56 protein-coding genes (2 of these 56 only partly in view) are annotated in these 57,671 nt (G+C 48.2%); 54 read left to right on the forward strand and 2 right to left on the reverse strand.

Annotated features, from left to right (window positions below):
• From icmF to POF51_RS12715, 7 genes are all read left to right on the forward strand, one after another.
• On the forward strand, nt 1-3,071 hold the 3' portion of the coding sequence (gene icmF, locus POF51_RS12685) for a fused isobutyryl-CoA mutase/GTPase IcmF (RefSeq protein WP_069851057.1). It extends 181 nt beyond the left edge of the window; 3,071 of the gene's 3,252 nt are visible here — the last part of the coding sequence; its start codon lies off the left edge, out of view; it ends in the stop codon at nt 3,069-3,071.
• A 604-nt stretch (nt 3,072-3,675) separates the two neighbouring features.
• Nucleotides 3,676-4,203, forward strand: a complete 528-nt coding sequence (locus POF51_RS12690; protein ID WP_173623321.1) for a TlpA family protein disulfide reductase — start codon at nt 3,676-3,678, stop codon at nt 4,201-4,203.
• Nucleotides 4,204-4,223: 20 nt separating this feature from the next.
• Nucleotides 4,224-6,026: an ABC transporter ATP-binding protein gene (locus tag POF51_RS12695; protein WP_271755476.1), complete on the forward strand. Its 1,803-nt coding sequence runs from the start codon at nt 4,224-4,226 to the stop codon at nt 6,024-6,026.
• A 4-nt stretch (nt 6,027-6,030) separates the two neighbouring features.
• Entirely contained in the window at nt 6,031-6,603 is a 573-nt protein-coding gene (locus tag POF51_RS12700; protein ID WP_271755478.1) for a MauE/DoxX family redox-associated membrane protein, read from the forward strand.
• Nucleotides 6,604-6,637: 34 nt separating this feature from the next.
• Nucleotides 6,638-7,261 (forward strand): hypothetical protein, encoded by a 624-nt coding sequence (locus POF51_RS12705; RefSeq protein ID WP_069851050.1) that lies wholly within the window; start codon nt 6,638-6,640, stop codon nt 7,259-7,261.
• A gap of 467 nt (nt 7,262-7,728) precedes the next feature.
• Nucleotides 7,729-8,289, forward strand: coding sequence for a DNA-directed RNA polymerase subunit delta (gene rpoE, locus POF51_RS12710; RefSeq protein WP_271755481.1), 561 nt, complete (start codon nt 7,729-7,731; stop codon nt 8,287-8,289).
• Nucleotides 8,290-8,495: 206 nt separating this feature from the next.
• Entirely contained in the window at nt 8,496-10,091 is a 1,596-nt protein-coding gene (locus POF51_RS12715; RefSeq protein WP_017252390.1) for a CTP synthase, read from the forward strand.
• 72 nt (nt 10,092-10,163) lie between these two features.
• On the opposite strand, the gene POF51_RS12720 is transcribed toward POF51_RS12715, so the two are convergent.
• Nucleotides 10,164-10,958 carry a lipid II flippase Amj family protein gene (locus POF51_RS12720; protein WP_069851045.1) on the reverse strand — a complete coding sequence of 265 codons (795 nt, stop codon included), beginning with the start codon at nt 10,956-10,958 and terminating at the stop codon, nt 10,164-10,166.
• A gap of 171 nt (nt 10,959-11,129) precedes the next feature.
• On the opposite strand from POF51_RS12720, the gene POF51_RS12725 reads away from it, so the two are divergent.
• The 15 genes from POF51_RS12725 (at nt 11,130) to spoIIR (ending at nt 25,248) form a co-directional block, all read left to right on the forward strand.
• On the forward strand, nt 11,130-11,504 hold the full coding sequence (locus tag POF51_RS12725) for a response regulator (protein WP_007725537.1): 375 nt from the start codon (nt 11,130-11,132) through the stop codon (nt 11,502-11,504).
• Between the two features lie 103 nt (nt 11,505-11,607).
• Complete coding sequence (gene fba, locus POF51_RS12730; protein ID WP_048035114.1) at nt 11,608-12,462, forward strand: class II fructose-1,6-bisphosphate aldolase; 855 nt, start codon at nt 11,608-11,610, stop codon at nt 12,460-12,462.
• 14 nt (nt 12,463-12,476) lie between these two features.
• Nucleotides 12,477-13,121: a fructose-6-phosphate aldolase gene (gene fsa, locus POF51_RS12735; protein ID WP_017252387.1), complete on the forward strand. Its 645-nt coding sequence runs from the start codon at nt 12,477-12,479 to the stop codon at nt 13,119-13,121.
• Between the two features lie 79 nt (nt 13,122-13,200).
• Nucleotides 13,201-14,484, forward strand: a complete 1,284-nt coding sequence (locus tag POF51_RS12740) for a UDP-N-acetylglucosamine 1-carboxyvinyltransferase (protein WP_069851043.1) — start codon at nt 13,201-13,203, stop codon at nt 14,482-14,484.
• 28 nt (nt 14,485-14,512) lie between these two features.
• Nucleotides 14,513-15,475, forward strand: a complete 963-nt coding sequence (gene glpX, locus POF51_RS12745) for a class II fructose-bisphosphatase (RefSeq protein ID WP_069851041.1) — start codon at nt 14,513-14,515, stop codon at nt 15,473-15,475.
• A gap of 66 nt (nt 15,476-15,541) precedes the next feature.
• Nucleotides 15,542-16,822: a transcription termination factor Rho gene (rho, locus tag POF51_RS12750; RefSeq protein WP_017252384.1), complete on the forward strand. Its 1,281-nt coding sequence runs from the start codon at nt 15,542-15,544 to the stop codon at nt 16,820-16,822.
• A gap of 75 nt (nt 16,823-16,897) precedes the next feature.
• Nucleotides 16,898-17,800, forward strand: coding sequence for a M23 family metallopeptidase (locus POF51_RS12755; RefSeq protein ID WP_271755489.1), 903 nt, complete (start codon nt 16,898-16,900; stop codon nt 17,798-17,800).
• 70 nt (nt 17,801-17,870) lie between these two features.
• Nucleotides 17,871-19,136 carry a radical SAM protein gene (locus tag POF51_RS12760; RefSeq protein ID WP_271755491.1) on the forward strand — a complete coding sequence of 422 codons (1,266 nt, stop codon included), beginning with the start codon at nt 17,871-17,873 and terminating at the stop codon, nt 19,134-19,136.
• A 106-nt stretch (nt 19,137-19,242) separates the two neighbouring features.
• Nucleotides 19,243-19,440: a 50S ribosomal protein L31 gene (rpmE, locus tag POF51_RS12765; protein ID WP_017252381.1), complete on the forward strand. Its 198-nt coding sequence runs from the start codon at nt 19,243-19,245 to the stop codon at nt 19,438-19,440.
• An 86-nt stretch (nt 19,441-19,526) separates the two neighbouring features.
• Entirely contained in the window at nt 19,527-20,981 is a 1,455-nt protein-coding gene (locus tag POF51_RS12770) for a cryptochrome/photolyase family protein (protein WP_069851035.1), read from the forward strand.
• 28 nt (nt 20,982-21,009) lie between these two features.
• Nucleotides 21,010-21,585, forward strand: coding sequence for a thymidine kinase (locus POF51_RS12775; protein WP_069851033.1), 576 nt, complete (start codon nt 21,010-21,012; stop codon nt 21,583-21,585).
• Nucleotides 21,586-21,670: 85 nt separating this feature from the next.
• Nucleotides 21,671-22,168, forward strand: a complete 498-nt coding sequence (locus tag POF51_RS12780; protein WP_069851030.1) for a sporulation protein — start codon at nt 21,671-21,673, stop codon at nt 22,166-22,168.
• Nucleotides 22,169-22,403: 235 nt separating this feature from the next.
• Nucleotides 22,404-23,480 (forward strand): peptide chain release factor 1, encoded by a 1,077-nt coding sequence (prfA, locus tag POF51_RS12785; RefSeq protein WP_017252377.1) that lies wholly within the window; start codon nt 22,404-22,406, stop codon nt 23,478-23,480.
• Nucleotides 23,464-24,354 carry a peptide chain release factor N(5)-glutamine methyltransferase gene (gene prmC, locus POF51_RS12790; RefSeq protein WP_069851028.1) on the forward strand — a complete coding sequence of 297 codons (891 nt, stop codon included), beginning with the start codon at nt 23,464-23,466 and terminating at the stop codon, nt 24,352-24,354. The genes prfA and prmC overlap by 17 nt, the downstream gene beginning before the upstream one ends.
• Before the next feature lie 111 nt (nt 24,355-24,465).
• The gene (spoIIR, locus tag POF51_RS12795) at nt 24,466-25,248 is read left to right on the forward strand and encodes a stage II sporulation protein R (protein WP_069851026.1); all 783 of its coding nucleotides are present in this window, start codon (nt 24,466-24,468) and stop codon (nt 25,246-25,248) included.
• A gap of 57 nt (nt 25,249-25,305) precedes the next feature.
• Here the strand turns inward: spoIIR and POF51_RS12800 are convergent, their stop codons facing one another.
• Entirely contained in the window at nt 25,306-26,103 is a 798-nt protein-coding gene (locus POF51_RS12800) for a DUF3298 and DUF4163 domain-containing protein (RefSeq protein ID WP_069851024.1), read from the reverse strand.
• 230 nt (nt 26,104-26,333) lie between these two features.
• Here POF51_RS12800 and POF51_RS12805 point away from each other — a divergent pair, with 230 nt between their 5' ends.
• The 32 genes from POF51_RS12805 to POF51_RS12960 form a co-directional block, all read left to right on the forward strand.
• Nucleotides 26,334-27,413 carry an L-threonylcarbamoyladenylate synthase gene (locus POF51_RS12805; protein WP_069851021.1) on the forward strand — a complete coding sequence of 360 codons (1,080 nt, stop codon included), beginning with the start codon at nt 26,334-26,336 and terminating at the stop codon, nt 27,411-27,413.
• Between the two features lie 56 nt (nt 27,414-27,469).
• Nucleotides 27,470-28,030, forward strand: a complete 561-nt coding sequence (locus tag POF51_RS12810) for a manganese efflux pump MntP (protein WP_017252372.1) — start codon at nt 27,470-27,472, stop codon at nt 28,028-28,030.
• Between the two features lie 33 nt (nt 28,031-28,063).
• A complete protein-coding gene (locus tag POF51_RS12815) occupies nt 28,064-28,534 on the forward strand; it encodes a low molecular weight protein arginine phosphatase (protein ID WP_069851018.1) in 471 nt (156 codons plus the stop codon).
• Between the two features lie 139 nt (nt 28,535-28,673).
• Nucleotides 28,674-29,129, forward strand: coding sequence for a ribose 5-phosphate isomerase B (gene rpiB / locus POF51_RS12820; RefSeq protein WP_007725502.1), 456 nt, complete (start codon nt 28,674-28,676; stop codon nt 29,127-29,129).
• Complete coding sequence (locus tag POF51_RS12825) at nt 29,130-29,699, forward strand: TIGR01440 family protein (RefSeq protein ID WP_069851015.1); 570 nt, start codon at nt 29,130-29,132, stop codon at nt 29,697-29,699.
• A gap of 84 nt (nt 29,700-29,783) precedes the next feature.
• Nucleotides 29,784-31,034: a serine hydroxymethyltransferase gene (gene glyA / locus POF51_RS12830; RefSeq protein WP_007725498.1), complete on the forward strand. Its 1,251-nt coding sequence runs from the start codon at nt 29,784-29,786 to the stop codon at nt 31,032-31,034.
• Nucleotides 31,035-31,215: 181 nt separating this feature from the next.
• Entirely contained in the window at nt 31,216-31,845 is a 630-nt protein-coding gene (gene upp, locus POF51_RS12835) for a uracil phosphoribosyltransferase (protein ID WP_007725492.1), read from the forward strand.
• 18 nt (nt 31,846-31,863) lie between these two features.
• A complete protein-coding gene (wecB, locus tag POF51_RS12840) occupies nt 31,864-33,012 on the forward strand; it encodes a non-hydrolyzing UDP-N-acetylglucosamine 2-epimerase (protein WP_069851012.1) in 1,149 nt (382 codons plus the stop codon).
• 225 nt (nt 33,013-33,237) lie between these two features.
• Entirely contained in the window at nt 33,238-36,402 is a 3,165-nt protein-coding gene (locus POF51_RS12845; protein ID WP_271755510.1) for a phosphodiester glycosidase family protein, read from the forward strand.
• Nucleotides 36,403-36,513: 111 nt separating this feature from the next.
• The gene (gene bioA / locus POF51_RS12850; protein ID WP_083261712.1) at nt 36,514-37,914 is read left to right on the forward strand and encodes an adenosylmethionine--8-amino-7-oxononanoate transaminase; all 1,401 of its coding nucleotides are present in this window, start codon (nt 36,514-36,516) and stop codon (nt 37,912-37,914) included.
• A gap of 5 nt (nt 37,915-37,919) precedes the next feature.
• A complete protein-coding gene (bioD, locus tag POF51_RS12855; protein WP_069851214.1) occupies nt 37,920-38,639 on the forward strand; it encodes a dethiobiotin synthase in 720 nt (239 codons plus the stop codon).
• Nucleotides 38,640-38,659: 20 nt separating this feature from the next.
• The gene (bioB, locus tag POF51_RS12860; RefSeq protein ID WP_069851007.1) at nt 38,660-39,655 is read left to right on the forward strand and encodes a biotin synthase BioB; all 996 of its coding nucleotides are present in this window, start codon (nt 38,660-38,662) and stop codon (nt 39,653-39,655) included.
• Nucleotides 39,656-39,670: 15 nt separating this feature from the next.
• Nucleotides 39,671-40,870: an 8-amino-7-oxononanoate synthase gene (gene bioF / locus POF51_RS12865; protein ID WP_017252362.1), complete on the forward strand. Its 1,200-nt coding sequence runs from the start codon at nt 39,671-39,673 to the stop codon at nt 40,868-40,870.
• A complete protein-coding gene (locus POF51_RS12870) occupies nt 40,867-41,604 on the forward strand; it encodes an alpha/beta fold hydrolase (RefSeq protein ID WP_069851004.1) in 738 nt (245 codons plus the stop codon). Before bioF ends, POF51_RS12870 begins: the two co-directional genes overlap by 4 nt.
• A complete protein-coding gene (bioC, locus tag POF51_RS12875; RefSeq protein WP_069851001.1) occupies nt 41,573-42,391 on the forward strand; it encodes a malonyl-ACP O-methyltransferase BioC in 819 nt (272 codons plus the stop codon). Before POF51_RS12870 ends, bioC begins: the two co-directional genes overlap by 32 nt.
• Before the next feature lie 99 nt (nt 42,392-42,490).
• Complete coding sequence (locus tag POF51_RS12880; protein ID WP_069850998.1) at nt 42,491-44,479, forward strand: AraC family transcriptional regulator; 1,989 nt, start codon at nt 42,491-42,493, stop codon at nt 44,477-44,479.
• A gap of 147 nt (nt 44,480-44,626) precedes the next feature.
• Nucleotides 44,627-45,817: an acetyl-CoA C-acetyltransferase gene (locus tag POF51_RS12885; RefSeq protein ID WP_069850996.1), complete on the forward strand. Its 1,191-nt coding sequence runs from the start codon at nt 44,627-44,629 to the stop codon at nt 45,815-45,817.
• Between the two features lie 165 nt (nt 45,818-45,982).
• The gene (locus POF51_RS12890) at nt 45,983-46,156 is read left to right on the forward strand and encodes an AtpZ/AtpI family protein (RefSeq protein WP_017252357.1); all 174 of its coding nucleotides are present in this window, start codon (nt 45,983-45,985) and stop codon (nt 46,154-46,156) included.
• A 13-nt stretch (nt 46,157-46,169) separates the two neighbouring features.
• Nucleotides 46,170-46,538 (forward strand): ATP synthase subunit I, encoded by a 369-nt coding sequence (locus tag POF51_RS12895; protein WP_069850994.1) that lies wholly within the window; start codon nt 46,170-46,172, stop codon nt 46,536-46,538.
• A 113-nt stretch (nt 46,539-46,651) separates the two neighbouring features.
• Complete coding sequence (atpB, locus tag POF51_RS12900) at nt 46,652-47,446, forward strand: F0F1 ATP synthase subunit A (RefSeq protein WP_017252355.1); 795 nt, start codon at nt 46,652-46,654, stop codon at nt 47,444-47,446.
• Nucleotides 47,447-47,489: 43 nt separating this feature from the next.
• Nucleotides 47,490-47,720 carry a F0F1 ATP synthase subunit C gene (atpE, locus tag POF51_RS12905; protein ID WP_017252354.1) on the forward strand — a complete coding sequence of 77 codons (231 nt, stop codon included), beginning with the start codon at nt 47,490-47,492 and terminating at the stop codon, nt 47,718-47,720.
• 175 nt (nt 47,721-47,895) lie between these two features.
• On the forward strand, nt 47,896-48,399 hold the full coding sequence (gene atpF, locus POF51_RS12910) for a F0F1 ATP synthase subunit B (protein ID WP_017252353.1): 504 nt from the start codon (nt 47,896-47,898) through the stop codon (nt 48,397-48,399).
• On the forward strand, nt 48,396-48,923 hold the full coding sequence (locus POF51_RS12915) for a F0F1 ATP synthase subunit delta (protein WP_017252352.1): 528 nt from the start codon (nt 48,396-48,398) through the stop codon (nt 48,921-48,923). The genes atpF and POF51_RS12915 overlap by 4 nt, the downstream gene beginning before the upstream one ends.
• A gap of 43 nt (nt 48,924-48,966) precedes the next feature.
• Nucleotides 48,967-50,478 carry a F0F1 ATP synthase subunit alpha gene (gene atpA / locus POF51_RS12920; protein WP_017252351.1) on the forward strand — a complete coding sequence of 504 codons (1,512 nt, stop codon included), beginning with the start codon at nt 48,967-48,969 and terminating at the stop codon, nt 50,476-50,478.
• Nucleotides 50,479-50,552: 74 nt separating this feature from the next.
• Complete coding sequence (gene atpG / locus POF51_RS12925) at nt 50,553-51,416, forward strand: ATP synthase F1 subunit gamma (RefSeq protein ID WP_069850991.1); 864 nt, start codon at nt 50,553-50,555, stop codon at nt 51,414-51,416.
• Between the two features lie 48 nt (nt 51,417-51,464).
• The gene (gene atpD / locus POF51_RS12930; RefSeq protein ID WP_007725462.1) at nt 51,465-52,874 is read left to right on the forward strand and encodes a F0F1 ATP synthase subunit beta; all 1,410 of its coding nucleotides are present in this window, start codon (nt 51,465-51,467) and stop codon (nt 52,872-52,874) included.
• A 27-nt stretch (nt 52,875-52,901) separates the two neighbouring features.
• Nucleotides 52,902-53,300, forward strand: coding sequence for a F0F1 ATP synthase subunit epsilon (locus tag POF51_RS12935; protein WP_017252349.1), 399 nt, complete (start codon nt 52,902-52,904; stop codon nt 53,298-53,300).
• Between the two features lie 221 nt (nt 53,301-53,521).
• Entirely contained in the window at nt 53,522-54,262 is a 741-nt protein-coding gene (locus POF51_RS12940) for a DUF6042 family protein (protein WP_017252348.1), read from the forward strand.
• Nucleotides 54,263-54,565: 303 nt separating this feature from the next.
• Nucleotides 54,566-54,937 carry an NADH-quinone oxidoreductase subunit A gene (locus POF51_RS12945; RefSeq protein WP_007725457.1) on the forward strand — a complete coding sequence of 124 codons (372 nt, stop codon included), beginning with the start codon at nt 54,566-54,568 and terminating at the stop codon, nt 54,935-54,937.
• Complete coding sequence (locus POF51_RS12950) at nt 54,928-55,446, forward strand: NuoB/complex I 20 kDa subunit family protein (protein WP_007725455.1); 519 nt, start codon at nt 54,928-54,930, stop codon at nt 55,444-55,446. Before POF51_RS12945 ends, POF51_RS12950 begins: the two co-directional genes overlap by 10 nt.
• On the forward strand, nt 55,443-56,762 hold the full coding sequence (locus tag POF51_RS12955; RefSeq protein ID WP_069850989.1) for an NADH-quinone oxidoreductase subunit C: 1,320 nt from the start codon (nt 55,443-55,445) through the stop codon (nt 56,760-56,762). Before POF51_RS12950 ends, POF51_RS12955 begins: the two co-directional genes overlap by 4 nt.
• 3 nt (nt 56,763-56,765) lie before the next feature.
• Nucleotides 56,766-57,671 carry the 5' portion of an NADH-quinone oxidoreductase subunit D gene (locus POF51_RS12960; RefSeq protein ID WP_017252346.1) on the forward strand. The gene runs 243 nt beyond the window's last position, so only the first 906 of its 1,149 coding nucleotides appear in the window; it begins with the start codon at nt 56,766-56,768; its stop codon lies beyond the right edge, outside the window.

Raw genomic sequence — 57,671 nt, forward strand, 5'->3', positions numbered from 1 at the left:
AGGATGTGCAAGGGATTGCCATCAGCTCCTACCAAGGCGGTCATGTGGAGTATTTCAAATACGTAATTGATCTATTACGCGAGCGGGGAGCAGAGCATATTCGTGTTTTTGGCGGCGGTGGCGGCGTTATCGTTCCACGCGAGATTCGGGAATTGGAAGAGTACGGAGTCTGTAAAATTTATTCGCCAGATGACGGCAGACGATTGGGCTTGCAGGGCATGATCAACGACATGATTAGACGTAGCGATTTCCCAACCGTTAAGCAGCTGGAGGAAGAAGTAGCAGGCTTGCGTGAGCAAAACCATCAGGCGATTGCCCGGCTTATTTCCGTTGCAGAGTATGCAGTGGACCAGCGTGAATGGACAGAACCTCTCCGTGAAAGTTTAGTGGAAGCCGATTCAGCCATTCCGGTATTAGGGATTACAGGTACGGGTGGAGCAGGAAAAAGCTCATTAACTGATGAGCTTGTTCGTCGATTTATTCGCACTTATCCCGAGAAGACGGTCGCGATCTTGTCTGTCGATCCATCCAAGCAAAAATCAGGCGGAGCGTTACTTGGTGACCGCATCCGCATGAATGCCAATTCGACACCGCGCGTGTATATGCGCAGTCTCGCCACCCGCAAATCGGGCATGGAGCTGTCTGCTGCCTTAAAAGACGCGATTCAAGTAACGCGTTCTGCCCATTTTGATCTGATTATTGTGGAAACGAGCGGGATTGGTCAGGGGGATGCGCAGGTCACTGAAGTGTGCGACGTCTCCATGTACGTCATGACGAGTGAATTCGGGGCACCATCTCAGTTGGAAAAGATTGATATGCTCGACTTTGCTGATGTGATCGCGATCAACAAATTTGAGCGTAAAGGCTCAGAGGACGCTCTTCGCGAGGTTCGCAAGCAATATCGACGCAATCACCAGCTTTTTGAGCTGCCGGATGAGAAGGTTCCTGTGTATGGTACGATTGCGAGTCAGTTTAACGATCCGGGAACGAATGTGTTGTTTGCTGCCTTGATGCATCGAATTGTAGAAAAGACTAGCGTTGACTGGTCTGTAGAGAATTTGGATACGACTCCTGTAAAGATTCATAAAACTTCGTTGATTCCGACAGAGAGAATCAATTATTTGCAAGACATTGCCAACACCGTCCGCCTATACCGTGCCTATGCCGAAGAGCAGTCGTTGATTGCACGCAAGCTGTTCCAGTTGCAGGGTGCAAAGGAGACAGTGCTGGCCTCGGGAGATTCGGCGGCTGCCGAGCTGGTGGCGGTGCTTGATAAACAAATCGTTCTCTTTGAAGAAAAGCTGCATCCGGAGTGCCGACGTATCCTGGAAAATTGGCCCAAGCTCAAGGAAGCGTATCGGAAGGATCAATTCGTCACGAAAATTCGCGACAAGGAACTGGTTACCAAGCTGTTCAGCGAATCGTTGTCGGGTACACGCATTTCAAAAGTAGCCGTCCCTGATTACGAGGATTGGGGCGAAATTTTAAAGTGGTCATTAAAAGAAAATGTTCCAGGTGAATTCCCGTATACCGCAGGAGTATTTCCGTTTAAACGCGAGGGCGAAGATCCCAAGCGGCAATTTGCAGGCGAAGGTACTCCAGAGCGGACGAACAGACGCTTCCACTTCCTGTCTCAAAATGATGAAGCGAAGCGACTCAGTACGGCTTTTGACTCGGTTACGCTGTATGGTGAGGACCCTGACTACCGCCCGGACATTTACGGGAAAATCGGTACGAGTGGGGTCAGCATTTGCACCCTGGATGACATGAAAAAGCTGTACGCTGGCTTTGACCTTTGTGCACCTAGCACTTCTGTGTCCATGACGATCAACGGTCCTGCACCTATGATTTTGGCCATGTTCATGAATACGGCGATCGAGCAGCAACTGAATGCTTTTGTTCAAAAAGAAGGGCGTCAGCCTACCGAGGACGAAGCAAAACAAATCAGAGCGTACACGCTGTCGACTGTTCGCGGAACTGTTCAGGCAGATATTTTGAAAGAGGATCAGGGGCAAAACACGTGTATCTTCTCGACAGAATTTGCCTTGCGGATGATGGGGGATATCCAGCAGTATTTTATCGACCAGAAAGTACGGAACTACTACTCTGTGTCTATTTCCGGCTATCACATTGCGGAGGCAGGGGCGAATCCGATTACGCAGCTTGCGTTTACGCTATCTAACGGATTTACCTATGTCGAGTACTATTTAAGCCGCGGCATGAACATCGATGACTTTGCGCCGAACCTGTCCTTCTTCTTCTCTAATGGTCTCGATCCGGAATACACCGTGATTGGACGTGTGGCTCGCCGGATTTGGGCAACCGTGATGAAAAATCGTTATGGTGCAAATGACCGCAGCCAAAAGCTGAAGTACCACATCCAGACGTCCGGCCGTTCCTTGCACGCGCAGGAGATGGATTTCAACGATATCAGAACGACCTTGCAGGCCTTGATTGCCATTTACGACAACTGTAATTCTCTCCATACGAATGCCTACGACGAAGCGATTACGACCCCGACGGAGAACTCTGTTCGACGGGCAATGGCGATTCAGATGATCATCAACAAGGAAATGGGACTCGCGAAAAATGAGAACCCACTTCAAGGGGCATTCATCATCGATGAGTTGACTGATCTGGTAGAAGAGTCAGTTATGCAAGAGTTCGAGCGGATCAGTTCTCGCGGAGGCGTTCTGGGAGCGATGGAGACTCAATACCAGCGCGGCAAAATTCAAGACGAGTCCATGTATTACGAAATGAAAAAGCATACGGGCGAGTTGCCAATTATTGGGGTAAACACGTTCATTAATCCGAATGCATCTGAGGACGATTACGAGATTGAATTGGCTCGGGCGACCGAAGAGGAAAAAGAACAGCAAATCATTAATCTCCGGGCATTCCAGGAGCGCCACAAGGATGTGTCTGCGGCTGCGCTGCGGCGTCTGCAAGAAGTGGCTATGGCGGGAGAGAACATCTTTGCCGAGCTGATGGAGACGGTCAAAGTAGCATCGCTTGGACAAATCAGTGGTGCCTTGTATGAAGTGGGCGGCCAATACCGCAGAAATATGTAGCAACAGAGTAATTGGCTTAAAAGAAATCCTAGGGTACGTGGAAAGATTCGAAAATCACACAAGGACCACTTCTTTGTTACGAGGTGGTCCTTGTCTTATTCTAAAATGTAAAACAAGAGTAGAAGTTTAACTTCTACTCTTAAGACTGTAGAGAAACCCCGTTATTTTCGGGGTTTCTTTCATTAGGAAGAAAATTTGTGAATGCAAAACAAACCTCCAGCTCCACATTTCTAGTGGTTTTGAAGGTTTGTTTGGAGAGGATGATTTAGCATCCTAGCAAATTTTTCGTGTAATGCTGGTACTCTCATCCCCTAAATTATTCTTTTTCCTAGCAGCAAGTAAATTTAAGAGGGTTCTGCAAGTTATGTTTTGCTGTTCCCTTTTCTAGAATACAAAACACATTAATGGTGCAGGGAGGATCAATGAAACCGTTTTTAGAATCATTCTTGACACCAATTAACTTTGAAAATTGATCTAACATAGTCATAACCTCCATATTTTTACATTTTTTACTTTCAATTCAATTATAAGAATTGCAACAAAAACTGTCAAATGATATATTATTTACAAATATTTACCAAAATAGAGTTTGAGGGAGGTTTCTGTGTACGTTCTCATTCCACTAACGGTAGCAGTTGCTTTATTCGGCATGCAACTCTATTCATACCGAAAGTTCAGGAATATCGTTACTCTCTTTTCTGTAGAAGATTCTTTTTTTTCACTTCTAAACCAGTATTTTATCGGTGTAAATCTCAAAGAGTCACTTATATTCCCCACGCATTTTTCACAAACACCAACCATTGTCATGTTCGCTGCCCCCTCATGTGATACATGCCATCATGAAGTAGAAAGATACTTAACCCATATCAAGAAAAAAACAACCAACCTTCCTTTCTTATGTGCGGTTAAGCAGGATGATTCTGACTATCAGCACTTTATCGACACATTTAGCGGAAAAATTACGATGGTTCCCGTCGACAAAAAAACCATGAGCGAATTACAAATCATCAACTTCCCAAGCCTGTTTATTGTTGACTCACAGGGGATCATTCGATATGTAGGACGCTCAGTTGGTGAGCTAGTAGACATCTTGAAACACAAGGAGAAGCAAGAGCTCCACAACATCCAATAAAACTAGAAAAGGTGTTCCTCATGATTGTTCAATCATTTATCAAGCTGTTCGCTTTCTTATGGGCACATGCCCGGCTACTTCTCGCGCTTTTAGTTTGCTTAACAATCATGATTGGTTTACTACCAGTAGCCACCCTTTGGCTATCCAAAGAAATGATCAATGAGGTCGCGAAAATCATTCAACTCCAAGTGGGTGATTATCGTTATGCTTTTTTCTTACTCTCACTTCAATTTTTAATAGCGATGGCTACATCTGTGCTTCTCAATATCCAACAATACCTGAATGGAAAGCTTGAAAATGTTTTGGAACTCGCGGCGCAATCACTTGTACTTCAAAAGGTAGAAGCGGTACCGCTTTTCTATTTTGATATTCCCGATTTTTACAATCATTTAGAGAGAGTTCACTTGAATGTGGGCACACGCTTTTTATCACCACTCACGATCCTACTAGAGATCGTTAGAGCCAGCATTACTATTTTCAGTTTCTTGCTCTTTTTGTTTACCGTTCACTGGAGCCTCGTCATTTTAAGTCTGATCGCGGCAATTCCCGTCTTCTTTGTTCAAATTCGGTTTGGCAGTATCAATTATTGGCTCAGATACGGCTTAACCCCCTTAATTCGTGACATACAATATACCAGTTTTTTATTGAAAGATCGGCAGTCAGCCAAGGAAATTCGACTATTTGGCTTAGGTCAAATGCTACTGAAAAGATGGTCAACCTCCATTACCCACCAGTTCACTGAAACATTAAAGGTGCTGCGAAAGCAACAAGCAACGGAGGTCGGCCTAGATGGGTTTACCGCACTTTTGTACTTTGGGACAGCTGGAATTATCATCTGGTTAATCCGTACCACCTCTATGCAAATCGGTGAGTTTGTAGCAATCGGACAAGCTGTGCAGGGAACACAAGGATTGACCAATCAGCTATCTAACCAGTTTGCCAAAATATTTGGAGAGATTCTCTATATAAACGATTTTTTTGATTTCATCGAATATGAACACCCTGAAAAGGATGCAAGCGACGAAGGCTCGGCTCTCTTTCCTGCACCGCTACAACAGGGCATTTTTATAAAAGGATTGTCATTTACCTACGTGAATACGACAAATCCTGTTCTAAGGGATATTCACTTGCACATACGGCCTGGTGAAAAAATCGCAATCGTCGGTGAAAATGGCTCGGGTAAATCAACCTTAGTCAAATGTGTGATGGGGTTGTATCCCATATCACAGGGTGACATTTCCTTCGATGGCCTCAGTATTAGCCAGATCAAACCTGATGATTTACGCAAAAATATGACCGTGATCTTCCAGGATTTCATCAAATATGCCTATACGTTACAAGATAATATTGGTTTTGGTGATACCGAACGAATAAACGATCTAAAATGGATGCAAGAAGTTGCCGCTACAGCTGGCGTGGATCAAATCGTTTCCAAACTTCCAGATGGCTACCAAACCTATTTAAGTCGCTATTTGCAAGAGGGAACCGATCTTTCTGGAGGACAATGGCAAAAAATTGCCTTGGCTCGTGCTCTGTTTCGAAATAGTGATATTGTGATTTTAGATGAGCCAACAGCAGCTCTTGATCCCATGACTGAGCTTTCTGTATACCAACTCGTACGAAATCTGACTGAAAATAAAACAACCCTATTTGTCTCACACCGTATGGCTGCCGCTAAAATGGCAGATCGGATTATCGTGATGAAGGATGGTCAGTTAGTCGAGTCTGGAACGCATGATGAACTGATTTCACGTAATAAAGAATATGCGCAGATGTATCATGCTCAGGCACAATGGTATGCAACACCAGTGGAAAGCAGGTGAAAAATTGGAAATCGCATCCTTTATCCTTCGCATGATTCTAGCACTGTTGTTTATAAGCTCGTCTGTATCAAAAATCAAAAACAGCACGACTCATGCTTCAATTGTAAAAGACTACAAAATACTGCCTGAACGATCTATTAGATTTTTTGCCGTCCTCGACACTTATTCTGAATTGCTGATTGGATTGCTACTCATTTTCGGGCTGTACTATTCTTGGGCAGCTCTGGCTGGTAGTGGTTTACTACTCCTGTATAGCGTGGCTATTGTGGTCAATTTATTGCGTGGAAGACGAGAAATATCATGTGGTTGCGGTGGCATCGTTAGCAATCACAATCTATCATGGGTACTGGTCAGCCGAAACGTTTTGCTCATTGCGATGTGTCTCTGGGTCTATCAAATACCGACCACCTATGGGAATCTCTCATGGGCATTAGAAACAGGGAATTTCAGGACCGTATATGGAGAAGAGTACTGGACGTTAATGATCATCGCATTGTTGTCCACACTTGTGATTCTGATTGGTCAACATCTAGGGAGCATTCGGAAGAAAGTACACGAGCTAGTCGCACAAAAATAAATATCATTCCCTCACGAAAAAGGAGAGATCCTCGTTGGAAACGTTTATACAATGGTCTGTGATTGCGTTATGGGTATTTGTCATGGTGCAATTCGTCGTTATCTACCTGCTAACAAAACTAGTAGCAGATTTTATCAATAAATTACAAGCAAAAGAAAAAGAACCGAGTGTAGACAACTGGATAGGCTCCAGAGCCCCGGTTCTGATCGATAACAGTCCATCTGGAACAAGCATTGATTTTACAGAGATGAAAAGCCACTCTACACTTGCACTTTTCACGGCAGAAGGTTGTCCCATATGCCAGCAAATTATTCCACATTTAGAGAAGGTAAAACTACGATTTCCTCAGCTTAAATTACTAGTTGTTTATTCAGGAAAGCTCATTCACGACACTCAAAACCAGGACGATATTCAGTATATCAACTCTTCCATTTCGTTTTCAATGTACCAAATCGATGCCATCCCATCTGCTGTCCTGATCGACAAAAAAGGAATTATCCTTGCCAAAGAATCGGTTCCTACCTTTCATTATCTACTGGCATTGCTTGAAAAACATGTGCATATCGAAGCGGACACCTCGGAGTTCATTCCTGCGTCGCTCTCAACAAATCTAGAAGAAAATAAAGCAAATAAAATTGCCCCTCAACCATATTCATGACTGTAGAAAAACTACCATTCATATTTTAAGAATATTACAGTAAATCAACGCGGTGTCGTGTGTAATTATGAAGAGTAGAAGTTTAACTTCTACTCTTCATTATATTATCTATCGTACGTTACTTTTCCAAAATGTTATGTAATAAAAATTTGTATGTCCATTCCAAATGGTCGTTTGCTAGCACTTATCTTAGCCCCCAACTGTTTAATCAGTGGTTGTATAGGGGTGAGTTCATTATTAAGGAAATTCACGACCATTACCTAATAAAAAGAGTCTCGCTTGTTTGAAAGCCTTGCATTTTCGGCTAAAATAAGGAATACTGTATGTTAGCCTTCGTATGTTGTACGTTGTGTAATTAGGGATTTTGACATCATTTATGAATGACTTATACAAACCTGCGTCCCCCGAACAGGGCACCGGGTCAGTATTCAAATCAATCGTTTTCATATGGAAAGGACGTGCCCTGAGTGAGTCAATTGTTTGCTCATATTGATTCCGAGAAACTGAGTGAGATGGCGTTAGTTGACATTGCGTATGAAATTTTGCGTGAAACTAACCGCACTTACAACTTCCGCGAGCTGATGAATGAACTGGTTGCAGTGCGCAAGCTGACTGATGAACAACTCATGGCAATCATCGCGCAAGTATACACAGAAATTAACATTGATGGCCGCTTCGTGTGCCTCGGTGACAATGTATGGGGATTGAAACGCTGGTACCCAACCGACACCGTGGAAGAAACCCAAGAGGGTGGCGGAACGAAGAAGAAGAAAATCGTCACGGAAGACGACTTCGACGATTACGATTCCGAAGACGAAGGTGTCGAAGAATACGAGGAAGACGATGTTGTCATCTTTGAGGACGAAGAGGAATTCGTCGACGAAGATTCTGAAATCGAAGAAGAAGAAATCGATGGAGAAATCGACGAGGAAGAACTCGAAGACGAAGATGATGAGATGTTCGAAGAGGACGAAGAGCTTGCGGAAGAGGAATCTGACGACGAGCTCGACGAGGAAGACGATAAATAGGTCCTTGACTTCCGCTTAAGGGACAGATAAAATACTCCTTGGGCTTCACATGAAGAAGGATCAAATATGGGAAACTATAAAACAAAAGTGCCCCTACCCCATTTCTTTACGGGATAGGACTCGCTTTTGTTTTTCTTTTTTTTTGGAGCCGTCTTCATTCGATTTTTATAACAACTTAAGGGTGAGGGAAAGAGGGGACGTTAACGATGACGAAGTATATTTTTGTGACAGGCGGGGTTGTATCCTCGTTGGGAAAAGGAATTACAGCGGCTTCTCTGGGCCGACTCTTGAAAAATAGGGGTCTAAAGGTAACCATCCAGAAGTGTGACCCATACATCAACGTTGACCCGGGAACGATGAGTCCGTATCAACACGGGGAAGTTTTCGTAACGGACGATGGTGCGGAAACAGACCTGGACTTGGGCCACTATGAGCGCTTTATCGATATCAACCTGAGCGCTAACTCCAATATGACAACTGGTAGAATTTATTCGACTGTCATTGCCAAAGAACGCCGTGGCGACTATTTGGGAGGAACCGTTCAAGTTATTCCTCACATCACGAACGAAATCAAAGATCGCATTTTCCGTGCAGGTCGCGAAACCGGGGCAGATGTAGTGATTACCGAGATCGGTGGAACTGTTGGGGATATCGAGAGCTTGCCATTCCTTGAATCCATCCGCCAGATCAAAAGTGACATCGGTCGTGAAAACGTCATGTACATTCACGTAACCCTGGTACCATATATCAAGGCAGCAGGTGAAATGAAAACCAAGCCTACGCAACACAGCGTGAAAGAACTGCGCAGCTTGGGTATTCAACCAAATGTGATCGTGACACGTACCGAGCAACCGATGACGCAAGAAATGAAAGACAAGTTGGCTCTGTTCTGTGATATCGATAAAAACGCGGTAGTGGAATGTATAGACGCGGACAGCCTTTACGATGTACCACTGCAATTGCAAGCACAAGGGTTGGACGATTACGTATGCCGTCACTTGGGTCTGACTTGCCAAGAAGCGGATATGACAGAGTGGAAATCGCTCGTATCGAAAATCAAAAACCTGTCCAAAACGACTACCATTGCAATCGTTGGTAAATATGTAGAATTGCATGATGCGTACTTGTCCGTAGCAGAAGCGCTGTACCATGGTGGCTATGCGAACGATTCCAAAGTAGAAATCAAATGGGTACACGCGGAAGAAGTTACGCCAGAAAATGTTGGCGAACTGCTCGGTGATGTAAATGGTATCCTCGTACCAGGCGGCTTTGGCGATCGTGGTATCGAAGGTAAAATCATCGCTACACGCTATGCTCGTGAAAATAAAGTACCATTCCTCGGAATTTGCTTGGGTATGCAAATCGCTGTGATCGAGTTCGCTCGCCACGTAGCGGGTATGGACGGCGCAAACAGCTCCGAGATCAACCCGAATACAGCATATCCGGTTATTGACCTCTTGCCAGAGCAAAAAGATATCGAGGACAAGGGTGGTACAATGCGTCTGGGTCTCGGTCCAACCAAAGTGGAAGAAGGCACGCTGACTGAGGCTGCATACGGAAGTACCCTGGTTTATGAACGTCATCGTCATCGCTATGAAGTGAACAACGAATATCGTGATCAATTGGCGCAAATGGGCTTGCGTTTTGCGGGTACAACTCCAGATGGTCGACTGGTTGAAATCGTGGAAGTTCCAGAACATCCATGGTATGTAGCGACACAGTTCCACCCAGAGTTCACATCCCGTCCGAACCGTCCACAGCCATTGTTCCGTGACTTCGTGAAGGCTTCCCTGAACAAATAACATAGTTCCATAAATAAAAGACGCACCCGCGATGTAAAGTCGCAGGTGCGTTTTGTGCTTTCAAAAAGCAGATCAATGGAACAAGGGCGATAGCCAGGCTACCCAGTAGGCGGCCGGAATGAGCAGGAATTGAGCCAAAATCGTTCCGATAAAACGTGAGAACATCAGCCACAGGTACATGTCGCGAATCGATTGCTGCGTGGTTTTCCCTTGCATTGCTTTTTCTGTCAGAAGGGCAATTTGCGGGTCTACCAGAATCGTCATGAAAATCGTGGCAAATCCGTTGATTAATCCAGAAGACATCAAAACGGTTGCTTTGTAATCCGGGGCTAGTAATGTCGCGTATAACACGGACAGTACGCTGCTTGTGTAGATAGCTGTCCCCAATGCATTTAATAACAGTAATCGTTTGGGAATGCCTTTGATTCGAAAACGAGAGATGGCTTGCCAGCTAGGAATCCGGACATGATGGTGAACACGTCGGATGGTTTCAACAGTAACTGCCGTGCGAATCATTTGCGGAATCGAGCCCGCTAACTCCAAGTGCGAGATCATTCGTTTCGATATTTGGACGAAAGTGGGAAACAGTACGATAGCCGCCAAGGTTCCGAGCGAGGACGCTGCAATAATCACGTGCAATTGTGTGCTAGGGTCAACATGCTCGATCGCAGCTTGATCCATCAATCCCCCAGTGAATGGTCCTTGAATCAGGTTGGAAGTACGGGAGAGGAGCAATACGATCCCGACCAGAGACATCGCTACAGCAATCCTGCCCGTTTGTACCCCTGCAAAACGGATTCCGTAGGTAAGTGTCTCTGTCGTATGGATAATAAATGTTAACAAGCAAATCAGCCACAGAGCATCCATAGTAAGTATCTGGCTCCTTGTGTGTAGGGGAAATTGGTTTTTCCCATTATACTCGAAATGAGGCCTATGGGAAATTTTAAGCAGACGTTCAGCAAAAAAGGTGAAGGAGTTTCCTGATTTTAGGCGAACCCATAATAATTAAGAAAACGCATTCGTCAGGGGGGAATCAGAATGTTCGACAAGCAAGATAAAAAGGTACTGGTTGTGGATGACCAGTATGGGATTCGCATTTTACTGTATGAGGTGCTGGGAAAAGAAGGGTACAAGACCTTTCAGGCAGCAAACGGGAAAATGGCATTGGAAATCGTGGAAAAAGAATCGCCAGATTTGGTTATCCTCGACATGAAGATCCCTGGGATGGATGGTATTGAGATCTTGAAACACATCAAGAAAATCAATCAGGAAATCAAAGTCATCATGATGACAGCTTACGGAGAGCTGGACATGATCAAAGAAGCAACACAACTGGGAGCATTGACTCATTTTACAAAGCCGTTTGATATCGATGAACTACGAATGGCAGTGCATCAGCAATTAGCTTGTTAAGAACTGACTGCTAAGGTCAGGGTACAAGCGTCCCTGTTAACAAATGCTTGTCTGTGGTATAATAAGCCACATGACTGAAGTCTGCTAGAGGAGGATTTACAAAATGCCACTGGTACCTATGACCGCTTTTACCGAAGACGTCAAAAAGCATAAATACGCCGTCGGACAATTTAACCTGAACAATCTGGAGTTTACTCAAGCGATTACTGAAGCTGCGATGGAAGAAAAATCGCCTGTGATCTTTGGTGTTTCTGAGGGTGCACTGAAATACATGGGGATCGATTATACAGTAGCGATTGCAAAAGTGGCTGCTGAACGCGCAGGAGTCCCTGTAGCATTGCATCTTGACCATGGTAGCAATTTCGACATGGTAATGAAGTGCATTCGCGCTGGGTTCTCTTCTGTTATGTTCGATGGTTCCCATCATTCGTTTGAAGATAACCTTCGCCTGACCAAACAGGTTGTAGAGGCTGCTCACGCTGTTGGCGTATCGGTAGAAGGTGAACTCGGTACCATCGGTGGGGTAGAAGACGACCTGTCTGTTGACGAGGAAGATGCTACCTTGGCAAATCCTGAGGAAGCAATCCGCTTCTGGGAAGAAACAAAAGTAGACTATGTAGCGATTGCTGTAGGTACAGCACACGGTATGTACAAAGGAGTTCCAAAAATCCGCTACGACATTATCGAAAAAGTAGCGAGCAACATTGGAGCGCCGATCGTTCTTCACGGTGGTTCCGGCGTACCAGACGAAGCGATCATCGAATCCATCCGTTTGGGCGTAGGAAAAATCAATGTAAATACAGAAAGCCAAGTCGCATGCACGGAAACAGTTCGCAAAGTGCTAGCTGCCAAGCCGAATGAGATCGATCCACGCAAATACCTGAGCCCTGCTCGCGATGCGATCAAGGAAGTAGTAAAAGGAAAAATGCGCTTGTTCGGAAGTAGCAACCGCGCGTAACTGGGAGGATAATCATGCGTTTTTTGATTGATACAGCAAACGTTGAAGAAATCCGCGAGATTCACGAATGGGGAGTTCTGGCGGGCGTAACGACAAATCCGTCTCTGGTTGCCAAAGAAGGACGCGATTTTGTAGAAACCCTGAAAGAAATTCTCGATATTGTTGACGGTCCGATCAGTGCCGAAGTCATCAGTACAGATGCAAAAGGCATGATCGAAGAGGGAGATAAGCTCGCTGCTCTTTCGAAAAACATCGTCATCAAGCTGCCAATGACCGCAGAAGGTTTGAAGGCAACCAAGTATTTTGCTAAACGCAAAATCAGAACAAACGTAACACTGGTGTTCTCCGCGAACCAGGCACTTTTGGCTGCGCGCGCAGGTGCGAGCTTCGTGTCTCCGTTCTTGGGACGCCTGGATGATATTGGTCAAGATGGCATGCAATTGATCGAAGATATTGCTGAAATCTTTTCTGTTCACGGTATCGACACCGAGATCATTGCGGCATCTGTGCGCCACCCTGTTCACGTAACGGAGGCAGCACGCCGTGGTTCTCACTTCGCTACCATTCCAGCGAAAGTATTTAAACAACTCATTGCCCATCCACTGACAGATAGTGGCTTGGAGAAATTCCTCGCTGACTGGGCAAGTATGCAAAAATAAGGACACGTGTTGAAAGTCCAAGCACCTTTTCCATTGGGGAAGGTGCTTCTTTCCCGATTACGCCTGAGGAGAGCAAAGCATGGATAAGCTGATCATCAACGGTGGAAAACCGCTCGCGGGGACGGTGACCATCAGCGGAGCAAAAAACAGCGCAGTCGCACTCATCCCAGCAGCGTTGCTGGCAGATGGACCCGTTGTTATTGAGAATCTCCCCCGTATTCAGGATGTAGGTATCTATCACGAGCTCTTGCGGGAAATGGGAGCTGACGTGCTGTTCGAAGAAGATTGGATGGAAATCGACGGACGTAGTATGAGGCTGATGCTCATGCCAAATGGTCGCATCAAAAAGCTCCGTGCCTCGTACTATTTGTGGGGAGCCTTGCTCGCCAAGTTCGGTGAAGCCCAGGTTGGCTTGCCGGGTGGCTGTGATTTGGGCCCGCGTCCAGTAGATTTGCATATCAAAGGCTTTGAAGCGATGGGCGCCGAGGTGGAGAACAAAAACGGCGTCATGACTATCCGTGCCCAAAATGGACGCTTGCAGGGTGCGCGAATCTATCTCGATCTGGTCAGTGTTGGTGCCACCATTAACATCATGCTGGCTGCTGCCAAAGCAGACGGTGTGACCATTATTGAAAACGCTGCCCGTGAGCCTGAGATCGTCGATGTAGCAACCTTGCTCAACAATATGGGAGCAAACATCAAAGGCGCCGGAACGGACATGATCCGCATTCAAGGCGTAGAACGCTTGCGCGGATGCCGTCATACGATTATCCCCGATCGGATCGAAGCGGGGACGTACATGATTGCGGCAGCAGCTACCAACGGCAATGTGATGGTGGAGAATGTCATTCCAAAGCATTTGGAGTCTGTAACGGCCAAGCTGCGCGAAATCGGTGCGCAAGTGGTAGAAGAGGATGACAGCATCCAAGTCATCGGACATGATTCTTATCGATCAATCGACGTGAAAACGAGTCCGTATCCGGGATTTCCAACGGATCTCCAGCAGCCGATCACGACCTTGCTGACTCTTGCCAAAGGCTCAAGCATCGTGACGGACAATATTTACAGCTCGCGTTTTCGTCATGTAGATGAACTGCGCCGTATGGGAGCTTCCTTAAAGATTGAAGGAAGATCCGCTGTCATCGAAGGCGGAAGCAAACTGAATGGTGCCAAAGTGGTAGCTTCGGATTTGCGTGCGGGAGCAGCTCTGTTCATTGCCGGCTTGGCAACGAACGGCACGACAGAATTAGAAGGACTCGAACATATAGATCGTGGCTACGAAAACTTGGTGGGCAAGCTGCAAGCCTTGGGAGCCGATATTACTCGGGTAGGTCTGCAGAGCATGGAAAACCACCAGCGTTAACCAATCACCAGGAGAGGAGTCTTCCAGAATGGAACGCAGTTTAACACTTGAACTGGTACGTGTGACTGAAGCCGCTGCTTTGGCTTCTGCCAGTTGGATGGGTCTCGGAAAAAAAGATGAGGCTGATGATGCGGCAACGACCGCAATGCGCAATGAATTTATGAAAGTGCCGATGGATGGCGTCGTAGTAATTGGCGAGGGCGAAATGGACGAAGCGCCAATGCTGTACATCGGTGAGCGTCTGGGCCAGGGAGTGGCTCCGGCAGTCGATGTGGCTGTTGACCCTTTGGAGGGAACAAATATCCTCGCAAAAGGTACATGGGGAGCGATTTCGGTCATTGCCATTGCAGACCGAGGAAATTTGTTGCATGCTCCTGACATGTATATGGAGAAAATGGCAGTAGGGCCTAAAGCAGTCGGCAAAGTCGATATCAACGCACCGGTTCGTGATAACCTGAAAGCGGTAGCGCAGGCACAGGGGAAAGATATCAGCGATTTGGTCGCTATTGTGCTTGACCGTGATCGTCACTCTAAGGTGATCCACGAAATTCGTGAGGCAGGCGCGCGTATTCGACTCATCTCAGACGGAGACGTAGCCGCTGCGATCAACACTGCATTCCCTGATACAGGTGTAGACATTTTGTTCGGTTCTGGAGGAGCTCCGGAAGGTGTTCTGGCAGCAGTTGCCCTGAAATGCCTCGGGGGAGAAATCCAGGGTAAGCTCTTGCCGCAAAATGAAGAAGAGATTAAACGCTGTGTTAAAATGGGATTGACTAACCCTCATCAAGTCCTATTCATGGACGACTTGGTGAAAGGTGATGACGCCATTTTTGCAGCGACAGGTGTGACGGATGGCGAGTTGCTCAAAGGGGTTCGCTTCCAAGGAACTCGTGCGACGACTAATTCCGTTGTTATGCGTGCGAAAACCGGAACGGTACGTTTCATTGAAGGGAACCACCGCTTAGAACGCAATCCGAGTAACGGTTTGTAAGAAAACAATTTTCGCATTTATATGTTGAGCTAGGTTTTTTAAGAGTAAATAAAGAGTGGTGGATGTATGTTACTTTCTGAACTAGAAGAAAAGAAGCTGACCGATCTCTATAAGCTGGCCAAGGAATACCATATTCCGTACTACTCCCAGCTGAAGAAGAAGGAATTGATTTTCGCGATTCTTCGAGCACGGGCGGAGCGGGATGGTCTCATGTTTATGGAGGGGGTTCTCGAAATATTGCCGGAGGGATACGGCTTCCTCCGCCCCATTAACTATCTCCCTAGCTCGGAAGATATCTACATCTCCCAATCGCAGATTCGCCGTTTTGATCTGCGGATGGGGGATGTGGTATCAGGAAAAGCAAGACCACCGAAGGAGAATGAACGTTACTTTGGACTCCTTCAAGTAGAGGCAGTGAACGGAGAAGACCCTGAGACAGCCGCAGAGCGTCTTCATTTCCCCGCATTGACACCGTTGTATCCTCAAACCAAGCTTGTACTGGAGACAGCTCCTGCACGTGTTTCCACTCGCCTGATGGATCTTCTCTCTCCTGTTGGACTGGGTCAGCGTGGATTGATTGTGGCTCCGCCAAAAGCGGGGAAAACCATGCTGATCAAAGAGATTGCCAACAGCATTACCGAAAGCCGCCCGGATATCCACTTGTTTGTCTTGCTCATTGATGAGCGTCCGGAAGAGGTGACGGATATGCAGCGATCTGTCAAAGGAGAGGTGGTTGCCTCGACTTTTGACGAGTTGCCTGAGAATCACATCAAAGTTGCTGAGCTTGTCTTGGAGCGTGCAAAGCGATTGGTTGAGCACAAAAAAGACGTGGTGATCCTGCTGGATTCCATTACACGTCTCGCTCGTGCTTACAACTTGGTTATTCCTCCAAGTGGTCGAACATTGTCCGGTGGTATTGATCCGGCAGCCTTCCATCGTCCGAAGCGCTTTTTTGGTTCTGCGCGGAACATTGAAGAAGGCGGCAGCTTGACCATTTTGGCGACTGCTTTGGTTGAGACCGGCTCACGTATGGACGATGTGATCTATGAGGAGTTCAAAGGAACCGGAAACATGGAGCTTCATTTGGATCGCAAGCTGGCGGAGCGCAGAATTTTCCCGGCGATCGATATCCGTCGTTCGGGTACGCGTCGCGAAGAGCTTTTGCTCACCAAAGAAGAGCTGGATAAGCTGTGGATGATCCGGAAGAACATGAATGAAACAAATGAGTTTGTCGACTCCTTTATTAAAAAGTTGGCAGATACAAAAACAAACGAAGAATTTTTGCAAACCCTTGAGTCTAAGCAACAGGGCAGAGGGAAAGCGGCTAGCACGACGGTGAGTTCATGATGACTCACCGTCATTTTTTTTGTGGCGTTGGCATACCGTTAGGAAGGGAGCTGGAAAAGAAGGAGGAGATGCTTTGTGGAGTACGTGCAAGTTAGCGCTCCGGTGGAGTCACAGATGGAAGCAAAAAAAGCAGTCGTGGAGCAGGCGCTATTTCAAGCGTTTAATCCCTATGCCAGTCTGGCTTCACCTGCACCAGTGACGAAAGGAAATTCAGTGATGTACGCTGTTCGGCAAGGAGATACACTATCCGGTATTGCCCAGCGCTACGGTCTTTCTTTAAAAAATCTGGTAGAGGCTAATAGCATTACGAACCCCCATCTTTTAAGCGTGGGCATGAAGCTAATCATCAAGCGTGATGAAATCGGACATATGGTGAAACGCGGAGAAACACTGGATTACATAGCAAGGCGGTACGGTGTGAGTCGGGAATCGTTAATCGAACGAAATCCGCTGCTAAAATGGCTGTCGGACAACCTGTATGTAGGACAGGTCGTGTATGTCCCCATCGCTAAAGGCAATCCGATGTTGGGCAACGATCCTCAGCAGAAGCGAAGTGCCGTTCAAGCGGCAAGTCGGCAAGTCATCACGAGGATTCGCGCCGGTCTAAGTTGGCCTGTCAGAGAAGCTACGATTACAAGCGGATTTGGAGCGCGTTGGGGAACAACACACAAGGGTGTGGATTTGTGGAATGAACAGGAATCAAAGACCCCGATCTTGGCAGCGAGGGCAGGAGTTGTTGTGGAGGCAGGCGCCAACCGGTCAGGGTACGGGCGGATGGTCGTGATTGATCACGGTGATGGCTTGCAAACCTTTTATGCCCATATGCGTCTGTTGCTGGTGTCACCTGGTCAAAACGTAGAAGCGGGTGAGATATTGGGATACATGGGGCAAACAGGTAATTCTACGGGCTACCATTTGCACTTTGAAGTGCGACAGGATGATGTGCCGATCAATCCACTTCCCTATCTCGGCAGGTAACCCTATACAATTTACATTGCTTTTTCAATGCGATACAATGGGCAAAGCAAAGAAGCGAGGCGATTTTCCCATGTATTTAGTTTACGCAGATGAAAAAGGCAATGTATACGACCACCCAGGTCTTTTTGCAGTGGCTCGTAACGGAGATATATTAACAGAAATTCTGGAAGAAGAACTGATCCCACTCCCAGAAGGATCGACGTTGGTTAGTTTGCCGGACACCGAGCCGATCGGAATGGACCCTGACACAGGGGAAATGGTCAAGTTGGATGGCTGTACAGCAGTAGGCGCACTTGTGCCACAAGGAATTACAAGGCTCTTGCTGCCAGGTTACGTGAAAACGAACAAGGAAAGCAAGCTGCCATTGTTCGGCTACTCCGCAGTTGTCTGGAAGGATAACCGTTTCTGGGTAACGGGTCGGGCGAGTGACGATATTTACAAATGGGACCCGTTGAACTTCCCGATGGATGAACTGCGCCAGCGAGTGGCAAAGACGTTGGAGACGTTTCCGCAAAACCGCATTTTGAACCACTTGTCCCACTGTGCGTTGGAATACGAATGCTTAACGGCCTCCAATAACTTTTTCAACCGCTGGGAAGGCAGCTTGCCTGTTTCCTATACCTGTAATGCCGGTTGCTACGGCTGTATTTCCGAGCAACCAGATGACAGTGGATTCCCTTCTCCACAGACGCGGATGAATTTCAAGCCGACAGAGGACGAGCTGGTGGAAGTCATGCTACACCATCTGAAGACACCGGAGAGCATCATCAGCTTTGGACAGGGTTGTGAGGGTGAGCCTTCTACGATGGCTTCCATCATTGTTCCTGCTATGCGTCGGGTACGGGAAACGACAGACATGGGCTTTATCAACATCAATACGAATGCGGGCTTGACGGATCACATCAAAGGCATTGTCGATGCTGGTCTTGATCTGATGCGCGTGAGTATTATCAGTGCGATTGACGAACACTATAATGCTTACTACCGCCCGCGCAACTACACGTTGGAAAATGTAGCGCGTTCTGCTGAGTACGCTGCATCCAAGGGTGTGTATACGTCCATTAACTACCTGTGCTTCCCTGGTGTATTTGACCGCGAAGAGGAAATGGAAGCGATGATCGAGTTCATCCGCAGAACAGGCATTAAGCTGATTCAGCTGCGGAATCTGAATATCGATCCAGAGAGTTATCTGGCGATGATTCCAAAAGCGCAAGGCGAAGTATTGGGCATGAAGCAAGCCATCGAAATTTATCAGCAGGAACTGCCCGATGTTGTAATCGGTTCGTTTACACATATTCCTCCAGATCAACTCCAGCGCAGGAAAAACATGGCGTAATCGGCCAACCAGTTGCATTTCGGCAGTGTTTCATGCTACTATCTGATATGTGTTTATATAACTCTGTTTCGGCAAACGATTCAGGGCGGAAAGAGGTGTAGAAGAGATGAAACAAAACATTCATCCTAAGTACAACGTAGTTACAGTTAGCTGCGCATGCGGTAACGAATTTGAATCCGGTTCCGTGAAACAAGCGTTGAAAGTGGAGATCTGCTCCAACTGCCATCCTTTCTTCACAGGAAAACAAAAATTCGTTGATGCAGGCGGCCGTGTAGACCGTTTCAAACGCAAATACAATCTGTAATAATCAGAATGTATGGGAACAACCAGGTAGAGCAATCTGCCTGGTTTTGTCTTTTTCTGGCACTAATTTTTTCGGGAGGACAAACGATGACTGCTATCGTCTGGTTCCGTCGGGATCTGCGCTTGCATGACCATGCTGCTCTGCACGCAGCTATGCTCACAGGCGATCCGATTATTCCTGTTTATATAGTGGAGGATTCGCTTTGTCGTTCTGCGGTTGTAGGAGATAAGCGACTACATGCGAGTTTTGCCGCGATAGCTGCACTCGGCGATACTTTGGCTCAACTGGGAGGACGCCTCTTGATTCGCCACGGCAACCCACAGCAAGTGCTCTGTCAATTAGCGCAAGAGACGGGTGCAGATAAGTTGTTTTTCAATCGGGATTATACGCCAGAGGCTCGCAAGCGAGACGAGCTCGTGTCTGAAGTGTTGAGCCGTCTAGGTGTGTTTGTACATACATGCAAGGATCTGGTTTTGCATGAGCCCGGGGAAATTATGACGAAGCAGCGGACACCGTATGCCGTTTTTACACCTTATCGCCGCGTTTGGCAGACGCTGGCCAAAGATAGACCGTTCTCTCAGCCGACAAGATGGAATCTATTTGAGCGGTTGAAGGAGTTGGCGAGTGAGCCAGTTCCTACTATGGAAGCGTTTGGACGGAAACGACCGATCGGCCCCGAGTGGGAAATGGAGCAGTTCGGGGAGCTGGCGGCACGTAAACGATTGCAGCAATTTTTAGATGGAGACATTTATACGTATAAAGAACAACGCGACATGCCAGGGGTAAATGCGACCTCCCGGCTGTCTTTTGCCCTAAACGCAGGTACGCTGTCTATACGAACGGTGTATCATAGCGTACAGGAAGTGCTTGCTTCCGCGCGGGGTGAGCAGGTTACCTCGATCGAAGCTTTTCTTACGGAACTCATTTGGAGAGAATTTTATCAGCAGGTGCTTTATTTCCATCCGCACACGACTGACCATGCCTACCTGCCACAATTTGAAACGGTCGCTTGGGAAAATAGGAAGGACCTATTTACCCATTGGTGTCATGGGGAGACGGGCTACCCGATTGTCGACGCTGCCATGAAGCAGTTGAATGAGACGGGTTGGATGCACAATCGGCTGCGGATGATTACCGCTTCTTTTTTGACAAAGGATTTGCTCGTGGATTGGCGTTGGGGAATGGCCTATTTTGCACAGCAGTTGATTGATTTCGATGAAGCGGCAAACATCGGGGGCTGGCAGTGGAGTGCTTCGACTGGTACCGATGCGCAACCGTATTTTCGGATCTTTCATCCTGTCAGACAAGGGGAAAAGTTTGATCCAGACGGCATTTTCGTCAAAAAATATCTTCCCGTATTGCGTGAAGTACCTCTACAATATATTCATAAACCGTGGGACATGCCGGAGCATGTCCAAGAGCAAGCAGGCTGTAAGATTGGCTTCGACTATCCGATTCCTTGTGTGGACCATGCACAAAGAAGAAAGCTGGCCATGGCCTTGTTTCAAGAGGCAAAAGACCGCCATCAAAAGACTGAGTAATGACTTTTAGGCAAAGGGAGATAGAGACGTGGCACAACTATATTTTCGGTATGGAGCGATGAATGCTTCCAAATCCATTCAATTATTGACCGTTGCCCACAACTACGAGCAATCGGGGAAAAAAGTAGTAGTGTTTACTCCAGCAGTGGATGATCGCTATGGCGTGGGAAAAGTTGCTTCGCGTGTTGGGATTAGCCGAGAAGCGATTCCGATTAGCGAAGAGACCGATCTGTATCAAATCGTAGAGGCAGAGTCAGTCAAGCCACATTGCGTGTTGGTTGACGAGGCTCAGTTCATCAGCCGCCATCATGTGGATCAGCTCGTCAGGATTGTAGACAAGTTGGGCATCCCTGTAATCGTTTATGGCTTGTTGAAAAACTTCAAGAATGAGCTCTTCCCTGGCAGCGCCGCCCTGTTGTGCGAGGCTGACAAGGTAGAAGAGATTAAAACCGTCTGTGTTTACTGCAATAAAAAGGCGACGCATATTCTCAAGTTCAAAAATGGACAACCCGTCTACGCTGGCGAGACGATTGAAATTGCTGGAAATGATACGTACAGCAGCGTCTGTCGCAAGCATTACTATACGCCTCCAGTTGTCGAATAAAGAAAGCAGAAGCCACCCCTGTTTGTCCCGTGCATGAGCCCAAGAGGCGAAGCGCAGACTAAGCAAAACAGGAGGTGGCTTTTTCATGCGGACACAGCCTATTTGGCGAAGCGCGTTGGTCATACTGGGCGTGGTGACACTGACTTCTGCTCTCACCGTCGGCTGCGGTGGAAATACGGCTAAGCAACAGGGCTATCGTACGGATATGAGGAATACGCAGCACAATATGAAGATCAGAGGGGATCAAAGCGGAAATACGCTGCAAGGCCGTACCCCTGTTGCTGCTGATCGCGACTCGCTAATGGGGCGCAATCAAAACCCGAACATGGTTACTGGTCAAACGAATGTGCGCAATACGCCAGTCGAAGTGACGAATATGGAGAGGACCGCTATGTCGGTGAAAGGTGTGGAAAATGCACGCATCACACTCAGCGATGCCAATGCATATGTTACTCTTGACCTTGTGCATAACATCACTGCGAATCAAGCGCGTACCATCGAGCAGCAGGTGATTTCACTTCTACGAGAAAGAATTCCAAACTACGATTTTCACTTAACCTCGCATGACGGTTACCATCGCTGACAGGTGAGCAGGACGTATGTAGCAAGGCTCGGCATAGCCGGGCCTGTTTGGCATCGGTAAAACATTTCCAGTAATAATGCGCTTTGACTTCTTGCGACATTCCTCCTATAATTTATCTGTTATAACCGTTTTTATGGTAGATAGCATTTTATCGCAATTCATATCTAACATACATGCTACCAAGGCTTCGCCTGCGCCAAAAGGCTATTATTCTTTGCGATGGGGTGAAATAAAAATGTTTACACGCTTATCTGCAGTCGAAGAGCGTTTTGAAGAAGTAACGAATCTCCTATGTGACCCCGACGTCATTAGTGATACAAAACGCTTGCGTGAACTGTCTAAGGAACAATCTTCGTTGGAAGAGACGGTAACGACATACCGTGAATATAAATCAGTGGTGAGTCAAATCGATGACGCCAAAGCGATGCTCGAAGAAAAACTGGATGACGAGATGCGTGAAATGGTCAAGCTCGAGCTCAATGAATTGTCATCACGCAAGGAACAACTGGAAGATCGCTTGAAGATCCTGTTGCTTCCAAAAGACCCGAACGATGAGAAAAACGTCATTGTGGAAATCCGCGGTGCTGCGGGCGGCGATGAAGCTGCACTGTTTGCAGCGGTGCTTTTCCGTATGTACACTCGTTTTGCGGAGCGCAACGCTTTTAAAATTGAAGTGCTGGAGGCAAGCCCAACCGATATCGGTGGATACAAAGAAATTGTCTTCTCGCTGTCTGGCCGCGGTGCTTACAGCAAAATGAAATTCGAAAGCGGCGCGCATCGTGTGCAACGCATCCCGGCTACTGAGTCCGGTGGACGCATCCATACTTCTACTGCGACTGTACTGGTTCTGCCAGAAGCAGAAGACGTGGAAGTGGAAGTACACGAAAAAGATATCCGCATCGATACGTTCTGCTCCAGTGGTGCGGGCGGTCAGAGCGTTAACACGACCAAGTCTGCGGTTCGCGTAACGCATATTCCTACAGGGATTATGGTTTCTTGTCAGGACGAGAAATCCCAGCATTCCAACAAAGACAAGGCGCTGCGTGTATTGCGCGCACGTCTGTATGATTTCTACATGCAACAACAAAATGCGGAAGCAGATGCTACGCGCAAAAGCTTGGTGGGTACTGGTGACCGAAGCGAGCGCATCCGCACTTACAACTATCCACAAAGCCGCGTGACCGACCACCGCATCGGTCTGACCCTGCACCGACTGGAATCGGTATTGGAAGGCGAATTGGATGAAGTGATCGACAACCTGATCCTGCATGAACAAACGGAGCTTTTGAAAAGCCATGCACACTCAGCTTGATTGGTCTGATGTCACGACGATTCGAGAAGCCCTATTACGGGCTTCTTCCTTTTTGCGGGAAAAAGGGACAAAGGATCCTTTGTTCGAAGCGGAGCTAATGATTCGTCATTGTCTCAACTGGGATCGGACGCGCTTTTTAATGGCGATGACGGATTCAATCGATGCAGAAACATTGGTGAAGCTGGACGGACTGTGCGTGCGCCGGGCGAATAACGAGCCACTGCAATATATGTTTGGCGAACAGGAGTTTTACGGTCGTCCTTTTACGGTACGACCAGGTGTGCTGATCCCAAGACCGGAAACAGAAATCCTGGTGGAGCAAGTGATGGCTGCTGCAGCAAAGCTCTGGCCTGAGCGGGAAGAGCTAGCGGTGGTGGATATCGGCACAGGGAGCGGAGCCATCTGCATTACGCTCGCGTTAGAAAAACCGCAATGGCGCGTGACTACGGTGGACCTGTCTCCTGAGGCAACGGCAATCGCACGGGAAAATGCAAGTCGTCTTGGTGCAGATGTCCGCTTTCTACAAGGGGATTTGGTGCAACCGCTTTTGGAAGCAGGCGAAAAGGTAGACATCCTCGTGTCCAATCCACCTTATATCCCGAGTCGCGATGTCGAGGAGCTGGACGATGAAGTACGCGTACATGAACCTCGCTTGGCTTTGGATGGCGGTGAAGATGGTCTGGATTGCTACCGTCGACTGTGTGAGGCGCTGCCGAATCTATTGAAAGAAAGAGCGGTCGCAGCGTTTGAGGTAGGCATTTATCAGGCTGGGGATGTAGCGGCATTGATGAGGGCATCCGGTGTCATGGGTGAGGTAGAGATTGTTCCGGATTTGGCGGGGATCGAGCGGGTCGTTATCGGAGTGAGACGATAGCACTTGCTCGTCTCGCCTTTTTTACATATGGAATGAATGTTTGAAATCGTGTGAATCCGTCCATACTGATTGCTAAAGAGAGAAGATCAGTATAGAGGGAGACGGATAACGATGAAACGGATGTTATTGATGGCATTTAGCCTGTTTGTGCTTATGATGAGCTGGGAGGGGCAGCTTACTTCGGCCAATGTGTTGGATAATGGGCCGATCCCTCAGGAATCCGTTCGCTTGCGTATTATTGCGAACAGCGATTCTGTCCAAGACCAATGGTTGAAGCGCGAAGTCAGAGATGCCATTATCGCTCAAATGAATACATGGGCGGACGATATCGAGACTTTGGAGGAAGCAGAGCAAGTGATTCAATCACAATTGCCTGTCCTGCAACAAGTCGTAGACAAGACGATCAAGGAACGCGGTTTTTCGTATAAAGCTGTAGTCGATTTCGGCGAAGTCCCTTTTCCGACGAAGCTGTACGGCTCTTATGTGTATCCTGCGGGTAATTACCGAGCAGTCCGTGTACAAATTGGAGAGGCAAAAGGCCAAAACTGGTGGTGTGTCCTGTTCCCACCGCTCTGCTTTATTGACATGTCCAATGGCGACGCTGTACAAGCAGAGCCAACTCCAGAGCCTGAAGAATCAGAGCAACCGACAGCAGCTGTATCCGAGGAAGATGAAAACTACGATCGACTTGATAGAAAGCAAGTAGCGGTTGCACCCCTAGAAGAGAACGAAGTAGGGCAACATTCCGAATCAAATAAAGTGGACGCTGAACAAACAAAAGTAGAGGTAGAAAAGTCCGAAGAGATAGAAAAAGTAGAAGAAGCAACTGCCTCTGCTCCTGAAGTAGAAGTGAGATTTTACTTATGGGAAAAAATCGAGAGCTGGCTCTCTTAAGCTGGACATAAAAAACGACACCCGCCGCATGTGCAGGTGTCGTTTTGAATGGCTCTATTACTTTTTGAACAAAGCCTCACGAATCTCAGACTTCAACAAATCTTGGTAACGCTGAGCAGGGATCGTGAACTCTGGCATTCCCGCTGCATAGGCGGCAATTTCGTATTGACCAAAATGGATCATCAGGTTGCCATCTTTAAAGAAGAAGCCTTGATCCTCTCTGATGCTTTCGAATCCATCGTAAGGATTAAAGCCATCCTCCTCGGTTTCTTCTTTTATTTGTTGCAAAATGATTTGATTGAAAATGGTACGGTAGTCATGGCCAGACTGGAACAGCTCAGCCAGCTTCAATTGTTTTGATTTGGGTTGATTATCGATGTTGTAATACGAAACATCCGTCATGCCATGTGCTCCGCCTGTATAAATGTACGTCTGTACGGAGAAAGAAACGAGATTACCAGCATTGTATACCTCATAGGAGATGTCGAGCGCATGAGGACGTGGCTCCCATCCGTTCTTTTTCGCTTCTTCCGCATCTTCTTTGCCGGCTTTTTGTCCTTCCGCCAAGCCTGTTTGTGCTTCTTTCAGCAGAGTAGCGTTCAGTTTTGCTTCAAAAGCTTTATCCTTCATCCCGCTAATCACTGGGATGGATACTTTACCTTGAAATTCTTTCGTATCGACCGTAATGGTTTTTGGTGTGAACACGACACCGTTAGCTTGTGGCTTTGGCGCTTGTACAGCAGGTTTTGTGGAGGTTGCAGGTGTAGCTGGTGCTGCAAATACTGGAGCAGCGACAACTGTTAACAATACGGCTGTTCCAAGCAGGCTGGAAGCTAAGGATTTAAAAGATGACATATCATTCACGGTCCTTTCGATAAAGGGAAAGTTATTGTTTTGTTTTCGTGTTCATTCTACTACACGATTGAGACGGATGAAGTTAAAAAAAGGTAACAATGTTCTCTTTTCCACGCTGTTCAGAAAAGTTATTCACAAGTTACCCACAGCCTGTTGAAAACTTTTTGGTGCACATCTATACTTAAGGCACTCCTTACCAAGAAACGAGCTAGAGAAAGGATTTTTTAACGATGGAAATGAATTTTGTGACAAAAGCCTGGTCTGTGGATAACGATGTGGAAAATCAGCATAGTTGTGCACAGATTGTGGATGCAGCCCGTTTTCTTCGAGAAGGGGCAGTTGTCGCGTTTCCCACGGAGACGGTTTACGGCTTGGGAGCGAATGCATTATCAAATGAAGCAGTGGAAAAAATATTTACAGCAAAAGGCAGACCCAGCGATAATCCGCTGATTGTACATATTGGGGCGTGGGACCAGTTGTCCACAGTAGCAAGTGAGGTTCCGGAGAAAGGGAAAAAGCTGATGGAGGCGTTTTGGCCTGGACCGTTGACGGTGATTTTGCCAAAAACGGATCAAGTAGCTTCGCTGGTAACGGCAGGTCTGGAATCAGTCGGGGTTCGCATGCCTGATCATCCGATTGCCTTGGCTTTGATCAAGGAAGCGGGGGTACCGATTGCAGCTCCAAGTGCCAATCGCTCTGGACGTCCGAGTCCAACGACAGCGGCGCATGTATTGGCTGACTTGGATGGACGCATAGCAGGTGTGGTCGATGGTGGGGCAACAGGTGTTGGGGTAGAATCTACGGTTATTGATGTTACGCAGGACCCGCCCATGATTCTGCGCCCAGGCGGCATCACACGGGAGCAAATGGAACCAGTGATTGGCTACGTGGAGCTCGACCCTTCTTTTCAAGTGGGAGCAGCCGAGGCACCACGCTCTCCTGGGATGAAATATACGCATTACGCTCCTGAAGGCGAAATGTGGCTCGTGTCAGGAGAGAGTGAAAAAGTTCGGGCGAAAATGGAAGACATGCTGCAACAGGCGAAGCAGCACGGTCAAAAAACGGGTGTGCTGGCAACGGAAGAAACAGCTCCTTTTTGGCAAAGTCACGCGGTGGCAGATGTCGTTCTTGTGGTCGGATCACAAGCGGATCTGGAAATGGTTGCCCAACAGCTTTATGCTGTGCTGCGAGAATTCGACGATCAAGAGGTGCAGTATATAGTCGGTGAGACTTTCCCGCGAAACGGGTTGGGTATGGCCGTAATGAATCGCTTGGAAAAGGCTGCTGGAGGCCGAGTCTTGTCCGTGTAAACCTGTCCTAAACTCCCCCTTGTCCGCATAAGGTGAAGAGACGGGAGGGGAGCTGCTTGGACCAGGTGTTATTTCAATGGGGGCAATTTTTGACGTTGCTCATTATTGCTTTCGCCTTAAGTATGGATGCCTTTTCGTTGGGAATTGGCGTAGGGATGGTTGGGATTCGGTTACGAGAGATTATCAAAGTGAGTATCACCATCGGACTGTTTCACATTATGATGCCGATCATCGGGATTGTTGTTGGAGCGTACTTGTCCGATTTGGTTGGAGATATAGCCGTGTTTATTGGCGGCGGTGTCCTGATGATCATCGGCTTGCATATGCTATGGAATGGCTTCGTCCAAGGGGATCAAAAAAGTGTATTGAAGACAAAAGGGTTCGGACTTATGCTCTTCGCATTAAGTGTCAGTCTGGATGCTTTCACCGTCGGTTTCTCGTTCGGCTTGATCGAGGTCAATAGAATTTTGGCCATCTCCCTTTTTGGAATAATGGGTGCCACCATGTCCTACTTCGGTTTATTGTTAGGCAGGAGTGTGGGAGGGTGGCTTGGGGATTATAGCGAATTAGTAGGTGGACTTATTTTGTTTGGTTTTGGGTTAAAATTTATGATATAACCGGACTAATTAATAGGAGAGGAGGAACGATACGTGAAACGGATACTTTTCGTCTGTACGGGAAATACGTGCCGAAGCCCAATGGCAGAAGCGATGTTCCGTTCGAAGACAGATGGACAGGGGCTTGAGATACGCTCAGCAGGAGTGGCGGCATTTGCCGGTCAGGATGCCTCCTTGCACGCCAAACAAGTATTAGAAGAACGAGGAGTTGCCCACGATCATAAGGCCAGCAAGGTAGACGAAGGGTTGATTGAATGGTCTGATGTCATTTTGACGATGACACACGGTCACAAGCGAGCGATCCTGACGTATTTCCCCTCAGCGGCTGAAAAGGTGCATACCCTGCAGGAGTTCGTTGGGATAGAAGGCTTTAGTGATATTGCTGATCCGTATGGGGGATCACTGATGGATTATCGCAGGTGTGCCGAAGAAATCGAAGAGTCACTGGAAAGGCTCTCATTGATGCTCAAGGACCCAGGTCTTCGTAAATCAGTGGATGAATAGGGTGCTGGTATATAGCCAGGGCCTTGTTTTTTGTGAGAGTACGAACGTTTTTTATTCATTTGATAAAAATGTTCACTTTTTACTTATTGTATTTTGATGTATACTAGACGAAGATTATGAGACAAGCGAGGGATGACAGATGAAAGTAGCACTTGCTGCTGATCACGGTGGATACAAGCTAAAAGAGGAGATCAAGACTCTGCTGGCCTCCATGAACATCCAGACGGAAGACTTCGGCTGCACCTGCGAGGAATCGGTTGATTATCCCGATTATGCTTTGCCAGTAGCGGAAAAGGTGGCAGCGGGGGAGTTTGATCGAGGCATTCTCGTTTGCGGAACAGGTATCGGCATGTCGATCGCAGCCAACAAGGTTCCAGGCATCCGTTGTGCACTTGTGCATGATACGTTTTCTGCACGCGCTACCCGTGAGCATAACAACACCAATGTGTTGGCGATGGGTGAGCGTGTCATTGGACCGGGTCTTGCGCTTGATATCGTGAAAATTTGGTTGGAAACAGAGTTTCAAGGTGGTCGCCACGAGCGTCGTGTGGAAAAGATTTCCCAAATTGAAGCGAAGCATGCGGGAGTGAAGTAAGTGGATTTATCCGCTATCGAAAAACAAATCAGTGACATTGTCGAAGAAGTAGCTGATATGGCAGAGCTGAAAGCCGGGCAACTCATGGTGATTGGGTGCAGTACCAGCGAGGTGCTCGGGGAGCATATCGGTAAAGCTGGCAGCCAAGATGTAGCGAAAGCTCTGTATCGTGGGATTCAATCTGTTGTAGAAAAGCGCGGCTTTGCTGTTGCCTTCCAATGTTGTGAACATTTGAACAGGGCTCTGGTCGTCGAGCGTGATGTTGCATTGCGATACGGACTGGAAGAGGTCTCGGTTGTTCCCGTTCCGACTGCTGGAGGCTCTATGGCTGCGCATGCGTTTACACAGTTCACGGATGCAGCCGTTGTGGAGCACATTCGCGCGCACGCAGGCATTGATATCGGCCATACGCTGATCGGCATGCATCTGAAGCATGTGGCAGTACCGGTGCGTCCAACACTGCGTCTCGTTGGACAAGCCCATGTTACGGCAGCGCGTACGCGTCATAAGCTGATTGGCGGACCGCGTGCCGTGTATGAGAAGACATCGTCGAATGAAAGCTGCACGTAAAAGAGGTAGTTCAAAAAGCCGACTTTTTGAACAAGCACGTAAAAAGAATGTGGGATCACGAACTTTTAAGGAGGAGAAACTATTATGCTAGATTTTTTGCGTAATCAAGACCCGCAAGTCATGGAAGCCGTTCAACTGGAGCTCGGAAGACAACGCGACAAGATTGAGCTGATTGCTTCTGAGAACTTCGTAAGCCGCGCAGTTATGGAAGCAATGGGAACCGTTTTGACGAATAAATACGCAGAAGGATATCCAGGTCGCCGCTATTACGGTGGTTGCGAGTATGTGGATATCGTGGAAAACATCGCGCGCGACCGCGTAAAAGAAATTTTTGGCGCTGAGCATGCAAACGTACAACCACACTCCGGTGCTCAGGCGAACATGGCTGTATACTTCACCATTCTTCAGCCAGGCGACACTGTGTTGGGAATGAACCTGTCCCACGGTGGTCACTTGACGCATGGTAGTGCAGTAAACTTCTCCGGTACTCTGTACAATTTCGTTGATTACGGTGTAGACGAAGATACGCACCTGATCAACTATGAAGTTGTTCGTGCAAAAGCGTTGGAGCACAAGCCAAAACTGATCGTTTGCGGTGCGAGTGCCTATCCGCGTACGATTGATTTTGCCAAGTTCCGTGAGATCGCGGATGAAGTGGGCGCGTACTTTATGGTGGATATGGCGCATATCGCTGGTCTGGTTGCGGCAGGTCTGCATCCAAACCCAGTACCGCACGCGCATTTCGTTACTTCTACGACGCACAAGACTCTGCGTGGACCACGTGGCGGTTTGATTTTGTGCAAGGAAGAATTCGCGAAAGGCATCGACAAATCCGTATTCCCAGGCGTTCAGGGTGGTCCGTTGATGCACGTCATCGCAGCAAAAGCGGTTGCCTTCGGCGAAAACCTGCAACCAGAGTTCAAGGATTACGCAGCTCGCATCATCAAGAATGCACGTGCATTTGCGGAAAGCTTGACTGCTGAAGGTCTGACGCTCGTTTCCGGCGGAACGGATAACCACCTCGTATTGGTTGATGTAAGCAAAATCGGCCTGACAGGTAAAGTAGCTGAGCATTTGTTGGACGAAGTAAGCATTACCACAAACAAAAATACCATTCCTTACGATACACAAAGCCCGTTTGTTACAAGTGGTGTGCGCATGGGTACGCCAGCAGTAACGAGCCGCGGTTTTGATGAGGAAGCGATGAAAGAAGTAGCAGCAATTATCGCTCTGACATTGAAAAACCCAGAGGATGCTGCGAAGCACGAAGAAGCACGCCAACGTGTGGCAGCTTTGTGCCAACGTTTCCCGATGTACGAAGGATTGAATATCTAAGCAAGCCAACGAGAAGCAGACCCAGTGGAAATTTTCCCATACGGGTCTGCTTTTTTTCCACTTCCCGGCTGTAGCTAGGGATCGAGGATGCGAAAAAGTACGAAGATTAGGCAAATTGACGGCGCCACTCTCACCCGCTATTATAGAAAGGATGCATTGATAGGGAAACGGAGGAAATGACATGAGCCGTGTATATGTGTTTGACCATCCGCTGATTCAGCATAAAGTTACGTATATTCGTGACAAGAATACAGGGACCAAGGAATTTCGCGAACTGGTAGATGAAGTGACGACTCTGATGGGCTATGAAATTACTCGTGATATGCCGTTGGAGCAAACCACCATCGAAACGCCAGTGGCTACCTGTCAGTCGAACGTAATTGCTGGTAAAAAAGTAGGGCTGGTACCGATTCTGCGCGCTGGTCTTGGTATGGTGGATGGCCTGATGAGGCTGATCCCTGCTGCCAAAGTAGGACACGTGGGTCTTTACCGTGATCCGGAAACCCTACAGCCTGTTGAGTATTATGTGAAGCTGCCATCCGATGTTGCTGAGCGTGAGTTGATCGTAACTGACCCAATGCTGGCGACTGGGGGCTCTGCTGTTGCTGCTCTTACTGCTTTGAAAAAACGTGGAGCGAAAAACTTGAAGCTGATGTGCCTCATCGCTGCTCCAGAAGGCATCAAGCTGGTTCAGGACGAGCATCCTGATGTAGATATTTACGTAGCAGCTGTTGATGAATATTTAAACGACCATGGATACATCGTGCCAGGATTGGGCGATGCGGGTGACCGCTTGTACGGCACGAAGTAGTCGGAGAGGGAAAAACGTATGAAAACTGTAAAAGTAATGACGGTATTCGGAACACGTCCAGAAGCGATCAAAATGGCGCCGCTTGTCCATGAATTGAACAAGCACAGTGAACAGATCGAATCGGTCGTTTGCGTGACGGCCCAACATCGTCAAATGCTCGATCAGGTTTTGGACATTTTTGATATTCAACCAGACATTGATTTGAACATCATGAAGGATCGCCAAACGCTGGTGGGTGTGACCACTCGCGCATTGGAGAGCCTGGATGAAACGATGAAGGAAGTAAAACCGGACATTGTCCTCGTACACGGGGATACGACAACCACTTTTGTGGCGAGTCTGGCTGCTTTTTATAATCAAGTCGCGATCGGACACGTGGAAGCGGGCTTGCGCACATGGGACAAGTACTCGCCGTTCCCGGAAGAGATGAACCGTCAGTTGACAGGTGTAATGGCTGACCTGCACTTCTCTCCGACCGATGGATCGGCTGACAATCTTCGTCGCGAAGCAAAGCCGGAAGAGAGCATCTACGTGACAGGAAACACAGCAATTGACGCGCTGAAAACAACGGTTCGCGAGGATTACACGCATCCGGTAATTGATCGCGTAGCTGGTCAGAAGCTGGTGCTGATGACGGCACACCGCCGCGAAAATTTGGGCGAGCCGATGCGCCGTATTTTCCGTGCAGTTCGAAGACTAGTGGACGAGCATCCTGAGATTGCTGTTGTGTATCCGGTTCACTTGAATCCTGCTGTACAAGAAGTAGCGCAGGAGATTCTCGGAAACCACGATCGCATTTCGTTGATCGAACCATTGGATGCCCTTGATTTCCACAACTTCGCTCGTCGTGCCCATCTCATCCTGACCGATTCTGGCGGGGTGCAGGAGGAAGCGCCGTCTCTTGGCGTACCAGTCCTGGTTCTGCGCGATACGACAGAACGTCCTGAGGGGATTGAAGCAGGCACGTTGAAGCTCGTGGGAACTGACGAAGAGCAAGTTTATGCAATGGCAAAAGAATTGCTGACCAACCAAGCGGCTTACGATGCAATGGCGCACGCTGTCAACCCGTACGGGGATGGCGAGGCTTCCCGTCGTATCGTAGAAGCAATCCTCTATCATTTTGGTTTGCGAGCTGAACAGCCAGAGCCTTTCCAACCAGGTCAGTAACATACAGCTAGGAAAACCCGCCAGGTACCGTTCGTCAAAACCGGGCGGGTTTCTTGTTGGTAACGGGAATTTTTTTGGTTTCGAAGACTGACGATTTGGTATGTTTTTCTAATGGAGAATCGAGAGAATTGGCGAAACTATCCATGATTTTTTGCGTCTAATATTTAGTTGCTTGGCTTAGATGGAAAAAAGATAGAGTTTGGAATACGGAGAGGAGTTACCAACATGAGAGCGCAAAGGATAGTGACGCTGCTCACGGCCACGACCATGGCCTGGGGAGCTTTTGTTCCGTTTGTGCCGTTTGCGACCAATGTCGCACACGCCAGAGCGGAGACCAGTGCATTGAATATGATGTGGCAAACCCCAATTGGTGAGGGGACCACTTTGCAGAAATATACGAAATCATTTGCCAACCAAGTCGTCACGATCATGGTGACCAAGGTTGACATGAATAATCCTTACGTTGAGGTCAAACCGGTATACGGGACGAAAGGCAAGCTGACAGACAGGCAGACGGTTACACAAATGGCGCGTGAAACCGGAGCTGTAGCAGCGATCAATGCCGACTTTTTTAACATGTCGAAGCGGGGAGCGCCGTTTGGTATTGTCATGAAAGACGATGAACTCATTTCTTCCATGGGCTTGGTCTCCTACTGGTACGCCCTAGGCTTGACCGGAGACAAGATGGCTATCGTCGATAAGTTTGGTTTTGGCGGCAAGGTTACTGCTCCTAATGGCGCTACCTATTCGATTCAGGGTGTCAACAAGGAAGAGTACAACCCGAGTGACGGACGAAAAAGTCACCAGAACCAACTGAACGTTTATACCCCTTCCTTTGGCAAAACCAGCTTGGGGACGATATCGGGCTACAAAGATGTCGTCGAGATTCTGTTTGTAGACAACGTAGCCAAAGAAGTTCGTGTGAATCAACCTGGCGTATACATACCTTACAACGGCTATGTCCTTTGGGGACATGGAGCAGCAGGAGCATTTCTCAAACAAAACTTCCCAGTAGGCGCTACTGCAACAGTTGAGTATCAAACGACACCGCAAACACTCGACTTGAACCATGCGGTGGGTGGCAATGTTCTTTTGGTTGATCAAGGGAAAGCACTGTCGTCCTTTCCAGCGGACAAGTCCATCACGAGCAAAACGGCGCGTACAGCGGTCGGTGTTTCCCAGGACGGGAAGACCTTGTACATGGTCACGATCGATGCGAGCCAAGGCGTTTATTTGGATGAACTAGCAAAAATCATGGCGGAGCTCGGTTCTTTTCGGGCTGTAAACTTTGACGGTGGTGGCTCTACGACCATGGCAGCTCGCATGCTGGGTGAGACACACGCGAATCTGTCGAATAAGCCGAGCGGCGGTGCTGAGCGTCGTGTGCCTACTGGACTGGCCGTATACAACACGGCACCTGCTGGAGAATTGAAAGGCTTCCAAATCGATGTACCAGCAGATGTGCTTATCGGACAAACCATCTCGCTCAGCGCATCCAAGGGATATGACGTTCATTACCAACCGTACGCGATCAATGCAGGCGATGTGAGCTGGGATGCCAGTCAGTCCGAAGCGGGAACCGTAAATGGCAAGCAATTCACACCAGCTCGCTCCGGCAAGATCACATTGACTGCGCGATTGGGCAATGTGACGCAAAATAAAGACATTCAAGTCATTTCCGGCAACGATGTGCAGCAAATCATCGTTTCCCCGAATCCGATCACGATTGCACCGGGACAATCCCTTAATCTCGATGTCAAAATCAAAACGAAGAAGGGTTCTACCGTACAAGCGACGCCACTTAGCGTAAAAGCGAGTGTCGATTCCTCTGTAGCGACGATTAACGACAATCTGCAACTGGTAGCAGGCAATGAGCCGGGCAACGGAACCCTGACCATTACGTATGATGGCGTGTCGACAAGCGTACCATTTGCTGTCGGACAATTTGAGCAGCCATGGCTTACCTTCGATAATCAGGTTGGTATGTACCATGCGGCAAATCCATCCAGCATCAGTTCCGCTGGATCGTTCGGGCTCGTTTCCGATCAGACATTCCGCACGAAAAAGGCAGCGAAGCTGGTGTACAACTTCTCTGGAGCACCAGCGAACAACATGCGGATTTCGTATGGCGTTCTGGGGGCAAAACCTGTGACCATTCCTGGCAAACCGCTCGGATTGGGCTTGTGGGTCAATGGTGACAACAGCGGACATTGGCTCCGTGCAGAAGTAGTCGATGCAAACGGCAAGGCAGTCTACGTCGATCTGGCAAAAGAGATCAATTGGACAGGGTGGAAGCAGGTTAAAGGCTACTTCCCGAGCAATGTTGCGTATCCATTGCAGCTCAAGAGTGTGTATGTCGTTGACCAAGCCAATGATGGCATTACACACGACAAAGGAACACTGTACTTCGACGAATTCTCGCTCCTCTTGGGCAACCAGACAGGCCAACCGAGCGATGTAGCCGTTGTTCCTGAACTGCCAGGCAGCATGTCCCTCGGGGCGGAGCTCGATCTCCATTATTCCTTAGCAAATACTGCTCCTTACCTGGATAGTGCGCTGATTGATGTGGAGTCGATCGTGACTCAGCCGATGCCAGGATATGTGCCTGCTGATTATTCGTTTACGATTAAGCCGGGCGAACTAAAAGCAGGACAAGAGGACGCAATTTCAACTTCGTCGATTCAGTTGACCTTGGCACCGAAGCAATGGCTTGCTGGAAAAGGCGTTGGGCTCTTGTACGTAAACGAAGTAAACAATACTTTGGATCCGCTGCTAGGAACCCTGAATGCTCAAGGTCAGTGGGTATATGAAGTCAATAGCTACGGCAAGTACATTCCGTACTACCTGGACAATGGAGGCACGGACAGCGCTGGATTTAGTGATATCGCGAAGCATCCAGCCAAGGCAGAAATCACCTACATGGCGGAAAAGGGCTACGTAAAGGGTTTGACAGAGACGACGTTCGGCCCAGAGGTTTCTTTGACAAGAGCACAGTTCGTCACCTTGCTCGCGCGCACTTTTGAATGGGAGCTCCCATCCTCACCAAAGCTGAAATTCAAGGATAAGGTGCCTTCCTATGCGCAAGGTGCCGTACAGGTTGCTGTTTCCAAAGGCCTGGTGAAGGGCTATAACGATAATACTTTCCGTCCAGATCAGCCGGTGACTCGCGCAGAGGCCGCAGTCATTCTCGATCGTCTCGTGAATAAAAAGGGAGCGACGAAAAAGGTCTCCGATAAAGGGACATGGCCATCCTGGGCATCTACATCCATCAACAACATGGTCGGACTCGGTCTGATTGATCCAGTTGGAGGAAATTATCAGCCGAATAAACCGACGACGAGAGCAGTGTGTGTCGTTGCGCTGTATCGCATCCTGCATCAAGCCAAGTAAGAATGACAGTAGAAAAAAGGTCAAGCTTCTCTAAAAAAGAGGAGCTTGACCTTTTTTCTTTTTTCCATGTCGAAGAAAAAAGCTTTGCTAAAATAGGTTAACCATTTTAAAATAACGGTTAACAAATATACGTTAACCAAGGTTGTGATTTGGTTGTTAAATAATTATGCAGAGCTTTCTGCCAAAAACAAGCAATACGTTTGGCATCCCTTCACCCAAATGAAAGACTACGTCGCACAGGAGCCACTGATTATTGCGAGAGGAGAAGGGATCAAGCTGTTCGATGTGAACGGCAAGGCTTACTACGACGGTTTTTCCTCCGTGTGGTTGAATGTCCACGGTCACAACGTTCCCGAGCTGAATCAGGCGATCACGGAACAGCTCGACCAGATTGCCCATTCTACTTTGCTCGGCATGGCAAATGTCCCATCCATTCTATTAGCGGAAAAGCTGATCAACCTCGCTCCAGAAGGACTGAGCAAAGTCTTTTACTCTGACAACGGGGCAACGGCAGTCGAAATCTCATTGAAAATGGCGTTCCAATACTGGCAAAATCGCGGGCAGACTGGCAAGTATTCGTTTATCACAATGAACAATGCCTATCACGGGGATACGATTGGAGCTACCAGTGTGGGAGCCATTCCGCTCTATCATCAGGTCTACAAACCCCTGCTCTTTTCTCCACATGTCATTCCATACCCTTATCCATACCGACAGGGTGGCGAAGAAGCAGCCGTTCAGGCCACATTGAGCAGTCTGGAAAGTTTGTTGAAGGAAAGAGCTCATGAGATTGCGGCGATGATCGTGGAGCCTGTCGTGCAGGGAGCAAGCGGCATGATTATCATGCCGGACGGTTGCTTGAAAAAAATCGCGGAGCTGTTGCGCGCCTATGATGTATTGCTAATCGCAGACGAAGTAGCGACAGGATTTGGACGCACGGGCAAAATGTTCGCTTGTGAGCATGATGGGGTCGTGCCAGACATCATGGCGGTCGCAAAAGGGCTCACGGGAGGGTATTTGCCAGTAGCGGCTACCTTAGTAACCGAGCAGATTTATGATGCCTTTTTCGCCGACTATGAGGAACAGAAAACCTTCTTTCACGGACATTCGTTCACGGGAAATCCACTTGGCTGTGCAGTTGCTCTCGCCAACCTGCGGCTGATGGAGGAGCGCGGAGTCGTTCAACAGGTAGCACAAAAAGCAATCAATCTGGATCAATTACTGGAGCCACTTCGCGACCTGCCTCATGTAGGAGATATCCGGCAAAAAGGCTTGATGGCGGGAATCGAGCTGGTTCGAGATAAAGAGACCAAGGAGCCCTATCACTGGAATGAGCGGATCGGTGTGCGTGTCTGTCAGATAGCGAGAGAAAAAGGGCTTCTGACACGACCATTGGGCAACGTCATCGTTTTTATCCCACCGCTTGTATCTACACCTGAAGAATTGGCTGACATGGTTCGGATTTTGACGGAATCGATTCAGGATGTAACGACAGGTGAAACGGAGGAGTGATTGATGTGACTGATCGACCCTTTTCCGGATTGTTCATCACAGGAACAGATACAGGGGTAGGCAAAACGGTTGTGACTGCCGGAATCGCATCCGTGTTGCGTGAGACAGGAGTGGACATAGGGGTTTGGAAGCCAGTCCAGTCAGGAGCACGAGCACATGATGAGGGCAGTGACGCTATGTACTTGAGAGCGTGGAGTGGAGTGCCTGACGCGTGTGAGGAGATAGCCCCGCTCTGTTTTGAGGCACCGCTTACCCCGTCTCTGGCTGCGGAAGCAGAGGGGAAAAGCTTGACCATGGAGGAAGTAATCGCTTGCGGGCGACCCCTGATGGAACGTTATCCGGCACTCCTAGTCGAAGGAGCTGGTGGTCTGATTGTGCCATTGACTCCAACCGAAACGATGGCGGATCTTGCTGCTCGACTGAATCTGCCTATGCTCATCGTGGCGCGGGCTGGGCTCGGCACGATTAACCATACGCTCTTGTCCGTTTGGTATGCACGGGAACTCGGGATCGAGGTTGTAGGTGTCATCCTGAATCAAAACAACTCTGCTGGTGTCACCGATGAGAGTGTCAAAACAAACGCGAGCATGATCGAGAGCTACGGGGGAGTTCCTGTATGGGGCGTACTTCCATGGATAGACCAACCGTTAGAGCGCCAGCAGTTGACGCAGCTGATCCAAGAATGTGTAGACATCGGCCAGTTGTGCCAGTGGAGCCTTAAATAATAGAAAGAGGAGACGAGAAAATGAAGCAAAGCGCCTGTCTGGATTGGAAGGAGTACGCAAGCAAATCCATCAAGAAAGAAGAGTTTACACAGGAAGAGGCAATGAAGGTATTGCAAGCGCCTGATGATGAGCTGCTGCTGGTCATGAACGAAGCTTTTCGCGTCAGAAAGCACTTTTTCGGAAAAAAGGTCAAACTGAACATGATCATCAACGCCAAGAGCGGCCTATGCCCGGAGGATTGCGGTTACTGCTCGCAGTCGATTGTTTCGAATGCTCCGGTATCCAAGTACACGATGCTGGACAAGGAGACATTGCTCGCAGGTGCGCGAGAAGCCATGAATCGAAAAGCAGGTACATACTGTATTGTCGCCTCAGGACGTGGTCCCACAGAAAGAGAGCTGGGCCAGGTCATCGAGGCAGTCAAAGAAATCCGCGAGACGATGCCGCTGAAAATTTGTGCGTGCCTTGGGATATTAAGCGACGAACAAGCAACGCGCTTAAAAGATTCAGGTGTTCACCGCTACAACCATAATCTCAACACGAGTCGCAATCATTACGAAGCGATTACGACAACGCACACATACGATCAGCGTGTACAGACAGTCGATACCGTGAAAAGAGCAGGGATGTCGCCCTGCGCAGGCGTGATCATCGGCATGGGGGAGAGCGATGAAGAGATCGTCGAAATGGCATTTGCCCTGCGCAATCTCGACGCAGATTCCATCCCGATCAATTTTTTAAATGCGATTCCCGGAACCCCGTTGGAGGATAAAGGACGCACTCCGGCAATGAAGGCTCTTCGAGTTCTCGCCTTGTTCCGATTTATTTGCCCAGATAAAGAAATTCGCGTTGCGGGTGGTCGCGAAGTGAATTTGCGCACGTTGCAGCCGCTCTCCTTGTATGCGGCTAACTCATTGTTCGTGGGCGACTATTTGACGACGCCCGGGCAGGAAATCACGACAGACCATCAGATGATTGAAGACCTCGGGTTTGAAATCGAGCTGTGTGCGCTGTAGGACAGTAGGTCAGTTATGAATAAACGCTACACATGGCTGGAAGAAGAATATGATTCGTTGCGCAAACAATCGCTGACTAGAGAATGGAACACCGTAGAGTCAGCCAGTGATCGCGCAGGCACGTGGATTCAAGTCGAAGGGAAACCGTTATTAAACCTGTCATCGAACAACTATTTGGGCTTGGCCCATGATCAACGAATCGTGGAAGCTGGCAAGAAGGCAGCAGAGGAGTGGGGGGCAGGAGGAACTGCCTCTCGTCTCGTCCATGGCAACTACGCATTATATAACGTGCTGGAACAACAATTGGCGGTATGGAAGGAGAGAGAAGGGGCGCTTGTCTTTGCAAACGGCTATCAGGCAAATACAGGGGTAATTGCAGCGCTAGCCGGAAGAGGCGACGCTGTTTTTAGTGATCGGTTGAATCACGCCAGCATCGTCGATGGGATCGTGCTCAGTCGGGCGGAGCATTTTCGGTACAGACATAACGATATGGACCATCTGGAATTTTTGCTAAAAAAGCACCAGGATGCAAGACGGAAGTGGATTGTCACGGACAGCATATTCTCTATGGACGGTGATAAAGCTCCCCTACTTGAATTGGTACAACTGCGAGATCGTTACGATGCCATGCTAATGGTTGACGAAGCCCATGCGGGGGGAGTGCGTGGTGAAGAAGGGCAGGGCTTGTGCCACGAGCTGGGCATTGCCGGACAAGTCGATGTTTTGATGGGAACCTTTAGCAAGGCATTTGGTGTTTATGGGGCATACGTATGCGCAGATGAGATCATCATTCGTTACTTGATGACAAAAGCGCGCTCGCTGGTGTATTCGACAGCCTTGCCCCCTGCTGTGATCGGCTCGAATCTGGCGGCGTTGTCTTTGGTACAAACAGAGTCTTGGCGAAGAAAAGCGGTGAGGCAGAATGCGCTCGTGTTTCGCCAGTTGCTTCGCTCCCGCGGGTTTACCGTAGACGAAGAAGATACGCCAATCATCCCGCTCACGTTAGGAGAGAATGAGTGGACATTGCAATTCAGCAAAAGGCTTCGGCAACGGGGGATTGCAGCAGTGGCGATTCGACCGCCTACCGTACCAGAGGGAACCGCCCGTATCCGTTTTACAGTGATGGCTGCTCATACGCGCGAAGAGCTAGAGTGGGCTTGCGAGCAAGTGAGCGAAATCAGGAACGAGCTTCATAAAGGAGGGACGATATCGTGAGAAAAGTGATGCTGTGGCTAACCGGGTGGGGAATGCCAGATTGCAGCTGGGATGCAGTTCGCTCCCAATTTCCTTCCTATCAGCACATCACACCTACTTATTCGGACGTCACTGATTCCTTGCAATTTTACGAGAGAGTAGAAGAGGAAGTCCGTTCTCTTTTGGACCAGGAGCTAATTGTAGTGGGGTGGTCCATGGGAGGGATGCTCGGCATACGCCTCGCTGCCCAGTACCCGGTCTCAGGACTTGTTTTGATCGGCACCACAGCACGCTTTACCTGTGAACAGCATGACCTTCGCAAAGGATGGCATCCTGTTGTTTTGCAAAGGATGAAAAGACAGCTTTCCATAGCACGGGAGCGGGTGATGGACGCATTTGTTGAACAGATGCTAACACCAGGAGAGCGTAAGCAAATAGGCTTGCACGTGGGGGTGGACAGCCAGAAGTGGAGTACGGCAGCGTTGATCGCGGGCTTGACCTATTTAGAAGAAGAGGATTGCCGCCCGTTCCTGTCTTCGCTGACTACTCCCACTCTCGTTATTCATGGTAGAGAGGATGCTATCTGTTCGCTCACAGCCGGAGAAGAACTGGCGAGTAGCCTTGCAGGTGCCCGTTTCGTGCAAATTCCTGACTGTGGTCATGCCCCGCATGTATTTGTTCCGGAGGTTGTAGGAGATTCGCTAAAGAGGATGGTGGAGCAGCTTGCAGAAGAGAGCAATCAGCAGCCGATTTAGTGAGAAGGCTGTCTCATACGAAAAATACGCACTCGTACAAAAGAAGATGGCCGATCATTTGAGTCAAATAGTTACAGAAATAACGAACGAGAACGAGGTGCGAAACATTCTAGAGATTGGCTGTGGGACAGGGGGATTAACCCGCGTCATTCGCAGTCATTTTTCTGCTGCCCATTACGAAGTGGTAGAGATTGCATCGGGCATGTTGGAGCAGGCGAAGAACAATCTGGAACAGCATGGCCTGATTTGTTCATTTTCTCAAGCCGATGCCGAAGAATGGGTTTGGGAACAACAGGTGAAGTCAAAGGATTTGATAGTTTCAGGAGCGTGCTTTCAGTGGTTTGCCAAGCCAGCGCATACGCTAAAAGGATTGGGAATAATCCTGAAGCCCGGAGCACCTTTGGTTTTTTCAACATTTGGACCCGATACGTTTTGGGAGCTGCATGATTCGTTTGCGAATGCTCATGCGATTTTGGGGGAAAAGGGAGTGCGCCATGGCTTGGAGTTTCACTCTGCACGTGATTGGCACGAGCTATTGGAGCAAGCAGGGTTTACGGATATAGAGGTGATGAGGAAATATGAGCGGCTAACTTACCCAGGTGTACGGGATTTCTTGCATGCCGTGAAAGCAGTGGGCGCCAGTGCAAGTATGGAGCAAGGGAGCGGTCTGGGACGCAGAAAACTCCTTGCAGAAATGATTCGTTACTATGAGCAGACGTATAAAAGAGAAACGGGCATCCCTGTCACCTACGAAGTGATTTACGTTCGCGCGGTTTCATCGAGGTAGTGTGCATTCTATGATTTTTTCTATAGAAATGAGAATGATTATCAAATAGAATGAAAAGAAGAACGATGGGAGGGCTATCAAGGAGTTGAGTGTGGGACAATGAACGTGGATGATCATATTTTTCTATGGAATCAGGCAAGTGTACGATTACATGATGTACGGCATATCGTCATGCGAGCTGGAGAGCAGCTGCGATCCTATCAATTGCCGGCTAGTGCCTTTCTAGTTTCGGTGAGAGGCAGTGGTCTGATTCGTCTAGACGGGAATGTACATGCTATCAAGAATTGCTATATGGCCCATGCTGGCAAAGGTACTTACGTGGATATCGAGGAAATAAAGGATGAGCTGGAATACTATCTGATTTTGTACAAAGCTCATTTACCGTTGCCTTGTCGGCAGGAGTTGTTACGTTTACTGGAGAAAACACAACCTTTTCACATCCAATACGGATTAGCCCCCATGCATCAGGCAAATGTATTTGTCGCGATTTCACGTATGCAGCAAGTGTGGAATCAGAACGGCAACCTGGACAAGCTGCGAGCCAAGGCCCTGCTTTATCAACTCGTATGTGAGCTAATGGCACAGATGCAGTCGCAAGGAATCGGGGTAACGGTACCGAATTTGGTAGTTCAGGCCGTCAGGTATATCGAGGAGCATTACGCAGAGACGTTCACACTCGATGATCTTTCCGGGCTCTTAAACTGCAGCTCCCGATCTTTGCAACGCACCTTTAAAGCCCAGCTAGCGGTCGGCCCTATCGACTATCTGATCCAGGTGCGCATTCAAAAAGCGCAGGAACTACTGCGTCAAACGAATTTGGGACTAAAAGAGGTAGCGGAATCAGTAGGTTATACAGACAGCTATTATTTCAGTCGTATCTTTAAAAAATATACAGGCTTCTCCCCTTCTATGTATAAGGAAAATCCGTTGACATCGGAAATTCGTCGCCAAAGTCCATTACTCTTGTCGCGATATTCCATTGCTGGTCAAAAGCTGTGGAAATATAATGATCACATTGAAAATGAAAATCAAAATCACCTGCGATCAAGAGATGGAGGAGCCGTACCGATGTATAAGAGTACAAAAGCGATGCTGGCGCTGAACCTGATGCTGAGCCTTACCTTGCTGCTGGGAGCCTGCTCAGGCGGCGGTACGAATACTAGCAATTCGGGGAACGCAGCAGCAGGCGCTTCGAATCAGGTGGCGACACAGTCGAATACCACGCAATCTAGCGCGAATCAAGAAGTGAAGAAAAGCGATACGCGTACAATCAAGCACATGAAAGGCGAGCTGACGCTTGATTTTAAACCAGTCAGAATCGCTGTGCTGGATACGCAATACGCAGATCAAATGATTGCCTTGGGCGAGCTGCCTGCAGGTAGTGTCATTACAACGGGGGACGGTTCGAAATTTCCAGAGTATCTCATGGACAAGCTAAAAGATGTTCACGTACTCGGAACAAAAGACGAGCCCAATTCAGAAGCGGTAGTTGCTATGGAGCCTGACTTGATCATATGCACGGAGTTTCAAGATAAAATCTATGATAATTTGAACAAAATCGCTCCAACCATCATGTTTGACCGGAATGAAGACTGGAGAGAGACGCTGATTACCTTCGGAAAAATTCTCGAAAAAGAACAACAAGCTGAGCAAATCGTAAAAGACTACCAAGAGAAAACGAACAAATTGAAAGCAGAATTCGCAACCAAGCTCAAGGGTGAGTCCGTCGCACTTATTCGTCCTCGTGACAATGCCATTCGACTGCACACAGTTGAACACCGTACGGCTGCTATCTTGTATTCCGATTTGGGACTGACTCCTCCCAAGCCAGCGATGGATAAATCAGATACAGCTACGATGATTTCTCTGGAGGTGTTGCCAGAGGTAAATGCCGATCACCTATTTGTCGTAACGGACAAAGCGAATCAAGCATTAACGGACGAGTACAAAAACAGCTCCATTTGGAAAGGGCTAAAAGCAGCCAAGGAAGATAAGGTGTACGAGGTAAACACAACCGTGTGGATCGCCTATTACGGCCCGATTGCCATCAACAATATCGTCGATGAAATTGCAGAAGCACTTCTATAAATCATTCAGACCGTCACACTCTTCTCTAAGAGCTGTGACGGTTTTTCATGAATTGGAAAAGAAAGCGATTTCCTGGCAGGAATTATCATGAAAAGATGGAATCTTAAGAAGGTTGCCTATCCTGTGTATTCGAGGGGTGTGTGGAAGATGAGTCAAAGAGAAATCGTCATTGCGAGTGCTGTGCGCACTGCTATAGGTAGCTTTCAAGGAACGCTTGCAGGTGTCAGCGCGACAAAGCTGGGCGGGATTGTACTGGAAGCAGCGCTAGATCGTGCAGGTGTTTCCAAAGATGCGGTCGATGAAGTGATAATGGGGAATGTACTGTCAGCAGGCTTGGGTCAAAACCCGGCGCGCCAGGCTTCTATTCACGCGGGCCTTGCTCATGAAGTTCCCTCCCTGACAATCAACAAGGTTTGTGGTTCAGGTCTAAAAGCCGTTCATTTGGCCGTTCAGTCAATCCTTGCTGGTGAGGCAGAAGTTGTCTTGGCTGGTGGGATGGAAAATATGAGCCAGGCACCATACTTAATGGAAGGAGCGCGCTCAGGCTACCGCATGGGAGATCAGAAAGTAGTAGACTCCATGATTCGCGACGGGCTGTGGTGTGCTTTCAACGACTACCACATGGGCATTACTGCGGAGAATCTTTGCACCAAATACGAAATCGGACGCGAAGAGCAGGATGAGTTTTCAGCGTGGAGCCAAGAAAAGGCTCAGCAAGCGCTCGTTAGTGGTCGTTTTCAAGAAGAGATCGTGCCGGTTCCGATCCCGCAGCGAAAGGGTGACCCGGTGTTGTTTGCCGTGGACGAATTCCCGCGTGCTGGCGTGACAGCCGAAGCGCTAGGCAAGCTGAAGCCTGCATTTAAAAAGGATGGAACCGTGACAGCAGGGAATGCATCCGGCATCAACGATGGAGCAGCAGCTCTTTTGATTATGACGCGCGAGAAAGCAGAAGAGCTGGGAGTGAAGCCACTTGCTCGTATCGTAGCCAATGCGAGTGCAGGTGTTGATCCGAGCATCATGGGGTACGGTCCGGTTCCCGCGACCAAACGCGTACTGGAAAAAGCGGGACTGTCGATTGCTGACATCGATTTGATCGAAGCAAACGAAGCTTTTGCCGCCCAATCACTGTCTGTTGGCAAAGCACTGGACTTTGATCGTGAGAAGCTAAATGTCAACGGTGGAGCCATCGCTTTGGGACATCCAATCGGTGCGAGTGGCGCGAGAATTTTGGTCACGCTCGTCCATGAATTGCAAAAGCGCGAAGGGGCAAAATATGGCTTAGCGACTCTTTGCATTGGTGGGGGACAGGGCGTCTCCACAATTGTCGAGAAAATTTAATTTTTAAATTGTGAACGCTTTGTGTACACCGAAACGCTTGCGTTGACAAAGGGAATAAATCTTCGTTAATATGGATGAGGGCATTTGGAAATTGTGTGCCCTCTCCTTATGTGAAAGGAGAAGGATAAACTGGCGAAACTTGACAATCCATGGCGAGCACTTGGTTTGGTCAGCGTACTTGGTCTTGACTTTGCCATTTGTGTGGTTGCCGGTTTTATGATCGGCAGATACGCGGATCGCCTACTAGCGACTGATCCTTGGTTCTTGCTTATCGGCTTGATTACAGGGATTGCTATTGGTGTATACACTGTCTATCGACTCATTCGCCCGTATCTGTAGGGGGTGACGAACGATGGAAGCGTTTGCTTTAGCGATGCGAAAGACTTTTCGCTATTCTTTATGGTGTATGGCATTGTTTGTGATACTGATGATTGTATTGCCTGAACACAAGGTTTTTTTGCAGAGTTTAGTGCTTGGAACAGTGACAGGAATCATTAATACCAGCGTTCTCGCAAGCAAGGTCTGGGTTGTTGGACAAATGGCAGATGACCCTAATATCAGACCAAAAGGAACGGGCACGATGCTTCGGTTCATGATTGCCGGGCTAGCCGCCTATACTACCTTTCTTTTCCCTCATATGTTCACATTATCAGGAGTTCTACTTGGGGTGTTTTTGATCCAAGGGATCAGCTATCTACTCGTATTCCGCAATTCAAAATAGATTTGTTACCAGCATTTCCTTTTAATGAAGTGATTTTAACAGAGAGCGTTCGATAGCAATGTGTAGACAGAGTTTCGGACAACCTCTATCTATCGATGGAAAGGGGTGAAAAGATGGGTCATCATTATACGTTACGGTTTAGTTTAGGCGGCATGGTATTTGACATCGCTACGATTCTCATGATGGTTCTTACCGCACTGCTTGTGTTTATCTTCCTGTTTGTAATGACGCGAAAGCTGGAAACCGGAGTACCTGGTGCTAAGCAAAATGCAGTTGAGTGGATTTTTGACTTTGTCAAGAATGTTACTGCAGGATACATGGATCACAAGAAAGTCATGATGATGATGACGCTTGGTATTACGTTGTTTCTCTACATCTTCATTGGGAACCAGCTAGGTGTTATCGCCAACGTCACCACAGTGCACAAAGGTGAAATCAGCGAAAGTGTTATGAAGATGCTGACGATTGCTCCTACGCCTGAAGCCGAAGCGAAAAAGCGCGAAACCGTTGAGCACGAGCTAGCTGACAAAGGGGCTCACGTTATCTGGTGGAAGTCGCCAACTGCTACACCAAGCGTAACATTTGGTTTGGCATTGGTAGTCTTGCTTTACTCCCACTACCTTGGTATCAAGAAAAGTCCAGGTGGTTGGTTTAAGCACGTATTCCTCAACCCGATTCACATTCTTGAGGAGTTTATCATTAAACCGTTGACGCTTCCTTTGCGTTTGTTCGGTAACCTCTTTGCAAAAGAGATCATGATTGCCTTCCTGTTGAGTGGGGGTGTTTTGGCCGCAGCACCATTATTTATTTGGCTCGGCTACTCCGTCTTCGTAGGTGCAATTCAGGCGTTCATTTTCTTGACTCTTTCTATGGTTTACATTTCACAACTTGTGAATGATGAACACTAAAATCTAGTTTTGGTTAACAACAATTTAGGGAGGTATTTTTAACATGGAAGTTATGGGTGTAGCTATTGCTATGGGTCTTATTTTCGGTTTGGCAGCACTTGGTGGTGCTTTTGGTGCAAGTAACGTAATCTCTAAAACAATTGAAGGTGTTGCTCGTCAACCTGAAGCTCGTGGTAACCTGATGGGTATCATGTTCCTCGGTATGGGTCTCGTAGAGGCGATTCCAATTATCGCTGTAGCTGTAGGTTTCATCTTGATGGGACGTCTGGGCTAAGCGAACAGCTGAACAGTATTAAATAGGCGGAGGGGTTACCTTCGCCTATCTTTTAGTAGGGAAAAATCAGGCTTCGGCCAAAGCTTGGCAATGAAGTCTTCTAGTAATAATTCTGGTAAGTGCGTATAGAACTTATTGCAGAATCTTTCGTTTGTCAGGAAGGAGTGAACTAAAAATGGTTGAGTTTGGAGCCGTATCCCTGGAATGGGGCACATTATTACTCCAGGTGATTATTTTCGTTTTGCTGTTGATCGTTGTTTCCAAATATGCAACAGGACCGATTGCGGGCGTATTGGAAAAGCGCCGTGCTCATGTTGAGAACGAGCTTGCTACTGCGGAACGCAACCACAAGGAATCCGAAAAGCTTTTGGCTGAACAACGCCGTCTTTTGGATGAAGCTCGCGCTGAATCTAAAGCGATCATCGACCGTGCTGCGAAGCAAGCGTCTGATGAAGCAAGCAAAATCGTTGCTGAAGCACAAGCAGCTTCTGAGCGCATGAAAGCAGATGCAAGTGCTGAACTTGCTCGTGAAGTAGAAAAAGCAAAACTCGAACTGCGTGAGCAAATGACTGGTCTTTCCGTGCTCTTGGCTTCCAAGATCATTGAGAAAGAACTGGACGAAGCAGCTCAAAAGTCTACTGTTGACAAATTTCTCGCACAAGTGGGAGATCGCCTATGAGTAGCGCAGTAGGGAAACGTTATGCTCGCGCTCTCTTTGAAGTAGCGAGTGAGCGTAGCAAGATTGATCAGGTAGAAGCAGACCTGGGTGCAATCGTAGAAGCGGTAGAAAGCAATGAAGATCTGAAAAAGATCATGTTGCACCCGCACATCGCAGCAGATGCAAAAAGCCAGCTCGCTGACGAATTGTTCAAAAGCCATGTTGGGGAAGAAACCTTTAATTTTCTAAACGTCCTGATTGAAAACGGACGTGAAGTTGATCTGGTTGATATCTACCGTTCTTTTGTACAATTGGCGAACGAAGCTCGTGGATTCGCAGATGCGATTGTGACTAGTGCAAAGCCGCTTTCTACTGAAGAGCAAAATGAGCTGGCTGAGAAGTTCGGTCAAACGCTGAACAAAAAGCTGCGTATGACAGCAGTTGTAGATCCAGCGATTCTCGGCGGCATTATTATCAAGATTGGCGACCGTCTGTACGATGGCAGCCTGAAAACGAAGTTGGAAACCTTTGCGCAAAAGGCGTAAAGTTCGATGGCTTTTAAGAAGTTGGATGAATGGGGTGAATTAAGTGAGTGCAATCAGACCAGAAGAGATTAGCTCCCTCATTAAAGAGCGGATCGCTAACTTTACATCTGAAATCGAAGTTGTGGATGTAGGCACAGTCATCCAAGTAGGTGACGGTATTGCTCGTGTTCACGGTTTGGAAAAGGCCATGCAAGGTGAGCTCCTCGAGTTCCAAAATGGCGTAATGGGTATGGTACTCAACTTGGAAGAAGATAACGTGGGTGTCGTTATTATGGGACCTTTCCGCGACATTAAGGAAGGCGATACTGTAAAACGTACCGGCCGCGTTATGGAAGTTCCAGTAGGGGAAGCGCTGCTCGGCCGCGTTGTAAACCCACTGGGTCAACCTATCGATGGTCAAGGCCCTATCGCAAATGACGGTTTCCGCCCAATCGAGAGCCCAGCTCCTGGTGTTATGGCGCGTAAATCCGTACACGAGCCACTCCAAACAGGTATCAAAGCGATTGACGCGATGATCCCGGTTGGTCGTGGACAGCGTGAGTTGATCATTGGTGACCGCCAAACTGGTAAAACAGCAGTGGCGCTCGACACGATCATCAACCAAAAAGGTAAAGATATGATTTGTATCTACGTTGCAATCGGTCAAAAGCAATCCACCGTTGCAAACATCGTAGAAACACTGCGTAAAGCAGGTGCTCTAGATTACACAATCATCGTTTCTGCTACTGCGTCTGACCCAGCTCCAATGTTGTACCTGTCTCCTTATACTGGTGTAACAATGGCTGAGTACTTCATGTACAAAGGCGGACACGTTCTGTGCGTATACGATGACCTGTCCAAACAGGCTGCAGCATACCGCGAAATGTCCCTCTTGCTCCGCCGTCCTCCAGGCCGTGAAGCATATCCTGGTGACGTATTCTACTTGCACTCCCGCTTGCTGGAGCGCGCTGCGAAACTGTCTGATGATCTGGGCGCTGGTTCCATTACGGCTCTGCCATTCATCGAAACCCAAGCGGGTGACATTTCCGCGTACATTCCAACCAACGTGATCTCCATCACGGACGGTCAGATCTTCCTGGAGACAGACTTGTTCAACGCAGGTCAACGTCCAGCGGTTAACACTGGTCTTTCTGTATCCCGTGTAGGTGGTTCCGCGCAAATCAAGGCGATGAAAAAGGTAGCAGGTCCACTCAAGCTTGAGTTGGCTCAATACCGTGAGTTGGCTGCGTTTGCTCAGTTCGGTTCCGATCTGGACAAAGCGACCCAAGCTCGTTTGACCCGTGGTGAGCGTTTGATGGAAATCATGAAACAAGGTCAGTTCGATCCAATGTCTGTTGAGAAGCAAGTGGCTTCTATCTATAGCGCTACAAGAGGTTTCCTGGATGACATTCCAGTAGCAGATGTGCGCCGCTTTGAGAAAGAGATGTTGTCTTTCTTGGATTCCAACAAACCGCAACTGTTGGAGCACATCCGCACAACGAAAGACCTTCCAGATGAAAAAGAATTCAACGCAGCGATCGAAGAGTTTAAAAAAGGCTTTTCGGTAACTCGCTAATCGTTAACCTGATAGACATCAGATGCATGCCGGGCCATTTGCCCGTGCATGCGTCCTCAAGGTGGTGAAAACGAGTGGCTAAAGGAATACGTGAGATTCGACGCAGTATCAAAAGTAAAAAGGATATGCGCCAAATCACGAAAGCGATGAAAATGGTGGCGGCTGCAAAGCTTCGCCGTAACCAGGATAAAGCTGAGGCGGCACGCCCGTATGCTGACAAGATCCAAGAAGTGATCGCAAGCATCGCGAGTGGGAACTCTGGTTCCAAACATCCAATGTTGCAAAATCGTCCGGTGAAAAAGACTGGTTATATTGTCATCACTTCCGACCGTGGACTTGCTGGGGGTTACAATGCCAACATTCTCCGTAGAGTGGTAAATACCATTAACGAGAAGCACAAGTCCAAGGATGAGTATGGTATTTTTGTGATTGGCCGCAAAGGTCGTGACTTCTTCAGCAAACGGAACTACCCTCTTTTGGAGGAAGTGACAGGTCTGCCAGCCAGCCCAGCCTTTGCTGATATCAAGAAAATTGCCGGTGCAGCAGTCCAAATGTTCGAGAACGAGCAGATTGACGAACTGTACCTGTGCTACAACAAGTTCCAAAGTGCAATTTCGCAAATACCTACCGTAAAACAATTGCTGCCATTGGAAGCTCCCGAGAGCAACAATGCGCGCGAATTGAATTACGAGTATGAGCCGTCCTCGGAAGAAGTATTGGCGGATCTGTTGCCGAAATATGCGGAAACACTGGTTTACAGTGCACTCCTCGAAGCAAAAGCTTCCGAAGAAGGTTCCCGTATGACTGCAATGGGCAGTGCGACAGACAATGCTACGGATATGATCAACCGTTTAACGTTGAGCTACAACCGTGCTCGTCAGGCAGCCATTACACAAGAGATTTCCGAGATCGTTGCAGGTGCAAACGCACAGGCTTAGTGGCAGCGAATAGCTCCCAATTTAGCTTTACAGGAGGGAAGAAGTAAGATGGCGAATGGACGCGTGGTTCAGGTAATGGGTCCGGTTGTTGACGTCGAGTTCGACCGCGGACACCTGCCTGCCATTTACAATGCGATCAAGATTCAACATAAAGCACAAAGCGCTGGTGAGCGCGACATCAACTTGACTGTTGAGGTTGCTACTCATTTGGGCGATAACTTGGTTCGTACCGTTGCAATGTCTTCCACTGACGGTTTGGTTCGTGGTATGGAAGCAGTTGATACTGGTGCAGCTATCTCCGTTCCAGTGGGTGCAATTACCCTCGGACGCGTATTCAACGTATTGGGTGAGCCGATCGACCTGCAAGAACTCGGTCAAGTAGATCGTCGTGACCCAATTCACCGTAAAGCTCCTGAGTTCGTAGACCAAGCAACGACTGTTGAGATCCTGGAAACAGGTATCAAAGTTATTGACCTCTTGGCTCCGTACATCAAGGGTGGTAAGATCGGTCTGTTTGGTGGTGCGGGTGTAGGTAAAACCGTTACTATTCAAGAGCTGATCAACAACATCGCGCAAGAGCACGGTGGTATTTCCGTATTCGCTGGTGTAGGTGAGCGTACCCGTGAAGGTAACGACCTGTACCACGAGATGAAAGACGCAGGCGTACTGCCGAAAACCGCGATGGTATTCGGTCAGATGAACGAACCGCCTGGTGCACGTCTTCGTGTAGCTTTGACTGGTCTGACTATGGCGGAATACTTCCGTGATGAAGAAGGCCGCGACGTTCTTCTCTTTGTTGATAACATCTTCCGCTTTACTCAAGCGGGTTCCGAAGTTTCTGCTCTCTTGGGCCGTATGCCATCTGCGGTAGGTTACCAGCCAACACTGGCTACCGAAATGGGTCAGCTGCAAGAGCGTATTACTTCCACGAAAAAAGGTTCCGTAACGTCCATTCAAGCGATCTACGTACCAGCGGATGACTACACTGACCCGGCTCCTGCTACTACGTTTGCTCACTTGGACGCTACAACGAACTTGGAGCGTTCCATCGCTGAGTTGGGTATCTTCCCTGCGGTAGATCCACTCGCATCCACTTCCCGTGCTCTGGCTCCTGATGTAGTAGGACAAGAACACTATGATGTGGCTCGTAGCGTTCAAAAAATCCTGCAACGTTACAAAGAACTGCAAGATATCATCGCGATTCTCGGTATGGACGAGTTGAGCGACGACGACAAGCAAGTAGTTGGACGCGCTCGCCGCATTCAACGTTTCTTGTCCCAGTCCTTCCACGTTGCCGAGCAGTTCACTGGTAACCCAGGCCAATACGTGCCATTGAAAGAAACCGTTCGCAGCTTCAAGGAAATCCTCGAAGGTAAGCATGACCACCTGCCAGAGGGCGCGTTCCTGTACGTAGGTACAATTGAAGAAGCGGTAGAAAAAGCGAAGAAAATGGCGTAAGACACCCTGGAAAGGGGAGACGAGTAAGTGAGTAAGATGACAGTTGAAGTCGTAACTCCTGAACGAGTTGTCTACAGCGGTCAGGCTGAAATGGTGATTGCTCGCGGCTTGCAAGGGGAAATCGGTATTATGCCGAACCACGTGCCGTTGGTAACCCCGCTGAAAACAGCGCCAGTTCGGATTAAGACAGAAGGCGATAAAGAAGTAAAGATGGCTGTAAGCGGCGGCTTCATGGAAGTGCGCGGCGATAAAGTAACCATCCTTGCTGAAACGGCTGAATTGCCGGGAGACATCGATGTTGAACGCGCGAAGGCAGCGAAAGAGCGTGCTGAAAAGCGTTTGGCTGAGAAATATGCCGAGCTCGACGTCAAGCGTGCAGAACGCGCGCTGCAACGTGCGATGGCACGTCTCGACGTAGCGAAGTAAAGCGTAAGCTTGATATCCCCGCGCCCATGTGGCTGCGGGGATTTTTCGGTTATCAGGTGATGAATGATGAGCCATGGTAATCGGGCATGATATTTCCAGTTGGTAATTGCCTAATGTTTCTGTGTATAATAGACCTAATGCCCTGCCGACGAGCTACGTTAGCATGAAAAACAGCGGGAAAAAGCGGCATTGGCTATTGGGATTAAAGGAGAGTGTAATTGATGCAAACCGTTCGCGATATCCGCCACAACCAAGATGGCGTAGTGATTCCTAGCAGCTTTGCGGCTAATGGCTGGACAAGCGTGCTATCTCATGAAATGAAAGTTCTCTTCCAGGCAATGTGCTATGTAGTAACGAAGCATGAGTCAAAAGAAGAAATGAAAAAAGCTCTGGACGAGTTCGAAGCATTGAAAGGCACATTCACCGAGCCTGTTAAAGAAGGCTTTAAGTCTGAAGAGGATTTTAAAGGCTATGTAAACCTCTTGAACAGATTCAAAGCGTTCATGAGCCGTTCCGATTATGCATATCCGACATCTCTTGACGAAGCGATTGAGCTTTTCGTGAAGTGGGGTCTGGTAATCGATAATGGAGATGCTTGGGATGTACCGGTTTATCCATTCCCAGACGCATCTGAGTTGTTCAAGCTGAGCGAAGCAGAATCTCTTGCATTGGCTCATGTTAAACTGGAAGCATTGGTACATCCGATGTTTAGCCGCCTCGTGATGAAGCTGCACGAGCAAGAAGAAAATACGTTCAGCATGTCCAAAGCAGAAATGAAGCAATTGCTGAACACCAATGATCAGATGCTGGCAGAGGTTCTGATCAAGCTGACTCCATATATGGAAGAAGCGATTGAAAATATGCTGGAGATCCCAGAAGACGATAAGATGAACTTTGCGATTGTATGGGAGCGCATTTACGAGGACTTCCTCGGACAGCAATTTTCAAACAACGTTCAATAATTAAGAGAATAAGAGGATCAGACGGACATATTCGTTTGGTCATCATACTATGCTGGAAAAACTCGGGGAGAAATCTCCGGGTTTTTTCCCTTTATATGGCACAAAAGGAAGGCTTTCGTTAGACACCCTATTGGCAATTTGCTATAATGATAAAGGTATTTTTTTCTAGCAGTATCATTTAGCGACAGCGTTCATACCTACACCTTTGATGCTGCGAGCAGTACCCTTTTGAGGGAGTCACGACTTCTTCTGGAGGACAGCGCAAGACGATTCATACCTTTCTCAAGAGCGGAGGGAACGTGGGTGAGTGACATCTATACCAACAATTATGTGATTGTCGCGATCTTTTTGATTCTTGGTGTGCTGTTGCCCGTGGCTACAGTCAGTTTTGTTGGTCCATTACTTCGTCCAAAGAAACCGACACGGGAGAAGCAAACTACTTATGAAAGCGGTAACATTCCTGTTGGTGACAGTTGGGTGCGTTTCAACGTGAAGTATTACATCTTTGCCCTCATGTTTGTCATCTTTGATGTAGAAACACTCTTTCTGTATCCGTGGGCCGTCGCTTACAAAGAACTGGGGCTCTTTGCCTTAGTCGAGATGGTCATCTTTATATCCTTGCTCATCGTAGGATTGATTTACGCGTGGAGAAAGAAGGTGCTGGAATGGAACTAGATCTGACAAGCATTGCGCCTGAATTGCAAGAGGAATTGAATCGCAACGTCATGTTCACGACATTGGAAACGGTGAAGGGATGGGTTCGCAGTAACTCGTTGTGGCCATTAACCTTTGGCTTGGCCTGTTGCGCGATCGAAATGATGGGAACGGGTGGGGCTCGTTATGACCTCGACCGGTTTGGCGTTATTTTTCGAGCATCCCCAAGACAATCTGATGTCATGATCGTAGCCGGAACCGTCACGAAAAAGATGGCCCCACTGCTGCGCAGGCTGTATGATCAAATGCCTGAACCAAAGTGGGTGATTGCCATGGGCTCCTGTGCGACAGCGGGAGGTCCGTATGTGCGCTCGTACAGCGTGGTAAAAGGTGTAGACCAGATTGTGCCTGTCGACGTATATATTCCAGGTTGTCCGCCTAACCCTGCCGCTTTGATCTACGGAATTAATAAGCTTCAAGAAAAAATCCGTTACGAAGCGAAGACTGGGAAGCAGGTGACCAATCTATGAGCGACGAGAAACGCAAGCCGACGCCGGAGGAAAAGGCAGCGGCAGCGGCTGAAGCCCGTGCCAAGGCAGAAGCTTTGCGAAAATTAAGAGAACAGGAAGCCCAGGCTTCCCAAGAGGCGAGCCAAGTGGAGCCATCACAAGAACCACAAGAGGAAGTCTCTGCTCCGGCTGCAAAACCTGTGTCTGAAATGACGCCTGAAGAAAAAGCCGCAGCCAAGAAAGCAGCAGCGGCAGAAGCGATTGCTAAGGCAAAAGCGGCGAAGGAAGCAAAAGAAGCTGCGGAAGCGGAAACTCCAGTTGCCGAGCAACAATCAGAAGCAGTTGCTACACCAGCAAAACCTGTGTCTGAAATGACACCAGAAGAAAAAGCCGCAGCCAAGAAAGCAGCTGCCGCAGAAGCACTAGCCAAGGCAAAAGCAGCGAAGGAACAGGCAGAAGCTGCTTCGCCACCAGTAAAGCCAGTGTCCGAAATGACCCCCGAAGAAAAGGCCGCAGCCAAGAAAGCAGCTGCCGCAGAAGCACTAGCCAGGGCAAAAGAAGCGAAGGAACAGGCAGAAGCTGCTTCGCCACCAGCAAAGCCAGTGTCTGAAATGACGCCAGAAGAAAAAGCCGCAGCCAAGAAAGCAGCTGCCGCAGAAGCACTAGCCAAGGCAAAAGCAGCGAAGGAAGCCGCGGAAACTGGAGCCGATACAGTTGATTCAGCTCCAGGTGCGGATGCCAAGGCAAAGGCAGCAGCAGCCGCAAAAGCCAAAGCAGCCGCCGCCGCAGTAGCGAAGGCAAAAACAGCGCAAGCGACTGGTGATGAGGCCCCGGCAGAGGAAGCGCCGAAAGCACCTTCCAAAAACCAGCCCTATCTTGATAAATACGTTTCAAGAATTTCCGAAGCATTTGGACAGGAAGTCATCGAGGCTTCGTATATTAACGAGCTGGGAAAGGAAGTTCCAACTCTCACCATTCAAAACGAACGTTGGTATCAAGTTGCCCAATATTTAAGAGATGACGAGCAATTGAGCTTTGAGTACCTGTCCGATCTTCACGGTGTCGATTATGAGGATCGCCTGGAGGTATACTACCACTTTTATTCCTACAAAAATCGCCAAAGCTTGGCAGTAAAGGTCAAAACGAGCAGAGAAGAGTCAAAAGTTGCTTCTGTAATGGACCTCTGGCATGGCGCAAATTGGAATGAAAGAGAGACTTTTGACCTTTTGGGTATTCATTTCCCGGGACATAAGGATTTACGTCGAATCCTGTTGCCGGATGATTGGGTTGGGTATCCGCTGCGCAAAGATTATGTGCAATACGACGAGGAGGTTTAGCAGATGAACCATAACATCCTCACGACTCATGTTGATACCTCTTCTGAAACAGGACTTCGTACGGAAGAGATGTTATTAAACGTAGGTCCACAGCATCCGAGTACACACGGAGTATTTCGCTTGGTAGTAAAAATCGATGGGGAAACCATTAAAGAAGCGATTCCGGTGATGGGCTACTTGCATCGAGGTACAGAGAAGCTGGCAGAAAACTTGACCTATACACAAATTATTCCTTATACAGACCGTATGGACTACGTGTCCGCCATGACCAACAACTACGTTCTCTGCCACGCAGTAGAAACGATGATGGGGTTGGAGATTCCAGAGCGAGCTCAGTTTTTGCGATTGATCGCGATGGAACTGAACCGGGTGGCGAGCCATTTGGTTTGGTGGGGAACGTTTCTTTTGGACATTGGTGCGATGGGGCCCTTCCTGTATGCATTCCGTGATCGAGAGACGATCCTGGATTTGTTTAATGAGCTATGCGGGGCGCGGATGACCTTTAACTACATGCGCGTAGGCGGAGTGAAATGGGATGCACCTCCAGGTTGGATCGACAAAGCCAAAGAATTTGTCCAGTACATGAAGAAAGAATTGAATAACTACCACCAACTGGTGACAGGGAATGAGATTTTCATCAACCGCCTCATAGGGATTGGAAAGTTCGATACAAAAACGGCATTGGATTACTCGCTATCAGGTGTCATGCTCCGCTCGACAGGTGTCAAATGGGATCTGCGCAAGGACGAACCGTATTGCATTTACGATCGTTTTGAATTTGATGTGCCGACAGCGACTGAGGGAGATTGCATGGCGCGCTATCATCTGCGCATGGCTGAAATTGAACAATCCCTGCGAATTCTTGAGCAGGCATTGGAGCAATTTCCGAGTGAAGGCGAAGTCATGGGC

Source organism: Brevibacillus sp. AG (genome assembly GCF_028369215.1).
In the GTDB taxonomy this organism is placed as follows: domain Bacteria; phylum Bacillota; class Bacilli; order Brevibacillales; family Brevibacillaceae; genus Brevibacillus; species Brevibacillus porteri.

Coding starts and splice junctions, on each gene's coding strand:
- POF51_RS12695 (WP_271755476.1), top strand. CDS start 4,224: ATGATTGTTCAATCATTTATCAAGCTGTTCGCTTTCTTATGGGCACAT.
- POF51_RS12715 (WP_017252390.1), top strand. CDS start 8,496: ATGACGAAGTATATTTTTGTGACAGGCGGGGTTGTATCCTCGTTGGGA.
- POF51_RS12720 (WP_069851045.1), bottom strand. CDS start 10,958: ATGGATGCTCTGTGGCTGATTTGCTTGTTAACATTTATTATCCATACG.
- POF51_RS12725 (WP_007725537.1), top strand. CDS start 11,130: ATGTTCGACAAGCAAGATAAAAAGGTACTGGTTGTGGATGACCAGTAT.
- fba (WP_048035114.1), top strand. CDS start 11,608: ATGCCACTGGTACCTATGACCGCTTTTACCGAAGACGTCAAAAAGCAT.
- fsa (WP_017252387.1), top strand. CDS start 12,477: ATGCGTTTTTTGATTGATACAGCAAACGTTGAAGAAATCCGCGAGATT.
- POF51_RS12740 (WP_069851043.1), top strand. CDS start 13,201: ATGGATAAGCTGATCATCAACGGTGGAAAACCGCTCGCGGGGACGGTG.
- glpX (WP_069851041.1), top strand. CDS start 14,513: ATGGAACGCAGTTTAACACTTGAACTGGTACGTGTGACTGAAGCCGCT.
- rho (WP_017252384.1), top strand. CDS start 15,542: ATGTTACTTTCTGAACTAGAAGAAAAGAAGCTGACCGATCTCTATAAG.
- POF51_RS12760 (WP_271755491.1), top strand. CDS start 17,871: ATGTATTTAGTTTACGCAGATGAAAAAGGCAATGTATACGACCACCCA.
- rpmE (WP_017252381.1), top strand. CDS start 19,243: ATGAAACAAAACATTCATCCTAAGTACAACGTAGTTACAGTTAGCTGC.
- POF51_RS12770 (WP_069851035.1), top strand. CDS start 19,527: ATGACTGCTATCGTCTGGTTCCGTCGGGATCTGCGCTTGCATGACCAT.
- POF51_RS12780 (WP_069851030.1), top strand. CDS start 21,671: ATGCGGACACAGCCTATTTGGCGAAGCGCGTTGGTCATACTGGGCGTG.
- prfA (WP_017252377.1), top strand. CDS start 22,404: ATGTTTACACGCTTATCTGCAGTCGAAGAGCGTTTTGAAGAAGTAACG.
- prmC (WP_069851028.1), top strand. CDS start 23,464: ATGCACACTCAGCTTGATTGGTCTGATGTCACGACGATTCGAGAAGCC.
- spoIIR (WP_069851026.1), top strand. CDS start 24,466: ATGAAACGGATGTTATTGATGGCATTTAGCCTGTTTGTGCTTATGATG.
- POF51_RS12800 (WP_069851024.1), bottom strand. CDS start 26,103: ATGTCATCTTTTAAATCCTTAGCTTCCAGCCTGCTTGGAACAGCCGTA.
- POF51_RS12805 (WP_069851021.1), top strand. CDS start 26,334: ATGGAAATGAATTTTGTGACAAAAGCCTGGTCTGTGGATAACGATGTG.
- rpiB (WP_007725502.1), top strand. CDS start 28,674: ATGAAAGTAGCACTTGCTGCTGATCACGGTGGATACAAGCTAAAAGAG.
- glyA (WP_007725498.1), top strand. CDS start 29,784: ATGCTAGATTTTTTGCGTAATCAAGACCCGCAAGTCATGGAAGCCGTT.
- upp (WP_007725492.1), top strand. CDS start 31,216: ATGAGCCGTGTATATGTGTTTGACCATCCGCTGATTCAGCATAAAGTT.
- wecB (WP_069851012.1), top strand. CDS start 31,864: ATGAAAACTGTAAAAGTAATGACGGTATTCGGAACACGTCCAGAAGCG.
- POF51_RS12845 (WP_271755510.1), top strand. CDS start 33,238: ATGAGAGCGCAAAGGATAGTGACGCTGCTCACGGCCACGACCATGGCC.
- bioB (WP_069851007.1), top strand. CDS start 38,660: ATGAAGCAAAGCGCCTGTCTGGATTGGAAGGAGTACGCAAGCAAATCC.
- bioF (WP_017252362.1), top strand. CDS start 39,671: ATGAATAAACGCTACACATGGCTGGAAGAAGAATATGATTCGTTGCGC.
- POF51_RS12880 (WP_069850998.1), top strand. CDS start 42,491: ATGAACGTGGATGATCATATTTTTCTATGGAATCAGGCAAGTGTACGA.
- POF51_RS12885 (WP_069850996.1), top strand. CDS start 44,627: ATGAGTCAAAGAGAAATCGTCATTGCGAGTGCTGTGCGCACTGCTATA.
- POF51_RS12895 (WP_069850994.1), top strand. CDS start 46,170: ATGGAAGCGTTTGCTTTAGCGATGCGAAAGACTTTTCGCTATTCTTTA.
- atpB (WP_017252355.1), top strand. CDS start 46,652: ATGGGTCATCATTATACGTTACGGTTTAGTTTAGGCGGCATGGTATTT.
- atpE (WP_017252354.1), top strand. CDS start 47,490: ATGGAAGTTATGGGTGTAGCTATTGCTATGGGTCTTATTTTCGGTTTG.
- atpF (WP_017252353.1), top strand. CDS start 47,896: ATGGTTGAGTTTGGAGCCGTATCCCTGGAATGGGGCACATTATTACTC.
- POF51_RS12915 (WP_017252352.1), top strand. CDS start 48,396: ATGAGTAGCGCAGTAGGGAAACGTTATGCTCGCGCTCTCTTTGAAGTA.
- atpD (WP_007725462.1), top strand. CDS start 51,465: ATGGCGAATGGACGCGTGGTTCAGGTAATGGGTCCGGTTGTTGACGTC.
- POF51_RS12940 (WP_017252348.1), top strand. CDS start 53,522: ATGCAAACCGTTCGCGATATCCGCCACAACCAAGATGGCGTAGTGATT.
- POF51_RS12950 (WP_007725455.1), top strand. CDS start 54,928: ATGGAACTAGATCTGACAAGCATTGCGCCTGAATTGCAAGAGGAATTG.
- POF51_RS12955 (WP_069850989.1), top strand. CDS start 55,443: ATGAGCGACGAGAAACGCAAGCCGACGCCGGAGGAAAAGGCAGCGGCA.